The organism is Nonomuraea sp. B10E15, assembly GCF_039871615.1.
Taxonomy (GTDB): Bacteria; Actinomycetota; Actinomycetes; order Streptosporangiales; family Streptosporangiaceae; genus Nonomuraea.
In genome coordinates, this window is record NZ_JBDPMB010000022.1 from 112,139 (window position 1) to 167,226 (window position 55,088).

At 71.9% G+C, this 55,088-nt stretch carries 57 protein-coding genes (2 of these 57 running past the window's edge); 16 read left to right on the forward strand and 41 right to left on the reverse strand.

Annotated features, from left to right (window positions below; translation table 11 throughout):
- From ABGB14_RS40040 to ABGB14_RS40055, 4 genes are all read left to right on the forward strand, one after another.
- Positions 1-54, forward strand: partial view of a quinone oxidoreductase gene (locus ABGB14_RS40040; RefSeq protein WP_347649079.1) — the final stretch only. The gene continues 894 nt to the left of window position 1, outside the view; only the last 54 of its 948 coding nucleotides appear in the window; the start codon falls outside the window, past its left edge; it ends in the stop codon at positions 52-54.
- 5 nt (positions 55-59) lie between these two features.
- On the forward strand, positions 60-188 hold the full coding sequence (locus ABGB14_RS40045; protein WP_347649080.1) for a hypothetical protein: 129 nt from the start codon (positions 60-62) through the stop codon (positions 186-188).
- On the forward strand, positions 185-676 hold the full coding sequence (locus ABGB14_RS40050; protein ID WP_347649081.1) for a LysE family translocator: 492 nt from the start codon (positions 185-187) through the stop codon (positions 674-676). The genes ABGB14_RS40045 and ABGB14_RS40050 overlap by 4 nt, the downstream gene beginning before the upstream one ends.
- 192 nt (positions 677-868) lie before the next feature.
- Positions 869-1,753: an SDR family NAD(P)-dependent oxidoreductase gene (locus ABGB14_RS40055; protein ID WP_347649082.1), complete on the forward strand. Its 885-nt coding sequence runs from the start codon at positions 869-871 to the stop codon at positions 1,751-1,753.
- A gap of 31 nt (positions 1,754-1,784) precedes the next feature.
- Here ABGB14_RS40055 and ABGB14_RS40060 read toward each other — a convergent pair whose 3' ends face one another.
- A complete protein-coding gene (locus ABGB14_RS40060; protein WP_347649083.1) occupies positions 1,785-3,266 on the reverse strand; it encodes a cobyric acid synthase in 1,482 nt (493 codons plus the stop codon).
- 136 nt (positions 3,267-3,402) lie between these two features.
- Here ABGB14_RS40060 and ABGB14_RS40065 point away from each other — a divergent pair, with 136 nt between their 5' ends.
- Together ABGB14_RS40065 and ABGB14_RS40070 are read left to right on the forward strand one after the other, a co-directional pair.
- Positions 3,403-4,725 carry an MFS transporter gene (locus ABGB14_RS40065; RefSeq protein ID WP_347649084.1) on the forward strand — a complete coding sequence of 441 codons (1,323 nt, stop codon included), beginning with the start codon at positions 3,403-3,405 and terminating at the stop codon, positions 4,723-4,725.
- 9 nt (positions 4,726-4,734) lie between these two features.
- The gene (locus tag ABGB14_RS40070) at positions 4,735-5,538 is read left to right on the forward strand and encodes an MBL fold metallo-hydrolase (protein WP_347649085.1); all 804 of its coding nucleotides are present in this window, start codon (positions 4,735-4,737) and stop codon (positions 5,536-5,538) included.
- A gap of 6 nt (positions 5,539-5,544) precedes the next feature.
- Here ABGB14_RS40070 and ABGB14_RS40075 read toward each other — a convergent pair whose 3' ends face one another.
- From ABGB14_RS40075 to ABGB14_RS40085, 3 genes are all read right to left on the reverse strand, one after another.
- Positions 5,545-5,850, reverse strand: a complete 306-nt coding sequence (locus tag ABGB14_RS40075; protein ID WP_347649086.1) for an antitoxin — start codon at positions 5,848-5,850, stop codon at positions 5,545-5,547.
- 94 nt (positions 5,851-5,944) lie between these two features.
- On the reverse strand, positions 5,945-6,715 hold the full coding sequence (locus ABGB14_RS40080; RefSeq protein ID WP_347649087.1) for an aminoglycoside phosphotransferase family protein: 771 nt from the start codon (positions 6,713-6,715) through the stop codon (positions 5,945-5,947).
- 113 nt (positions 6,716-6,828) lie between these two features.
- Complete coding sequence (locus ABGB14_RS40085) at positions 6,829-7,329, reverse strand: DUF5666 domain-containing protein (protein ID WP_347649088.1); 501 nt, start codon at positions 7,327-7,329, stop codon at positions 6,829-6,831.
- Between the two features lie 136 nt (positions 7,330-7,465).
- Between ABGB14_RS40085 and ABGB14_RS40090 the strand changes: the two genes are divergently transcribed.
- The 3 genes from ABGB14_RS40090 to ABGB14_RS40100 are packed head-to-tail and all read left to right on the forward strand — an operon-like array spanning position 7,466 to position 10,238.
- A complete protein-coding gene (locus ABGB14_RS40090) occupies positions 7,466-8,128 on the forward strand; it encodes a response regulator transcription factor (protein ID WP_347649089.1) in 663 nt (220 codons plus the stop codon).
- The gene (locus ABGB14_RS40095) at positions 8,125-9,348 is read left to right on the forward strand and encodes a HAMP domain-containing sensor histidine kinase (protein WP_347649090.1); all 1,224 of its coding nucleotides are present in this window, start codon (positions 8,125-8,127) and stop codon (positions 9,346-9,348) included. The genes ABGB14_RS40090 and ABGB14_RS40095 overlap by 4 nt, the downstream gene beginning before the upstream one ends.
- A complete protein-coding gene (locus ABGB14_RS40100) occupies positions 9,345-10,238 on the forward strand; it encodes a hypothetical protein (RefSeq protein WP_347649091.1) in 894 nt (297 codons plus the stop codon). The genes ABGB14_RS40095 and ABGB14_RS40100 overlap by 4 nt, the downstream gene beginning before the upstream one ends.
- A 173-nt stretch (positions 10,239-10,411) precedes the next feature.
- Here the strand turns inward: ABGB14_RS40100 and ABGB14_RS40105 are convergent, their stop codons facing one another.
- The gene (locus ABGB14_RS40105) at positions 10,412-11,749 is read right to left on the reverse strand and encodes a sigma-70 family RNA polymerase sigma factor (protein WP_347649092.1); all 1,338 of its coding nucleotides are present in this window, start codon (positions 11,747-11,749) and stop codon (positions 10,412-10,414) included.
- Positions 11,742-12,089, reverse strand: coding sequence for a YciI family protein (locus ABGB14_RS40110; protein ID WP_347649093.1), 348 nt, complete (start codon positions 12,087-12,089; stop codon positions 11,742-11,744). The genes ABGB14_RS40105 and ABGB14_RS40110 overlap by 8 nt, the downstream gene beginning before the upstream one ends.
- Before the next feature lie 289 nt (positions 12,090-12,378).
- Here ABGB14_RS40110 and ABGB14_RS40115 point away from each other — a divergent pair, with 289 nt between their 5' ends.
- Positions 12,379-13,230 (forward strand): aminoglycoside phosphotransferase family protein, encoded by an 852-nt coding sequence (locus ABGB14_RS40115; protein ID WP_347649094.1) that lies wholly within the window; start codon positions 12,379-12,381, stop codon positions 13,228-13,230.
- Positions 13,231-13,340: 110 nt separating this feature from the next.
- Positions 13,341-13,577, forward strand: coding sequence for a hypothetical protein (locus tag ABGB14_RS40120; RefSeq protein ID WP_347649095.1), 237 nt, complete (start codon positions 13,341-13,343; stop codon positions 13,575-13,577).
- Positions 13,578-13,692: 115 nt separating this feature from the next.
- On the opposite strand, the gene ABGB14_RS40125 is transcribed toward ABGB14_RS40120, so the two are convergent.
- The 14 genes from ABGB14_RS40125 to ABGB14_RS40190 all read right to left on the reverse strand — a co-directional run bounded on the left by ABGB14_RS40125 (position 13,693) and on the right by ABGB14_RS40190 (position 28,672).
- Entirely contained in the window at positions 13,693-14,337 is a 645-nt protein-coding gene (locus ABGB14_RS40125) for a hypothetical protein (RefSeq protein WP_347649096.1), read from the reverse strand.
- A gap of 67 nt (positions 14,338-14,404) precedes the next feature.
- Positions 14,405-15,976, reverse strand: coding sequence for a cobalamin-dependent protein (locus ABGB14_RS40130; protein WP_347649097.1), 1,572 nt, complete (start codon positions 15,974-15,976; stop codon positions 14,405-14,407).
- The gene (locus tag ABGB14_RS40135) at positions 15,973-16,998 is read right to left on the reverse strand and encodes a radical SAM protein (RefSeq protein ID WP_347649098.1); all 1,026 of its coding nucleotides are present in this window, start codon (positions 16,996-16,998) and stop codon (positions 15,973-15,975) included. The genes ABGB14_RS40130 and ABGB14_RS40135 overlap by 4 nt, the downstream gene beginning before the upstream one ends.
- A 16-nt stretch (positions 16,999-17,014) precedes the next feature.
- Positions 17,015-17,380 (reverse strand): hypothetical protein, encoded by a 366-nt coding sequence (locus ABGB14_RS40140; RefSeq protein ID WP_347649099.1) that lies wholly within the window; start codon positions 17,378-17,380, stop codon positions 17,015-17,017.
- Positions 17,381-17,440: 60 nt separating this feature from the next.
- A complete protein-coding gene (locus ABGB14_RS40145; protein ID WP_347649100.1) occupies positions 17,441-18,007 on the reverse strand; it encodes an AAA family ATPase in 567 nt (188 codons plus the stop codon).
- Positions 18,007-19,080, reverse strand: a complete 1,074-nt coding sequence (locus ABGB14_RS40150) for a hypothetical protein (RefSeq protein WP_347649101.1) — start codon at positions 19,078-19,080, stop codon at positions 18,007-18,009. Before ABGB14_RS40150 ends, ABGB14_RS40145 begins: the two co-directional genes overlap by 1 nt.
- 8 nt (positions 19,081-19,088) lie before the next feature.
- Positions 19,089-19,853 carry a methyltransferase domain-containing protein gene (locus ABGB14_RS40155; RefSeq protein WP_347649102.1) on the reverse strand — a complete coding sequence of 255 codons (765 nt, stop codon included), beginning with the start codon at positions 19,851-19,853 and terminating at the stop codon, positions 19,089-19,091.
- Positions 19,840-22,914 carry a CHAT domain-containing protein gene (locus ABGB14_RS40160; protein WP_347649103.1) on the reverse strand — a complete coding sequence of 1,025 codons (3,075 nt, stop codon included), beginning with the start codon at positions 22,912-22,914 and terminating at the stop codon, positions 19,840-19,842. Before ABGB14_RS40160 ends, ABGB14_RS40155 begins: the two co-directional genes overlap by 14 nt.
- Before the next feature lie 389 nt (positions 22,915-23,303).
- Positions 23,304-23,741: an anthrone oxygenase family protein gene (locus ABGB14_RS40165; RefSeq protein WP_347649104.1), complete on the reverse strand. Its 438-nt coding sequence runs from the start codon at positions 23,739-23,741 to the stop codon at positions 23,304-23,306.
- 176 nt (positions 23,742-23,917) lie between these two features.
- Positions 23,918-24,373 carry a hypothetical protein gene (locus ABGB14_RS40170; protein ID WP_347649105.1) on the reverse strand — a complete coding sequence of 152 codons (456 nt, stop codon included), beginning with the start codon at positions 24,371-24,373 and terminating at the stop codon, positions 23,918-23,920.
- A gap of 94 nt (positions 24,374-24,467) precedes the next feature.
- Positions 24,468-25,727, reverse strand: a complete 1,260-nt coding sequence (locus ABGB14_RS40175; RefSeq protein ID WP_347649106.1) for an FAD-dependent oxidoreductase — start codon at positions 25,725-25,727, stop codon at positions 24,468-24,470.
- A 109-nt stretch (positions 25,728-25,836) separates the two neighbouring features.
- Positions 25,837-27,378: a helix-turn-helix domain-containing protein gene (locus ABGB14_RS40180; protein ID WP_347649107.1), complete on the reverse strand. Its 1,542-nt coding sequence runs from the start codon at positions 27,376-27,378 to the stop codon at positions 25,837-25,839.
- 21 nt (positions 27,379-27,399) lie between these two features.
- Positions 27,400-28,206, reverse strand: coding sequence for a rod shape-determining protein (locus ABGB14_RS40185; RefSeq protein WP_347649108.1), 807 nt, complete (start codon positions 28,204-28,206; stop codon positions 27,400-27,402).
- Positions 28,207-28,333: 127 nt separating this feature from the next.
- Entirely contained in the window at positions 28,334-28,672 is a 339-nt protein-coding gene (locus ABGB14_RS40190; RefSeq protein WP_347649109.1) for a hypothetical protein, read from the reverse strand.
- 35 nt (positions 28,673-28,707) lie between these two features.
- Between ABGB14_RS40190 and ABGB14_RS40195 the strand changes: the two genes are divergently transcribed.
- Positions 28,708-29,040, forward strand: coding sequence for a cupin domain-containing protein (locus ABGB14_RS40195; RefSeq protein WP_347649110.1), 333 nt, complete (start codon positions 28,708-28,710; stop codon positions 29,038-29,040).
- Positions 29,041-29,368: 328 nt separating this feature from the next.
- Entirely contained in the window at positions 29,369-34,153 is a 4,785-nt protein-coding gene (locus ABGB14_RS40200) for a GH92 family glycosyl hydrolase (protein WP_347649111.1), read from the forward strand.
- 15 nt (positions 34,154-34,168) lie between these two features.
- Here ABGB14_RS40200 and ABGB14_RS40205 read toward each other — a convergent pair whose 3' ends face one another.
- On the reverse strand, positions 34,169-34,555 hold the full coding sequence (locus ABGB14_RS40205; protein WP_347649112.1) for a DoxX family protein: 387 nt from the start codon (positions 34,553-34,555) through the stop codon (positions 34,169-34,171).
- Between the two features lie 178 nt (positions 34,556-34,733).
- Here ABGB14_RS40205 and ABGB14_RS40210 point away from each other — a divergent pair, with 178 nt between their 5' ends.
- Complete coding sequence (locus tag ABGB14_RS40210) at positions 34,734-36,251, forward strand: DUF4185 domain-containing protein (RefSeq protein ID WP_347649113.1); 1,518 nt, start codon at positions 34,734-34,736, stop codon at positions 36,249-36,251.
- 335 nt (positions 36,252-36,586) lie between these two features.
- Positions 36,587-37,414: an alpha/beta hydrolase gene (locus ABGB14_RS40215; protein WP_347649114.1), complete on the forward strand. Its 828-nt coding sequence runs from the start codon at positions 36,587-36,589 to the stop codon at positions 37,412-37,414.
- A 75-nt stretch (positions 37,415-37,489) separates the two neighbouring features.
- On the opposite strand, the gene ABGB14_RS40220 is transcribed toward ABGB14_RS40215, so the two are convergent.
- The 6 genes from ABGB14_RS40220 to ABGB14_RS40245 all read right to left on the reverse strand — a co-directional run bounded on the left by ABGB14_RS40220 (position 37,490) and on the right by ABGB14_RS40245 (position 45,758).
- Positions 37,490-38,275: a GntR family transcriptional regulator gene (locus tag ABGB14_RS40220; protein ID WP_347649115.1), complete on the reverse strand. Its 786-nt coding sequence runs from the start codon at positions 38,273-38,275 to the stop codon at positions 37,490-37,492.
- Between the two features lie 95 nt (positions 38,276-38,370).
- Positions 38,371-39,450 (reverse strand): Gfo/Idh/MocA family oxidoreductase, encoded by a 1,080-nt coding sequence (locus tag ABGB14_RS40225; RefSeq protein WP_347649116.1) that lies wholly within the window; start codon positions 39,448-39,450, stop codon positions 38,371-38,373.
- On the reverse strand, positions 39,447-40,229 hold the full coding sequence (locus ABGB14_RS40230; RefSeq protein WP_347649117.1) for a ThuA domain-containing protein: 783 nt from the start codon (positions 40,227-40,229) through the stop codon (positions 39,447-39,449). The genes ABGB14_RS40225 and ABGB14_RS40230 overlap by 4 nt, the downstream gene beginning before the upstream one ends.
- Before the next feature lie 18 nt (positions 40,230-40,247).
- Positions 40,248-40,775, reverse strand: a complete 528-nt coding sequence (locus tag ABGB14_RS40235; protein WP_347649118.1) for a hypothetical protein — start codon at positions 40,773-40,775, stop codon at positions 40,248-40,250.
- The gene (locus tag ABGB14_RS40240) at positions 40,772-45,301 is read right to left on the reverse strand and encodes a hypothetical protein (RefSeq protein WP_347649119.1); all 4,530 of its coding nucleotides are present in this window, start codon (positions 45,299-45,301) and stop codon (positions 40,772-40,774) included. The genes ABGB14_RS40235 and ABGB14_RS40240 overlap by 4 nt, the downstream gene beginning before the upstream one ends.
- A 52-nt stretch (positions 45,302-45,353) precedes the next feature.
- Positions 45,354-45,758: a YbaB/EbfC family nucleoid-associated protein gene (locus tag ABGB14_RS40245; protein ID WP_347649120.1), complete on the reverse strand. Its 405-nt coding sequence runs from the start codon at positions 45,756-45,758 to the stop codon at positions 45,354-45,356.
- A gap of 111 nt (positions 45,759-45,869) precedes the next feature.
- Here ABGB14_RS40245 and ABGB14_RS40250 point away from each other — a divergent pair, with 111 nt between their 5' ends.
- Complete coding sequence (locus ABGB14_RS40250; RefSeq protein WP_347649121.1) at positions 45,870-46,178, forward strand: hypothetical protein; 309 nt, start codon at positions 45,870-45,872, stop codon at positions 46,176-46,178.
- Between the two features lie 58 nt (positions 46,179-46,236).
- Here ABGB14_RS40250 and ABGB14_RS40255 read toward each other — a convergent pair whose 3' ends face one another.
- The 14 genes from ABGB14_RS40255 to ABGB14_RS40320 all read right to left on the reverse strand — a co-directional run.
- The gene (locus tag ABGB14_RS40255; protein WP_347649122.1) at positions 46,237-46,836 is read right to left on the reverse strand and encodes an NAD(P)H-binding protein; all 600 of its coding nucleotides are present in this window, start codon (positions 46,834-46,836) and stop codon (positions 46,237-46,239) included.
- Positions 46,837-46,922: 86 nt separating this feature from the next.
- Positions 46,923-47,861: a dTDP-glucose 4,6-dehydratase gene (gene rfbB, locus ABGB14_RS40260; RefSeq protein ID WP_347649123.1), complete on the reverse strand. Its 939-nt coding sequence runs from the start codon at positions 47,859-47,861 to the stop codon at positions 46,923-46,925.
- A gap of 6 nt (positions 47,862-47,867) precedes the next feature.
- The gene (locus ABGB14_RS40265; RefSeq protein ID WP_347649124.1) at positions 47,868-48,728 is read right to left on the reverse strand and encodes an NAD(P)-dependent oxidoreductase; all 861 of its coding nucleotides are present in this window, start codon (positions 48,726-48,728) and stop codon (positions 47,868-47,870) included.
- Positions 48,725-49,108 carry a SchA/CurD-like domain-containing protein gene (locus ABGB14_RS40270; RefSeq protein WP_347649125.1) on the reverse strand — a complete coding sequence of 128 codons (384 nt, stop codon included), beginning with the start codon at positions 49,106-49,108 and terminating at the stop codon, positions 48,725-48,727. The genes ABGB14_RS40265 and ABGB14_RS40270 overlap by 4 nt, the downstream gene beginning before the upstream one ends.
- The gene (locus tag ABGB14_RS40275; protein WP_347649126.1) at positions 49,108-49,818 is read right to left on the reverse strand and encodes an SDR family NAD(P)-dependent oxidoreductase; all 711 of its coding nucleotides are present in this window, start codon (positions 49,816-49,818) and stop codon (positions 49,108-49,110) included. The genes ABGB14_RS40270 and ABGB14_RS40275 overlap by 1 nt, the downstream gene beginning before the upstream one ends.
- A complete protein-coding gene (locus tag ABGB14_RS40280; protein WP_347649127.1) occupies positions 49,815-50,141 on the reverse strand; it encodes an antibiotic biosynthesis monooxygenase in 327 nt (108 codons plus the stop codon). Before ABGB14_RS40280 ends, ABGB14_RS40275 begins: the two co-directional genes overlap by 4 nt.
- Complete coding sequence (locus tag ABGB14_RS40285) at positions 50,138-50,449, reverse strand: antibiotic biosynthesis monooxygenase family protein (protein WP_347623824.1); 312 nt, start codon at positions 50,447-50,449, stop codon at positions 50,138-50,140. Before ABGB14_RS40285 ends, ABGB14_RS40280 begins: the two co-directional genes overlap by 4 nt.
- Positions 50,450-50,451: 2 nt before the next feature.
- Positions 50,452-51,177 carry a 3-oxoacyl-ACP reductase family protein gene (locus tag ABGB14_RS40290; protein WP_347649128.1) on the reverse strand — a complete coding sequence of 242 codons (726 nt, stop codon included), beginning with the start codon at positions 51,175-51,177 and terminating at the stop codon, positions 50,452-50,454.
- Positions 51,178-51,190: 13 nt separating this feature from the next.
- Positions 51,191-51,652 (reverse strand): DUF1772 domain-containing protein, encoded by a 462-nt coding sequence (locus tag ABGB14_RS40295; RefSeq protein ID WP_347649129.1) that lies wholly within the window; start codon positions 51,650-51,652, stop codon positions 51,191-51,193.
- A complete protein-coding gene (locus tag ABGB14_RS40300; protein ID WP_347649130.1) occupies positions 51,649-52,107 on the reverse strand; it encodes an SRPBCC family protein in 459 nt (152 codons plus the stop codon). Before ABGB14_RS40300 ends, ABGB14_RS40295 begins: the two co-directional genes overlap by 4 nt.
- Positions 52,108-52,117: 10 nt before the next feature.
- Positions 52,118-53,293 (reverse strand): ketosynthase chain-length factor, encoded by a 1,176-nt coding sequence (locus ABGB14_RS40305; protein WP_347649131.1) that lies wholly within the window; start codon positions 53,291-53,293, stop codon positions 52,118-52,120.
- Positions 53,290-54,549, reverse strand: coding sequence for a beta-ketoacyl-[acyl-carrier-protein] synthase family protein (locus ABGB14_RS40310; protein WP_347649132.1), 1,260 nt, complete (start codon positions 54,547-54,549; stop codon positions 53,290-53,292). The genes ABGB14_RS40305 and ABGB14_RS40310 overlap by 4 nt, the downstream gene beginning before the upstream one ends.
- Positions 54,549-54,953, reverse strand: coding sequence for a cupin domain-containing protein (locus ABGB14_RS40315; RefSeq protein ID WP_347649133.1), 405 nt, complete (start codon positions 54,951-54,953; stop codon positions 54,549-54,551). Before ABGB14_RS40315 ends, ABGB14_RS40310 begins: the two co-directional genes overlap by 1 nt.
- Positions 54,950-55,088, reverse strand: the 3' portion of a protein-coding gene (locus ABGB14_RS40320) for a TcmI family type II polyketide cyclase (protein ID WP_347649134.1). 185 nt of this gene lie beyond the right edge of the window; 139 of the gene's 324 nt are visible here — the last part of the coding sequence; the start codon falls outside the window, past its right edge — the gene reads right to left on this strand; its stop codon occupies positions 54,950-54,952. The genes ABGB14_RS40315 and ABGB14_RS40320 overlap by 4 nt, the downstream gene beginning before the upstream one ends.

Genomic DNA, 55,088 nt, shown 5'->3' on the forward strand with positions numbered 1-55,088 from the left:
CACGAAGACCTCGCGGCCCGCCGCACGACTGGAAAGCTCCTCCTCCTACCCTGACGGGCATGGACATCGCTGGATCGGTATTATCCTTCGCCGCCGTGGTCGCCCTGCTCACGCTCACCCCGGGCCTCGACACGGCCCTCATCCTCCGGACGTCGTTGCTGGCGGGCCGGGGCCGGCCTGGGGAGTGACGCTGGGCATCCAATTCGGCACCCTGATCTGGGGTGTGCTCACGGCGGCGGGCCTGTCGGCGCTGCTGGCGGCCTCGGAGACGGCCTACCAGGTGCTGCGCTGGGCGGGTGTGGCCTACCTCGTGTGGATGGGCCTGCGCATGATCCTGACCGGGGCGGGCGCGCATGCGCTGCCGGAGCAGCAGGCTGCCGGGTTCAGGAAGGGGTTCGGCCGCGGGCTGGTGACCAACCTGCTCAATCCCAAGGTCGGCGTCTTCTACGTGGCCATGTTGCCGCAGTTCATCCCGGAGGAGGCGCCGCACGCGGTCATGGGATTGCTGCTGGCCGGGGTGCACGTGGTCGAGGGGCTGCTGTGGAGCGTCGTGCTGATCTGGTTCGCGTCGATGATGAGCGGGTTCCTGCGCTCGCCCGGCGTGCGGCGGTTCCTCGACCGGCTGACCGGCGTCGTCATCGTCGGCTTCGGCGTACGCCTGGCGTTCACCGACTGATCTGCGCGGCCTTCGTCCAGGTGCGGGAGGTACGCAGGTAGCCGGCACGCCCTGCCCATGCCCGGCGGACCGCACCCCGGACCGCGAACGACGCTCGGCTGCGACCCACCGGTCGAGCGTCTCGTTCGCCGAACATCGCATTATAGGGTCTATAAAAGTAGAGACTCTCTACTCTGGTGTTAGGGTGCGGGCATGGACTTCCCGAACACCACGTCGTTCATCACCGGAGCAGCGCAAGGCATCGGCCTCGGCATCGCCCGTGCCCTCGCCCGCCAGGGCGGCAGGCTCGCCATAGCCGACATCGACGACGCCGCGCTCGGCGAGGCCGCCGCCGAGCTGGCCGAGCTGACCGAGGTGGCCGCCTTCCCTCTCGACGTACGCGACCGCGAGGCCTACGCTCGCGCGGCGGACGAGGCCGAAGCGCGGCTCGGCCCGGTCACGGTGCTGTGCAACAACGCCGGGCTGGCGTTCCCGGAGCGGCCCGCGGACATGACCTACGAGTTGTGGGACCTCGCCCTGGACATCAACCTCGGCGGGGTCGTCAACGGTGTCCAGACCTTTCTGCCCCGCATGCTCCGCCGCGGCGGGCCCGCGCACATCGTGAACACCGCCTCCGCCGCCGGGTTGATCGGCGCGGGAGTCGGCCCGATGTACACCTCGTCGAAGTTCGCCGTCGTGGGCCTGTCCGAGTCGCTGCGTCACCAGCTCGAGACGGCGGGGCATCCCGTCGGCGTCACGGTCCTGTGTCCCGGCGGTGTCGCCTCGAACATCGCCCGGTCCTCCCGCTCCCTGGTCGCCACCCAGCATGGCGGCCCCGAACTCAGGCGGGCCCAGGACAGGATCGACCAGCTCATGCCCAGGATCGACGCCGCCGTGGCGCGGTTCGGCGTCCCCGCCGACACCGTCGGCGAGCTCGTGATCGGGGCCATCCGGGCGAATGACCTGTACGTGCTCACCGACCGCGCGGGGATCGACCTCATCACCGCCCGGACCCAGGCCATCCTGGCGGCCATGCCCGCGACCTCCCCGGTCGAGGGAGACCTGGACCACGTCCGCGGCGCGGTCCATGAACCGTGAACGCCCCCCGGCGAGAGCCCTCGCGGGTGGCTCAAGGGGCGCCCGGGGGCAGGACGGGCACCTCCGGAGGGCCGTGCTCGATGAGCCGGAGCAGGGCGGCGGTGTCGAGGTGCCGCTCGACGAGGTCGGCCAGCGCGTCGAGCCGTTCTTCCCTCAGCCGGGCGAAGTCGGTGCCCGGAGCCGGCACGAAGGCCCGCCCGGCGCGATCGGCCACGTCGGCCAGGAAGGCGCGGCGGAACCCGTCGTTCTCCAGGGCGCCGTGCCAGGTGGTGCCCCAGACGTGACCGGCCCGGCACCCGTCGAGGAACGGCTCGCCTCCCTCCACGGTCGCCCGGCCGTGATGGATCTCGTACGCGCGTACGGGCTGCCCGTACGCGACGCCCTCCGGCCGGCCGAGCCGCTTGTCCTGCGCGAACTCGACCCGCACCGGCAGCCGCCCCAGCCCTTCGACCCGGCCCGCGCCTGATTCGACCGTGTCGACGATCTCCCGCCCGAGCATCTGGAACCCGCCGCAGATGCCCAGCACGGGCCCCTCCCTCTCGCTGATCGCCGCCGCCAGGCCGGTCGCGCGCAGCCACGCCAGGTCGTCGACGGTGGCCCTGGATCCGGGCAGCACCACCAGGTCGGCGTCGTCCAGCTCGACCGGGTCGGTCACGAAACGCACCACCACCCCCGGCTCGGCGGCCAGGGCGTCCAGGTCGGTGAAGTTCGAGATCCTGGGCAGCCGTACGACCGCCACCCGCAGGGTTTGCCGGCCGTGTGGCGGGCCGGCGGCGACCCTGCGGCCGTCGAGGGCCAGCGAGTCCTCCACGTCGAGCCAGAGCCCGTCGAGCCACGGCAGCACGCCGTAGACCGGGCGTCCGGTCAGCCGTCCGAGCATGTCGAGACCGGGCTGCAGCAGTTCGGGGGCGCCGCGGAACTTGTTCACGACAAATCCTGCGATGTGGGATTGATCGGCAGCGTCCAGGAGCCCCACCGTGCCGTAGAACGCGGCGAACACCCCTCCCCTGTCGATGTCGCCGACCACGATCACGGGCAGGTTCGCGGCCCTGGCCAGGCCCATGTTGGCGATGTCGCCGCGGCGCAGGTTGATCTCGGCGGGGCTGCCCGCGCCCTCGCACACCACCACGTCGTACTGCTTCCTGAGCCTGCCCAGCGCCTCCAGCGCCGTGGTGCGGAGCAGGTCCTTGAGCGCGCCGTACTCCATCGCGTCGACGTCCGCGACCGGGCTGCCCATGAGCACGACCTGGCTGCGGCGGTCGCTGCCCGGCTTGAGCAGGACGGGGTTCATGTCCGCGACGGGCTCGACGCCGGCGGCCTGCGCCTGCATGGCCTGTGCCCGGCCGATCTCGGCGCCCTCGGCGGTGACGTACGAGTTGAGCGACATGTTCTGGGCCTTGAACGGCGCGACGCGGACGCCCCGGCGGGCGAGCCAGCGGCAGATGCCGGCGGTGACGACGCTCTTGCCCGCGTCGGACGTGGTGCCCGCGACCAGCAACGCTCCCTTGACCATGCGAGCACCGTACCGGAGCCGACCGATCACGAAATTTCCGCGAAACCCCCCATTTACGAATGCTGTGACTTCTGCCACTCTGGCTAGAACATCACCCTAGAACGCAATTCTAGAGTTCCCTAGGGAAAGGGTGGGCATGGTCGGTACGTTGGGCTCGCCACGCTCCGGCGCCATCGACGCGCAGGCCCGCGCGCCATTCGGCTGGGCACCGCTGATCGTTCTGTTCATCGTCGGACTCGTCGACCGCATCGAGCACAACCTCCTGTCGGGCGTGCTCCCCCTCGTCCAGCGCGAATGGGGCTTCAGCGACACCGCCGCCGGCTCCATCCCGACGGCCGCCGCCCTGGCCGCCGCGATCGTGTCGCTGCCCGCCGGCTACCTGGCCGACCGGTTCAGCCGTACGCGGATCATCGCGGTGGTCGTCTTCGTCTGGGCCATCGCCACGCTCGGCTCCGGTCTGGCCACCGGCTTCGTCATCTTCTACCTGATGCGGGTGCTCCTGGCCGCGGCCGAGAACATCGACAACCCGGCCGCCGGCAGCCTGCTCGCCGACTACTACCCGCCGGTCAGCCGCGCCAAGGCGTACGGGCTGACCCGCGTCACCACCTACCTCGGCGGCGTCGGCACGCTGCTCGGCGGCGTGCTGGCCGAGATGTTCTCGTGGCGCACGGCGTTCCTCGTCATGGTCGTCCCCGGCGTCCTCACGGCACTGCTGGTCTGGTTCCTGCGCGAGCCGCGCCGCGGCGAGCTGGACCGGCTGGTGGCCCAGGGCGAGCCCGCCCCCGCCGCACCCGCGGCGGAGCCGAAGCCGCCGTTCTGGCGGCAGTTCAGGCAGGTGCTGGCCATCCCCACGCTGATCTTCGTCTGCATCGGGCTGTCCTTCCTCACCCTCGGCCTGGCCGGCATCTTCTACTGGCTGCCCACGCTCATGGTGCGCGGCTTCGACGTCGGCGTGGGCACCGCCGGCTCGCTGAGCGGCCTGATCACGGTCGCGGGCACGCTGACGGGCACCCTGGTGGGCTCGTGGCTGGGCCGCAAGTGGCACGGCAGCCGCAAGGGCGGCCGGCTGCTCGCGGGCGGCGGCGGCATCACCGCGGGCTCACTGGTGCTGGCGCTCGCGCTGTCGATGGACTCGATCGGCGCGCTGACGGCGCTCGTGCTGCTGGCCTGCTCCCTGATGTCGATCGCGATCCCCAACATGATGGCGTGCGTGGCCGACGTGGTGCCGGCCGCCGCGCGGGGCCTCGGCTTCGCGGTGCTGCAGCTGCTCATCACGGCGGGCGGCGCCTTCGGCTCGCTCATCGTCGGCATCGCCTCGGACCGGCTCGGCTCGCTGGTGTCCGGCATGTACCTGCTGGTGATCCCGATGGTCGTGGGCGGCCTGCTCACGCTCGGGGCACGGGCGTCGTTCGAGCGCGACGCGCGCCGGGTCCTGGAGGACGCCGCCCGCCGGCCCTAGGCTGGACAGATGCCGTCCGACCTGCCCATCTGCCGCACCTGCGGCGTCCAGTACGGCGAGCCGCGCGCCGACTGCCCGATCTGCGAGGACGAACGCCAGTACGTGGGATGGGACGGCCAGCAGTGGACGACCATGGCCGGGCTGGCGGACGAGGGCCATCGCGGACGTGTGGCGGAGGAGGGCCCCGGCGTGGTGGGCATCGGCACCGCCCCACCCACGGCCATCGGCCAGCGCGCCCTCCTCGTCCGCACACCGGCGGGCAACGTCATGTGGGACATGGTCTCCTACCTGGACGACCAGCTGATCGCCGAGGTCAGGGAGCTGGGCGGGCTGGCGGCCATCGCGATCAGCCACCCCCACTTCTACGGTTCCATGATCGAATGGTCCCGGGCCTTCGGCGACGTCCCGATCTACATCCACGCCGCCGACCGTCAGTGGGTGGCCCGCCCCGACGACGCCGTGGTCCTCTGGGAGGGCGACACCCACCAGATCGCGGACGGCCTGACGCTGGTCAACGCGGGAGTGCACTTCGCGGGCGGGCAGGTGCTGCACTGGTCGGACGGCGACGGCGCCCTGTTCTCGGGCGACATCGTCCAGGTCGTCCAGGACCGTCGCTGGGTGAGCTTCATGTACAGCTATCCCAACTACATCCCCGAACGCCCGCACACCGTGCGCCGCGCCCTGTCGCTGCTGGAGCCGTACGCGTTCGACCGGGTCTACGGCGGCTGGTGGAACCGCGTCGTCCACACGGACGGCGCGGCGGCCGTGCGCCGCTCGGCCGAGCGTTATCTCGGCTTCGTCGAGGAACGCTGAGCGCCCTCAGCCCTGCGGCGGCCTGCGCTGCTCCTGCGAGCCCGGCTGCGCCTGCTCCTGGGCCTGCTCCTGGGCCTGCCCCTGCTCCGGCCCCTGCTGGGCGCGCCGCTGCTCCTCCTCCGAGCCCGCGGCGCCTCCGCCGCCGTAGCGCTGCTGCACCGCGTCGGCTCCCTTGCTGATCTGGTCGTCGTACTTGTGCCCGGTGCGCTCCTTGGCGTACTGCTCGGCGCGGTCGAGCACCTGGTCGGCCTGCTTGGAGTGCCCCCTGGCCAGGTTCTCCGCCTTCTTCAGCCATTCTCCGATGCGGCTCATGACCGATTCCCCGTTTCTTCAGGCTACGGTCGCCCTCTACCCGGACCGAAACGCATGATGTTCTCCCAGGTCATCGGGTTTGCCGCCGTCCGCGTCAGTCGAACAGCGGCCGGTTGGCCACGCTCCAGGCGATCCTGCGGCCCACCTCGTCGAGATACCCCTCCTCGACCCACCGGGCCTGCGGCTGGTGCCCCGCTTCCGCCATCGTGCGGACGAGGGCGGCCACGCCCCGCTGGACCTCGACCACCCGGTCGGCCAGGCCGGCGGCGCCGGCGAGGCCGTAGGCGGCGGCGAACGACTCCATCCGGTGGCGGCGGTCGGGCGGCTCGGGGTAACGCAACCAGCGCAGGCACTCGGCGTCGTCGCGGAAGGGCGCGAGGTATTCCAGGGCGTAGGCGACGTCGTACAGGCGCTCCGCCGGCCGGGCGTAGTCCCAGTCGAGGATCCCGACGGGGACGTCCCCCTGCCAGACGATGTTCCACGGCCCGAAGTCGCCGTGGCAGACCACCTCGCCGCCGTCGAGCCCGCGCTGCCCCGTGTGCCAGACGAGCTCCTGCGGCGGATCGAAGCCGGCGACCGCGTCGTGGTAGGCGCGCAACAGCCGGGCGCACGCCTCCAGCCCGGCGTCGCCGACCACCTTCGCCCAGCTCCGCGGCCCGGACTCGCCCTCCAGGTAGGTGAGGACCTCGCGTCCCTGCTCGTCGATCCCGAGCACCCGCGGCGCGTAGGGGAACCCGGCATCCTCCAGATGCCGGAGCAGCGCGTGGACCGCCGGCGTCCACGGCTGGACCGGCCTGCGCACGGTGTCGCCCACCCGCACCACCCGGCGATGCGGCGTGTCCTGCAGCACGATCTCCTCGGCCATGGGAACGCGGGCTCCTCTCCTCGGCCATCCGGGAGTCTCACGATGCCATGCCGATCGCGGGACGTCGCCCCGTGGCGCGGCGGGAGCGGAACCGCCGCGCCACGGGGCCGCCGTCACGACCGGAACGCGGGCAGGTCCAGGCCACGCGGGTGCGGCAGGCCTCCCCTCCGCAGGTCCTTCAGGCGTTCCCGCAGCTCGCCGAGGTCCGGCGGCGGACTCGTCACGAAGGACGCGGTCCGCCTGCCGCCCGCGCGCGTGCCGGCGACCATGACGTCGTCGCCCGCCTTCAGGTCGGCCACGGACGCGTCGTCCTTCCCGTCCGCGCGCACCTCGGTGTCGCCGTCGAGCACCCAGGTCCAGCTGGTGCCGTCGGCGCTCCTGACCGTCATCGACGTGCCCGCGACCTCGGTGATCCGGCCCCGCTGGTGGTTGCGCACCGTCGTCCGGCCGTCGTCGTCGCGCGTCACGGTCTCGCCGTACAGCACCTCGCCCCGTTTCGGCGGGTGCGCGGAGAAGGCCGGGGACGGGGTGACGCCCGGCGTCGCGGCGTACGCCGCGCTGCCGAGCCCTCCCACGAGTACGGCCGCCGTCGCGACGGCCACCAGATGTTTCATGTGGTTCCTCCTTGTCGGTCGCCAGGCAGTCTCCGGCGGCGGCGCTAACACGGGCGTAACACCGCGGGCGTTACACCCGTGTTATCGGGTCGCGGCCAGGGTGGACAGGCAGAGGCGACGCGCGGCGGAGGTGGCGATGCGGGTGCTGGTCGTGGAGGACCAGGCGGATCTGGTGGAGATCCTGCTCGAAGGGCTCCGGGCCGAGGGCATGGCGGTGGACGCGGCGTTCGGCGGGGCGAGCGCGCTGGAGCAGCTCGCGGTCAACCGGTACGACGTCGTCGTGCTGGACCGCGACCTGCCGGACGTGCACGGCGACCAGGTGTGCGCGGAGCTGGTGGCGGGCGGCGCCCACCCGCGGGTGCTCATGCTCACCGCGGCGGGCACGCTCGGCGACCGGGTCGAGGGGCTCGACCTGGGCGCCGACGACTACCTGGCCAAGCCGTTCGCCTTCGCCGAGCTGGTGGCGCGGATCCGCGCGCTGGCGCGGCGGTCCAACCCGGCGCTCCCGCCCGTGCTGGCGCACGGCGACCTCACCGTGGACACCGCGCGCCGCGTGGCCACCCGCGCCCGGCGGCCCCTGGACCTGACGCTCAAGGAGTTCGGCGTGCTGGAAGTGCTGCTGGGCGCGCGCGGAGCCGTCGTCACCAGCGAGGAACTGCTGGAACGGGTCTGGGACGCCCACGCCGACCCGTTCACCAACACCGTCAGGGTCACGATGATGCGCCTGCGCCGCAAGCTCGGCGAGCCGGGCGTCATCGACACCGTGCCCGGCGCCGGCTACCGGATCGGCCGGCCATGACGGCGGCGGGGTCGATCGCCCGGCTGCGTCCCGCCGCCACCATCCGGCTGCGCCTGACCGTGCTGTACGGCGGGCTGTTCGTGGCGGTCGGCGTGCTGCTTCTCACGATCACGTACGGGCTGTTCGCGCAGCAGTTGCAGGCGCGCGGCCGGGGCGTCCCCCGGCCGGATCCGCCCGTCCTGACCCCTCACCCGAACGATCCCGGATCCATCCGGGAACGGATCGTCGAGGCGCTCGCCCAGCAGCGGGCCGAGGCGCTCAGCGAGCTGCTCACGCAGTCCGTGCTCGCTCTCGCGCTCGTGTCGGTCGTCGCGACGGCGCTCGGGTGGGTGATGGCGGGACGGGTGCTGGGCCCGCTGCGCGACATCACCGCGGCCGCGCGGCGGTTGTCGACGCACAACCTCGACGAGCGCATCAACCTGCGCGGCCCGCGCGACGAGCTGAAGGAACTCGCCGACACGATCGACGCCATGCTCGGCAGGCTGGCCGCGGCGTTCGAGGCGCAGCGCCGCTTCGTCGCCAACGCCTCGCACGAGCTGCGGACCCCGCTCACCGTGCAGCGCGCCGCCGTCGACGTCGCGCTCGCGCGCCCTTCGCTGGAGTCGCTGCTGACCATGGCCCGGCGGATCCGCGCCGCGACCCGGCGCCACGAGCACCTCATCGCCAGCCTGCTCACCCTCGCCCGCAGCGAGCGCGGGATCGAGCGCTACCAGCCCGCCGATCTCGCGGCGGCCGTACAGGACGCCCTGGCGGCGGCGGCCGGCGACATCGAGCTCAAGGGCCTGCGGCTCGCGCACGCGCTCGCCCCCGCTCCCCTGTCAGGCGATCCCGTGCTGCTGGAACGGCTGGCCGGCAACCTCGTCGAGAACGCGGTCCGCCACAACGTCGAAGGCGGCTGGATCGACGTGCGCACGGAGGCCGGTCCCGGCTCGGTGACGCTGCACGTCGCCAACGGCGGCGCGCGCGTCGCCCCCGAGGCGGTGGCCGCGCTCTTCGAGCCGTTCCGCAGGCACGCTCCCGACCGGGCCCGCGGGGCAGGGCAGGGGCACGGGCTCGGACTGTCCATCGTCGCCGCGATCACCCACGCCCACCTGGGCCGCTACGCCGCCAGGGCCCGGGAGGGAGGCGGCCTCGAGGTGTCGGTCACCCTGCCGCGGGCCGCCCACGCCCCCGTGCCGGCTGCGAAGGACGCGCGTGCCGCCCCTACCATTCGCGCATGACCACGTACGACTTCACGCTCACCGCCGAGGGCCCGTTCGACTTCGGCGCCTCGCTGCGCTTCGTCGAGGAGTGGCCGGCGACCAGCGCGCTGCCGTCCGACGGCCGCTCGCTGCGCTTCGCCTACAACGCGGAGGCGGACTGGCTGCCGATCGGGGTGACCGCGAGGGCCGCGCCCGGCGGGGTCACCGTCACCACCACCCGCCCCGCCGGGCCGGACATCCGGGACGAGGTGGCGCGCATCCTCTCCCTCGACGTCGACGGCTCCGGCTTCGCCAAGCTCGGCGAGGCCGACCCGGTGCTCGGCGACCTGCAGCGGCGCAGCCCGGGCCTGCGGCCGGTGTGCTTCTGGACCCCGTGGGAGGCGGCCTGCTGGGCGATGATCGTGCAGCGGTCGTCGATGGTCATCGCCTCCCGGCTCAAGCAGCGCATCGCCGAGCGTCACGGCGCCCGGGTCACCGTGGACGGGCGGGCGTACGCGGCCTTTCCGCCGCCCGTGTCCCTGCTGGACGCCGGCGGTCTCGGCCTGCCGGGCCAGAAGGAGGAGTGGCTGCGCGGCCTGGCCCGCGCGGCGCTCGACGGCGTGCTCACCACCGAGCACCTGCGCTCGCTCTCCCCCGCGGACGCCCTGGCCGAGCTCCGTGACCTGCCCGGGGTCGGGCCGTTCTCGGCAGGTCTCATCCTGATCCGCGGCGCCGGCGCGCCCGACGCGTTCCCCGGTGACGAGCCGCGCCTGTTCGCGATCCTGCGGGAGGCGTACGGCCTGCCGGAGGACGCGCCGCCCGCCGCGTACCGGAGGCTGGCCGAGGCGTGGCGGCCGTACCGCTCGTGGGCTTCCTTCCTGTTCCGGGCGGCCACGTACGGGGTGGCGGACGACCGGCCCGCGCAGTAACCGATTTCCCCCGCGTGCTTCCCCTCGCGATGCCCGTCACCGCCACGGTCACCCCGCTGATGATCCTCGCCACGTGGAACGCCTTCTTCCTCCCGCTCGTCTTCACCTTGAGGGGATGGCGGGCGCCGTGAAGTCGTGACCGCACGCCCCGCCCTGGCCGTCCCGGTGACCGGCTACGCGAGGAGCCGGTCGGCCCGGTCCAGCAGGGCACGGCGTTCGGCCTCGCCGCCGGAGAGCGCGGCGGCCCGCCGGAACAGGGCCGCGGCCCGCTCCCTGCCGCCGTCGCGGGCGATGAGGTCGGCCTCGGCGGCGAGCGCGGGCGGATAGCCGTCGAGCGCGCCGCCCGCGCGGGCCGCGGCCAGCAGTTCCAGGCCCGCCGCCGGACCGTACGCGTACCCGTGCGCCACGGCCCGGTTCAGTTCGATCACCGGGGAGGGCTGGATCCGGACGAGCGCGTCGTAGCAGGCCGCGATCGCCGTCCACTCGGTCGCGTCGGCGCACGCCGCGGTGGCGTGGCACGCCGCGATCCTGGCCTGCAGCACGTACGGGCCGTCCTCGCGCACCCCGGAACCGCCCCGCCGCGCCCCCGCGCTGTCCTGACGCGTTCTTGCCAGGGCGGCCACGCCCTCCGCGATCGCGGCGTGGTCCCAGCGGGAGCGGTCCTGGCGGTCGAGGGTGAGCAGGTCGCCGTCGCCGTCACGGCGGGCATCGCGCCTGGAGTGCTGGAACAGGAACAGGGCCAGCAGCCCGGCGATCTCCGGCTCATCCGGCATGAGCCGTTCGAGCAGCCGGGCCAGCCGGATCGCCTCGTCCGCGAAGGCGGGCTCGCCGCCCGCGTCGTAACCGCGAGTGAACAGCAGATAGAGCACGGCGAGGACGCCGGGCAGCCGTTCGGCGAGCGCGGGACCGGCCGGCACCCGGTAAGGGATGCCGGCGTCGGCGATCTTCGTCTTGGCCCTGGTCAGGCGACGGGTCATGGTGGACTCGCTGACCAGGAAGGCCCGCGCGATGTCGGCGGTCGGCACCCCGCAGACCGTGCGCAACGTCAACGCCACGCGCCCCTCCAGGGGGAGCGCGGGGTGGCAGCACGTGAAAACCAGGCGCAACCGGTCGTCCACGACCTGCTCCTTCCCTGTGCCGGGGCCGGGGTCGGCGAGCGCGAGCACCGCCACTTCCTCAAGCTTGCGGCGCTCGGTCGACGCCCGTCGCAGGGCGTCGACCGCGCGGTTGCGCGCCACCGTCATGAGCCATCCGCCCGGGTTGGCGGGCACGCCGTCCGCGGGCCAGCGTTCGAGGGCGAGCGCCAGCGCCTCCTGAGCGCAGTCCTCGGCCAGCGTCCAGTCCCCGGTGACGCGGATCAGGGCGGCGATGATCCGCGCGAAGCTGTCCCTGCCCGCGACGGCGACGGCTCCCGCAGCGTCGCCATCCGTCCGCACCGGGCCGGCGTCCGCCCGCGCCGCGTCGCCGCCGGTCACCGCCGTGCCGTCGAGGGCCGGGTGCGCGTCAGTCACGCGGCGGGCCGTCCGGGCCGGTGAACGGGCGCAGCTCGAGCCGTCCCGCCCGCGCCATGGGGTGGGTCCGCGCGACCTCGATCGCCTCGTCCAGGTCGGCGCATTCGAGGAGGTCGTATCCCACGATCACCTCTTTGGTCTCGGTGAACGGCCCGTCGGAGACCAGCAGCTCGCCGTTGCGCACGCGTACGGTCGTGGCCGCGGACGTGGGGGCCAGCGCGTCGCCGTCGAGGCGCCGGCCGCGGGCGTCGTTCTCCGCCACCCACGCCTCAATGTCCGGCATCTCCGACTTATCGGTGTCCGGCGCTGTGTCGCTGCAGACGAACATCATGTACTTCATCTCTACGCTCCTTCGTGTCGTGTTCTCAGCAAAGGTGACGAGCGGGCTGCCCCGATCCGGACAACGGAACGGCGGAAATTTCCGCCGCCGCGTCCGGCGCACACCCGGGTGAGTATGCAGACACGACACGTGCCCGGGAGTCATCGCTCTGCGCGACAATCGTTCTCGGGCACGGCCAAGCGGCACAGCACGGCGGGGCCCGCAAGGCGCTGACGTGCGCCCTCGCGGCGAGCGCACCCCGGATCCGGCGGGCTGGGAATCACGGAGACCGCATGTCTCGTATGATCCGGTGGACGCGGAGGAAGGCACGGTGATGACGGGCGACCGGTTCGCCACCCACGACCTCGAGCTCCGCGACGGCGTCGTGGTCAAGCGCTACCGGTCGTGGGAACGGCAGGAGCCCCAGCGGGAGTGGGAGGCGCTGACCGTGCTGGCCGCGCACGCGCCCGGCCTCGCCCCGGCGCCGGTTGTGGCCGCCCTGGACGCGGTGCCCCCCAGCGTGACGATGACCCGGCTGCCGGGCGTCCCGCTGCGCGGCGAGCGTACGACGGACGAGCAGGCCGAAGCGCTGGCCGACGCCCTCGGCCGGTTGCGCGAGGCGGTGCCCGCCGCGGTCGTGTCGTCCATGCGGCCGGCCGCGTGGACCCCGGCCAAGGCCGTGGCGAAGGCGCGGACCTATGCCGCCGGGCAGCAGCCCGATCCCGGGGACGACCCCCTCGTGCGGAAGGCGTACGCGCAAGGGACGGCATGGCTGGCGGGCCCCGACCCTGACGAACTGCTCGCCGATCCCTTCCCTCCGGTCCTCGGGCAGGCGGACGGCAACCACGCCAACTACCTGTGGGACGCACACGAGCGCCGGATCCGGCTCCTGGACTGGGAGGACTCCGGCCGCAACGACCGCGCGTTCGAGCTGGGCGACCTCCTGGAGCACGTTTCGCGGCTCGACGGCGACCTCGACGCGGCGCTGCTGCTGGACCGCATCGGGCTCGCGCGGGCGGAGCGCGCCCGCGTGCTGGGTTTCCGGCGGCTGATCGCGTTCTCCTGGTTCTCCATGCTCGGGCCCGCGGGGCCGTTCGCCGCGCGTAACCCGGCCGGGACGTGGGAGCGGCAGGCGGGACGGGTGCTGGAACTGCTCGGCTGAGCGCGGGATGGCCGGCTCATGAGGGTTTTCTCATCTCACGACTGTATACAGAGAGTTCAGTCTTCATTACTGTCTGTAGCTGAAAGTGATCCTTCACAAGGAGGTTCCCCGTGCGTCCATCCCCTCGTAAGATCGCCGCCGTCGCGATGTTCGCCGTCGCCGCAGGCCTGACCCTGTCGGCTCCAGCCCATGCCGTCGTCGACCCCACGCAGCTCAACAGCTTGGAGTCGATCACCAAGATCGACCCCATCGTGATGGCCAACTGCGCCACCGGCGGCATCGCCGACCCCGTCGGCGCGGTGGCCGTACCACCCGAAGTCCCGCTCGTGGGCTGCCTCACCCTCTGATCACCGGCGAGGCGCCGGGCGTGGCCGTGCGGCGACCACCGGCGCCGCGCCACGCCATGCCCTCCGGGCCCGGCTCCGTCAACGCACCGCCGTGCCGTCCTCCCGGGAGCTGCCGTCACAGGGTGGGGCCGCCCGCTGACCGCGTCCATGGGCCGGGCGCCTGAGCGAGCAGGTACGCCTCCAACGCCCACCGCGCGTCGGCCAGCGCGGAGTGCCGCTCGATGCCCTGCGGCGGTTCGGCGCCCACCGCGGCCAGCAGCCGGTCGGCATCCCAGGGAGCGTGCGTCACCTCCAGCGGCGGCCCGGCGAGCTCCGCCACCAGCCCCGCCGGTCCCCCGAGCCGTTCAGCGGCGGCCGCCAGCGCGGCATGCCAGCCGTGGATGAACCCGCGAACATGAACCTGTGCACAAATCACGTGGTAGTGGTAGGAGGGTCGCAGATCGTATTCAGATAGAAGCGCCCTGAGGAACATGTCGTCGAACCCGGGAACGATGCCCACGATATGTCTGCCCTGCAGCAACGCGGCGATCTCGGTCGCCGCCTCCCGCCGGGAGGTCCGCCGCCATGATCCGTCGGTCCCCAGGGTGGCGACGCTCCACTCCCGCAGGCGGGGATGGTGCCGGCGCGCGAAGTTGCTCATAGCCAGGAACTCCGGGTCGGCGACCGCCTCCGGCCAGAACTCCCAGACCCGCTCCAGCCTCGCCCTTTCGTGGGGAATGACGATGGCGTACTCCCACAAGGTGTCGGGATTTTTCGCCAAGAAAGGGTCACGGCCGGTTGTCTCACCATCGACACCGGCAATTTTCTCGAACCCTTCGAAGGAGGGATCAGAGGCCATCAATTCTCTCCTTCATGGCGATTTTATGAATTTCCTCGACCAGCCGGCCCGTCGCCACCCTGTCCGGGCCCTCGCCGAACGCGGCGTTCACTGCCGACAGCGCTCGTTCCCGCCGCTCGATCAACGAGGTGACCGTGCCGGTCTCCAGCCCGGTGCCGCCCCGCCGGATGCTCTCGATCGCGAGCCGGAGCACCTGGAAGCTCGACGCGCGCAACATCAGCAGCGCGGAGGTGGCCACGCGCAGGAGATCCGGCCGGTCACGACCCGTCCTGACCACATTGCGGATCAGCTGGTACGCCTGGTCCAGCCCGCTCCACCACTCCAGCCCCATCTGCCGCGCCCGAGCCACGCGCGGATCGGCGTAGTCCCAGGAATAGGCCATCATGTTGGGATCCATCGTGGTCAGCATCGGTGCGAGACGGCGACTGCGCGCCATCGGCGAGTCGACCTGGATCCGCAGTTTTCCGAACGGCGCGCCCGCGTGCCGCCACAACCCGCTGGAGAGCATCAGGTCAACGCTTTCCGCCAGTTCCTCCAGCGTGACGAGAGGGTCGAAGAGGATCAGCCCGATCTCCACGTCGAAACCGCGACGGACCAGGCGCCGCACCGCGCTGATCGAATGGTCGGCGGTGGCCCGCTTGCCGAAACGCCGGATCTGTGACCCGGACAACGTCTCCACACCGAGGTACACCTGGCGAAGACCCGAATCGTACAAGTCGGCCAGTTCCGCCTCCGAGGTCCTCATCCCCTGCCGATCCCCCTGGCGTCCCATCAGGGTGTCCACCCGCATCGAGACCGTGTAGGTGAACGGTCCGTGGTCCCGTACGAGTGCGGCGAGCCCGGCACCGGGCTGGAAGTCCTCGTCGGTGAAGGTGAAGCGGCGCACCCCCATCACAGCCAGCGCCGACAGGTCGGCGGCGATCCGTTCCCGCGCGGTGGCGCTCCACTCGTCGGCCCGTCCCGGCGGCCGCGTGCAGAAGGTGCACCGGCCGAACTGGCAGCCGCGGCTGGCCTCGACCCGGCGGAAATAGTCGCCGCCCACCCGCAACGGAGGCGGGTACACCGGCTGGCCGTCCGACCGGGCGGGGGTGCGCACGAGTTCCCCGCGCTCCATGAACACGACGTCGGCGAGCCGATGCCGCGGTTGCCCGGACAGGTAGGCACGGAGCGCGTTCTCGCCCCAGCCACGGATGATCAGTACGTCCGGGTCGACGCCGAGGAAACGTTCCGGCAGGTGGGTCGGCAGGGCATGCCCCAGCAGGACCTCGGGGTGACCCCGCGCCGACCGTAGCGCGCGCAGCAGTTCAATGATCTCCAGTGCCGTGTCGTACGTGCCCTGGGGTACGGACAGGCCGACCAGTTCGTGCCGTTCGCGGCGGACGTAGGCCACGAAGTCGCTCACCGCCCGTGGGTCGGTCACCGGGTTGACCGTACGGACCTCGACCTCCGTCAGGTCCTGGACCGCGGAGGCCAGCGTGGCCACGGAGAGGGGCTCGGCATCGGCAGGCTGTAGCGGGCTGTACAGCTGAACGAGCAGGAGCCTCCGGGACGAGGCGGTCACGAGCGTGCCTTGTTCAGCGAGATGTGCGGTTTGTTCATATGGCAGCTGAACAGGCAGCCAGGACAACGATCCTGTTTGATCTCCTCGCGAACCGCCCGCATCTCGGGAGCTCGCCAGATCCGCACCAGATCGAACCCCGGCTGCGCGAGCGAGGCCACGGCCGGCATGGACCAGCAGGGACGCAGGTTGAGGTCCTGGTCGATCACGACATCGGTGTAGGCCACCGTGCATCGTTCCGGATGGAAGGTCCGGTCGCGGAAGAAGCGGGGAATCTGCTGGAGGAAGTCCGGCCGGCTGTTGATGGGAAACGTGCCGTCCTGTGCGCCACGGACGAGTTCGGCGATGATTCCGTCCAGCCGGGCCAGATCGGGCTCAGCCGGCCACAGATGGGTCAGGATATGGTCGTCGAGGCCGGTACCGGCGAAGTGGACGGGCTGGTACTGCACGGTGATGCCCAACCGGCGGGCGTAGTCGGCGAGGGGGATCAGGTCGTCGAGGTTGGCCCTGGTGACGGTGACGTAGAGCGCCACCCGTGGCCTTGTCCGCTCGTCACCGGCCAGAATCTCGATGGTCCGACGCACGCGAGCGGCCTTCAACCCTCGGATGGCCATGAGCCGGTCAGGAACCAGGCTGTCGATGGAGATGCCGACCTTCGTGATCCCCAGGCCGACGAGGGCTCTCACGTGTTCCCGGGTGATCAGGGAGCCATTGGAGATCACCCGGATCTCGAACCCGCACTCGAGCGCCGTTTCCAGCACGGCGGGGAGGTCACGGCGTAGGAACGGCTCTCCACCGCTGACCACCAGATCGCCGACGCCCAGACGGCGTAACTCGCCGAACAGGTAGGCCAGCTGCTCCAGCGGCGGGTCGAGCCTCGGATCACGGGGCGCGGTCCAGTCAGCGCAATATCCGCAACCGGCGTTGCACCGTTTGACGACGTTGACGTAGGCGGTGCGTGGTGGCAGCAGAGGTTCGCCGCGGCTGAAGGACTCCAGCAAGAGGTCCGCATCCGGTGGAGTCATGACCACCTCCCGGGCGTCAGCCGGGGTTCACGTCGACCATCGTGGACTGCTCGGGATAGAAGGCCGGCGTGGTCGCCGTCACGTATTTCAGGTTGCCCTCGATGTACCAGCGTTTGCCGGCCAGCACGGTGGCGACGTCCTGGGCGCCGAGCTTGAACTCTTCACCCTCGATCCAGATCGTGCCGGCGCCGTCGATGATGTAGATGGCGAACGTGCAGTCCTCTTCCAGGAAAGCCTTGCCCGGCTCGCCGGGACGGCGGCCGTTGACCTCCATATAGGACATGCGAAGCGCATGGGACTGGTTTGGATATTCGTAGATGACGCCCTTTTGATCGGGACGCACCACGAACGCGTCGCTTCTTGAGTATTTCGGCGATTCCACTGGAATACCCTCCATTATTCGAAGAGCGCGTAGCCGTCGATGCCCGGCGATCGAACCGTATCACCCGCCGGGGCCGCCAAGAAGAGTCAACGATCGCAGAACCCGTTCAACGCACCTGGTCGCCGGACTCGTCGACCGGATCACGGTGACGGTGTTCGCCGACGTGTCGAAGCGGAGGTGCTCGATTGCACCATCCTGTCTCAGTGGATCGGTTTCGGCGGATCGAAGGCGATAGTACAGCATACGATCACCCTGGTTTTCCGGGCCCGGCACGCCAAGCCGGCGACGTGTCCGAAACGCGATGTCAGAGACTTTCGCCTGGCACTCCACGACAACGGCGACGAGCCGCGAACGTTCTGCGAGACGATATGCGGCCGCCCGATATGCCGATCGCAGAAAAGAGGCGTCCAGCACCGCACCAGACTCCGTCACCCCGTGTAAGAGCCTCTTGTAGACCTCGTCCCGCATCTCCGGCCGGTAGAGGTCGCCGGAGGCGAACCCCAGCGCGGCCCGCAGGTCGTGGCTGGCGTGCAGCGGCAGGTCGAGCCGCCTGGCAAGGGCTCGCGCCGTCGTGGTCTTGCCGGTCGCCTGCTGACCGGACATGAGGACCAGAAGGTCGCCCGGCATCAGCGTTCCGAAAGATCGAGCAACTCGAGCATCTGCTCGACCCCCTCCATAGCGCCGCCGTCCGGTCCGGCGCCGAGCTTGGCGAGATCGAGGGCACGCTTGCGATGTCGCTGCAACTCGGCCCCGAACCCGTCGAGCAGTTCGCCGGCTTGCCCGCGGGTCAGGTCAGGGCTGGTCGCCATCGCCGAATAGAGCGCCACCATGTGAGACTTCGCGATCGACCACTGCGGACGGCCCGGTTCGAGGGCGTGCCGGAGCGCCTGTTCCCAGATCGCGTAGAACGGGAGCAGCGAGACGTCGTCACGGGAGCGGCTGCCGTTGACGCTGAAGTGCACGAAGTCGTGGTCGACGATCCTGGAGAGGCTGCCGGGTGATGAGCCGGTGCGCAGTTCACCGTTCGCGATCCACAGCTCATCGGGACTCAGCTCACCTGACGGCCGATCCATCAAAGCGATATGAAGGGATTTAAGCGGCTCGTTCCCACCGCCGAAATCCTTGGCGAAGGCCAGCACGGGCACCACCGCGTCCTGCAGACCGACCACGGCCTCCAGAGCCGACAACACCGAGTTGCTCACCACGCTCAGGGACTCGCCGACCACGCGCGGCGCGAACGGCTGCAACACCCCCGACAGGGTCTCCGCGATGTTGATCATGGATGAGATGAGGTTCTCCCGCACCACCTTGTAGAGCACGATGCGGATCCGGATCGGGCTTCCCAGGTAGGGCAGAGGACCCACCGTGCGGATGTCGCGGATGATCGCGTTGGGCCCCACCTGCATGCCCGCCGACTCGAACAGGGCCGGCCCGACGACGTACGGGATGCTGATGTGTCTACTCCCGTAGACGCAGTCCACAGCGATCAGCACCATCGGGTCGTATCTGGTGAACCATTCGCGGGCCGCCGCGAGTTGCACCTGGTTCACGCGCACCTCGAAATAGCCCTCCCCGGGCCCGAACCACGCCGCCTCCCCACCACCGTCCAGGTTGTGATCGTCCTGGACGGCGGAGTAGGAACGGGTGTCGACGCGTCCGGTCCTGGCCCTGCCCAGCAGATCACCGATGCGCTGCGGCAAGGGGCGCATCATCCCTCGCCTCCGCCCGGTTTGGTGGCCCCGATGATCAGGTTGTTGGCCGTGAAGTGGAAACGCGTCAGCTCGGGCCGGCGCTGGTCCCGCGACATGCTGGTCTCGGCGAAGCCGGTCAACGCGAGGGAGGCCGCCAGGACGGCCTGCACGTAGGTCTGGATGGGCCGGTGATAATGGGTGAGCCGGGCGGGCGGATCGAGCCCGACCAGGGTTTTGACGTAGCTGAACTCCTCGACGTAGCGACGCCGTGGCCGGTAGACCGGCTGCCCGTCCTCGCTGCGCCACTCCCCTGTGGCGTCGAAGAACGTGGGGTGGACGACGGAGAAGACGAGCCGGCCGCCCGGTTCGAGAACCCGTGCCGCCTCCGATATGGCGTGGTCTATGTCGTCGACATCCATCAGCACCATGTTGCAGACGATCAGCTCGAATGCGCCGGAATCGTAGGGCAGCTTCCCGCAGATGTCGCCTTGACGGAAGCTGACGGGCAGGTCTCCGGAGAGGGCTCGCGCGATCCGCAGCATCTCCCCCGCGCCGTCGATGGCCTCCACGGCGGCGCCCGCCCGCGCGAGGTGACGGGAGAGATATCCCTCGCCGCAGCCCAGGTCGAGAACCCGCTTGCCGGCCGGATCGCCGGCCATGTCGAGGACCGCGTCAGTGACGATGTCGGTGAAGGCCCGACCCGAAATGTTCTCTTCGTCGTTCAGCCAGGCGGCATAGCGCTCGGCGATCGAACCCCATTCAAGAATCTCACGTCGAGCCATTCGTTGGTTCCTTCCGCTGCAGTTCTGCCAATCGTGTGACGATTTCGTGCAGAGCGGGCACCACCGCCTCGTAGTGCGCCGCGAGCTCTTTCCTTCCCAGGTCACGGAAGACCCCGTGTGCCGACTCCGCGTACGCCAGCCCGCTCCGCAGGTGGGCGAGCCCTTCCGCGAGGTGGATGATGGCCGCGCTGTCGGCGAGTTGCCCTTTGGACGTGAGCTGCCCGTACCGCTGCACGAAGCCCTCCAGTTCCGCTATCGACCCGAAAGCGTCGTTCTTGCTGCCCAGGAAGTACAGGGCAGCGGGCCGCCAGCCATAGACCAACGCCATGGTGCGCCGATCTCCCGCCGACTCCGCTATTTCCATTGCCTGGTCGAAGTAACGTTGCGCGTCCTCCCAGCGCCCCTGCCGGGCATTGAAGGCGCCCATCCACCACAGCGTGCCCGCCTTGCGCCAGCGCTCTCCGATGCTCTCGATGAATTCGAGGTCTTCCTCGAAGTACTGCTGCGCGGCGGCGTCGCGCCGGATCGCGGCCGCGGCCGCCCGGCAGAACAAGAAGGTCTCGTACAGCTGAGGAGGGATCCGGTCCAGGTGCTCGAACATCTCGAGCACGAGCGTCAGCTGCTCGCGCATGGCGTCGGCGTCGAACCGGTCCATGTAGGCCAGGGCCGCGTCCAGCGCCACCTTCGCGACCGCCTCCCAGTCGCCGGTCTTCCTTCCCGACGCTGCGATGCTCTGGGCGATCTCGAACAGTTCGGCCCAGAGCCCGTGCACCCACACGAATGAGCTGTACTCGACGCACAGCTTGACGTAATCCTGGTCAGCCCCTTCCGCGTCCTCGTCGGCCCTCTCGGTCTGCAGGGCTCGGATCAAGGCCCGGATGTTGTGAACCTCTTGCCAGAACGGCTCCGTCTCTGGTGTGGAATCCTGTTTGGGGTTGTATTTCTTGAGAAACCCGAGGTAGTAAGCCACCTGCCGCGTTCGCGGCTCAACCAGCTCGTCCGCGTCGCCGACGAGTTTCAGGATGAGCCGCTTGATCACGGGCAGCATGCGCAGCCGATCACCCGTCTGCTCCAGCAGATTCATCCCGAGCAGCGTCGCGATGCACTCGTCGCGCACGTGCGGCGAGTCGAGCGCGGCAACCTCGCCGAAGGCCTCCCTCGACATCGACCCGGCGAACACCGACGCGCTGATGAGGCTCTGATACGCGTCGTGGTTACGCATCCGCAGCGACTCCACCGAGGTGCCGAAACAGTACGCGGCCAGGTCGTCGGCGCCGCTGGCCAGCTTGGCCAGCACGGAGTCAGGAGCATGCCCGGCGGCCAGGTGGCCCACCACCCACTTGATGATGAGCGGGAGCGCGTTGCTCGCCGCCGCCAACCGCTCGTTCTGATCGCGGCTCTGCTGGATCCCTCTCCTGCTCAGCTCCAGCTCCAGCAACCTGATCGCCTCGGACTCCCCCATCGGTCCGAGCCGGATGTGATCGGAGCACTCGACGAACTCGCGTGACGTCAGCAGCACCCGAGTCGGGGCGGGCAACTCGCTGACGAACTCGAGCACCCGGTGGTCGTCCACCGTCTCGAAGTTGTCGATGACGATGAGCACGGGCTGGTCGACCATGGCCAGCCGGAGCCTTTCGACCTGTTCGGGCACCGGGAGCCGCAGCAGCTCCGAACGTCCCATCGTCAAGGCCGTGCTCTGGAGCACGTCTTCCAGCGCGTTGACGTGCGAGTGCGGCTGAACACCCGCTCTGGTGAGCACCTGCGTCTGCGCGCTCACCCAGATCACGGTGTCGAACGCGGGTTTGGGCGCCTCGATCACGCGGTGCACGATTTCCAGCGCGAGCGTGCTCTTGCCCGAACCCGCCGGTCCGAACACCCCGATGACCGGGCAACTGGAGTCCGGCGGAAGCAGGTTGCCCAGCTGGCGCAGCTCCCGGTCACGGCCCACGAAGGTGGCGTAGTCGCGCTGCCGCAGGTTGTGCCGGACGCGCGGAGCCTGGGAGGCGACCTGATCCTCCGGCCCGGTCTCGGGCGCCGGCGGGTGCTCGGCCGCCCCCGACAGCAGGAGGTTCGCCACGCCGAACCACGGGCGGGTGAAGCCGAACTCTCGCCCCAGCCCTCTCCTGGCCAGCTGGACGGCGTACTCGATGGTGGCGCCCGTCCTCGTCAGCTCACGGTAGAACTCGTTGGAGAAGGCCACGGCGACCTCGTTGGAGATCGGGGCGCTCATCCCGACGACGCGGAGTGGCCCTTTGGCCGCCATGGCGTCCGTGATGCTCACGTGCTGGTCGCCATCGGATGCTTCGCCGCCGGGGCGGGCCGCGCTGTCACACGTGTGCAGCAGCACCAGCTCGGGCTGCCAGCGGTCGAAGACCGTGGCCAGCTGGTCCGCGGTGTGCCAGTGGGTGCTGTCGCCCCGGTGCGACAGGGCGATCTCGCCCTGTCCGTCGCGGACGCGCCCGTGAGCGATGAGATGCAGGATGTGCGGCCGGTCCCTGACCAGCGCCTGGTCGAGGTCCCGCAGCTCGCAGTCCTCCAGCGGTTCCAGCACTTCGTAGTGCCTGGTGCTGAGCAGCTCATGGATCGCGCCGGCCTGGATCGGCCCCTCCTGCTGGGATCCGGACGCGACCAGGATCTTGGGCCGGTCGGGCAGCCGGTCCGCGGGCCTTCCGCCCACGGCCCGCGCGACGTGCCGGGCGAGGACGAAGTCAGCGTGCGTGGCGAGCCAGCGGTCGCGGAAACGCAGGAATTCCCAAGGGAGCGGCGCCAACGTCGCGTCCAGCCGCAGCCGAACCCGCAACACTGAAGGGTTCCGCCTGGCGAGCTGCCACGCGGTGGCGAAATGCTCCGCCACCCGCCCGGGGAACGCCAGACGCTCCATCGCGTCACCCAAACGTTTGGGCGAGCCGCCGGGAGCGAACACGTTCGCGGCCAGAGGCCCGATCGCGAGCAGGTCGGCATCCACCCACTGACCGCTCGCCTCGTGCCCGTCGGCGGATCGAGAGTGCACGCCGTGGACCGCGTCGAGCCGGAGTTCGAACTCACTGAACCGCTGGGCCATCTCACCTCCCGAGAATGACCCGTTCAATCCCGCCAGAATGGCATCGGCACGAATCGTTCAAGCGTAACCACGTCCGCTGCTTCGCGCAGCGCTACTTCACGTGCGATGCCCGGGAGGGTCATCCGGCAGGGCGCGAAGCCAGGAACTCATGGGGCGGCAGACCGGGCGAGGAGGACAACACCGAGCACCCGGTGCCGCATCTCCCTGCAAGCATCTGTTGATACTAATGTTATTGAATTCCCGATGCAATACGCGATCGATTCCCCCAGCGCCCTCTGAACGTTGCCATTCTCTCCTGGCCCCGTAAGGCATTTCTCCCCGCCAGGTCAGCCCGGATGGGCCCCGGTGAGGGCGGCGCTCACCCGGGCGTTCCCACCCGCTCGGTCCCCTCAGAGGGCGATCAGGCCGGCACCCATCAGGACGAGGCTCGCCACGCCGGCCGCCGCGCGGACCGTGTTCCACGCGGTCCACCTGCTCGCGTAGTCCTTCCACGGCATGGTCCCCGCTTCCAGGGCGTTGTTCATCGGTACGTTGATCGCCACCGTGACGAGGAACGATCCGGCGAAGTTCACCGCGGCGGCGGCGAGGAACCAGCGGGCCGCGGAGGCGTCCGCGAGCAGCCCGGCCACCAGCGCCGCCAGCGGCGACCCGAGGAACACGAGGTAGAGCCAGGGGCTGAGAATCTTGCGGTTGATGCTGCGCATGGCCGCCTCCGCCTGGGCGGGGTCGACGGCCTTCAGGCCCGGCATGACGGACATGGAGAAGGTGTAGAACAGGCCCGCGAGGGCGCCGTGCAGCGCGAGTGCGACAAGGGACAGAGCCAACATCTGTTCATCGTGACGCCCGCGGCATGAGACGGTCCATGCATCGGACGCTCGATCGCATACGCGAGCGTCCACGGCGCCACCGCCCGGACCGGACGACCGGGTCCATCCGGCCGCCGGGCGTGCGCGGCCGCCTCCAGCCCTGAGGTCTCGAATCCGCCGGCAACTCCCCCGTCCGGTCAGGCGGGGCGTCCGCTGTGGTCACGGGGCGTGAACCACGACCGGCGCGACCGCAGCACGGCCACCTCGACGAGCCGCGCGCGATCGGCCTCCGACATGCCGTAGGCGTCGGCGAGGATCCGGCAGCGGCGCGGCGCGTCCACGTCCCGCAGCGGCGGGTCGGCGTCGACAGGGTCCATCAGCGGCGCCCAGTACACCATCGTGTTGCACATCTCGTCGACCCTGGCAACCGGCTTGGCGTCGTCATAGGCGCGCACGAGACGCCCGACGGAGGCCAGCCGCTCCTCGTCGGCGATCCACTCCGGGCGCGGCCGCCCGGCGACCTCGCCGGGGACGAAGGTCAGCACCTCGCGACCGGCCGCGTCGATGCCGAGGAAACGCGGCGCACCCGCGAATCCGGCCTCCTCCAGGTGGCGCAGCAGCGCGTGGACGAGAGGCGGCAGGCCCGGAACCACCGCCTGGCGAGCGCCGCCCGCGAGCCCTGTCCAGCCGGGCAGCGCACCGGGCCGGACCGGTCAGGGAGCCGAACCAGTCAACGGAGCAGACCGGTCAGCGCAGCGGGTCGAACTCGTGCAGGAGGGCGGGCTGCTTGCCGGTCGTGATCTGCTCGGCCAGCAGCCGGCCCGTGATCGGGCCGTGGGTCAGGCCCCACATGCCGTGCCCGCCGGCGACGTAGATCCCCGGCCGGGCGGTCGCGCCGACGAGCGGGCGCCCGTCGGGGGTGACCGGCCGCGGGCCCACCCAGACGTCGGTGCGTTCGTCCCAGCGCACGCCGTCCAGCAGCGGGCGGGCGGAGGCGATGATCGCCTCCGTCCGGGCGGGGACGCCCGGGGCGTCGGGGTCGCGGAACTCCATGGTTCCCGCCACGCGCAGCGCCCCCTGGTACGGCGTGCACGCCACCCGCACGTCGGGCAGGTAGATCGGGCCGGGCACCGGGCGGTCGACCGGCACGGTGAAGGAGTAGCCCCGGCCGGCCTGCACGGGGACGCGGACGCCCCACTGCGAGGCCAGGCGTGGCAGCCACGCGCCGGTCGCCACCACCACCGCGTCGGCCGACACGGACGTGCCCTGGCGCGAGCTGACGGTGATCTTGCCGTTCTCGTCGCGCACGTCGGCGACCTCGAAGGCGTACACGGTGGCGCCGCGGGCCATGACCGCCGTGCCCAGGGCGTGGACGAAGCCGCCGGGGTCGACGTACCGCTGCCCGTCGATCCGCACGCCCGCCCGCAGAGCCGCGGAGGCGAGCGGAACGTGCTCGGCGAGGCGCGCGCCCTCCAGGACGGCGTGGTCGACGGGCTGTCCCGCGTCGGCCATCCGGCGCAGCTCGCGCAGCAGGGTTTCGGCCTGTTGCGGGGTGCGGAAGGCCGCGGTGATGGGCGCGTCGACGACGGGGGAGTCCACGCCGTTGGCGGTGAGCACCTCGTACGCCTCGATGCACTCCTCGTTCAGCGGCAGGTTGGCGCGCACGGCCCGCGTCCACGACGACCACCGGGAGTTGGCGGCGAACCGGAGCAGGAACGCCCACAACGTCGGATCGACGGTGGCGGGCACGTGCAGCGGCGCCGACGGGTTCACCAGCGACTTGAGGCCGTAACGCAGGACGGAGGGCTCGTTCAGCGGGATGGCCAGGCCGGGCGCGACCCATCCCGCGTTGCCCCAGGACGCCCCGGCCGCCACGCCGCCGCGATCGACCACGTGGACCTCGACGCCGCGTTCCTGGAGGAACCACGCGGTCGACAGGCCGACGATGCCGGCGCCCACCACGATCGCCGATCGCGGCGGGTTGGTGATGCGCTCGTTGCCGGTCATGGCATGCCTCCGTACTGGACAGATGACGCTCTTTCTCCCAGGATCGCGCGCGCGAGACCGTCCAGCGTTGTGCGGATCCGACAATTGCGGCGGCCGGATTGTCCGGGCGTCACAACGGGCGGTCGTCCTCCAGCGCGGCCAGCGTGATGATCATGGCCAGGCGCTGGCGGGCGTCGTCCAGGTCGAGCGGCGTGATCTGAACGATCCTGCGAAGCCGGTTGCGGACGGTGTTGGGGTGCACGCCGAGCCGTTCAGCGGCGACGGCGGGGTCGCCCTGGGCCTCCAGCCACGCCCGCAGCGTGGCCATGTAGTGGGTGCCGTGGCGGGCGTCGTGCCGGCGCAGCGCGCCGACCGGCCCGCGGGCGGGGGTGCGGCCGGTGCGCGCGGCGGCCCGCAGCCGCCGCAGCAGGATGTCGTCCCAGGACTCGTCGTACGCCGGCGGCGCGGCCTGAAGGGGGCCCGTCTCGTGCAAAGCCAGGCACTCGTCGGCCTCCTGCCTGCTGGCCGGCAGCTCCGCAGCCCTGGCCGGCGCCCCGATCCCGGCGAGGAGCCTCACCTGCGCGGGCAGGGCGGACCCCAGCGCGGACACCCAGGCGCGCGCCGCGTCGGCCTCCTCGCCCGGCAGGATCGTGTAGAGCGTGTTGCCCAGCAGCGTGCTGCGCCCGGGCCGCGACCAGCCGAAGCCGGTGGTGGCCCGTTCGAAGGCCAGCAGCAGCGCGGCGTGGCGCTCGTTCCCGGCGTGCGCGCGGACGGCGATGACGCGCAGCGTCTCGCCGGCCAGCCCCAGCTGGCTGAGCACTGTCGCGGCGTCGGCGCTGCCCTCCAGCAGCCGGATGGCCAGGTCGGACTCCACCTGCCGCTCCAGGTCGGCGCTCGCCCGCTGGCGCAGCAGGTGCAGCGCCACCGTGCGCGCCCCGTCGGTCAGGGCGCCGAGCCGCGCTCCGGTCAGCGGGCTGCCGCAGGTCACCCAGACCGAGCCGAGCACCTCGCGGCCCGCCCGCACGGCCACCGCCATCCGCCCGGTCAGCCCGTGCTCCGGGTCCTGCTCGACGAACACCGGCTCGTCGGACGCGGCCAGCCGGTCGAACACCCCGCGGGACCTGAACAGCTCCCGCAGCCGGTCGGGAACCTGCCGGACCAGGATCGTCTCAAGCCGGGCCGGGTCGCCCGCCTGCTGGGAGCGTGAGTACGCCAGCACCCGCGACAGCCGGTCCTCGATGGTGACCGCGCCGCCGACCACGTCGGCCAGGCTGTCGGCCAGCGCGAACAGGTCCGTCGGCCCGCGACCCGCCTCCGTCTCCCGCCCTTCCAGGACGAGCCCGTACACCACGCCGGCGAGCTGGCTCCACGACACGGCGGGGTCGACCAGCATCACCGCCACGCCCTCGCTCTCGCCGGCCGAGGACGCCTCGCGGGCGGCCTCGGCGCCGGCGCGCACCATCACCACCGTGGCCCGCGCCGACACCGCCCACCGGACCGCCTCGGCCGCCGACGGGGCGCCGACCGCCAGCAGCACGTCACCCTGGAGGCGCTCGTCGGTGGGGTCCGGCATCGCCACGCTGCGCAGCTGGACCGAGCGCGTCCCGGGCCGCCCGCACAACCGCACCCCGTATCCGCCCAGCACGTTGACCAGGCGATCGAGTCGGATCACGGGCTTACCCTGCCCCGGCGGTCAGCGGCCACGCGCGGCGAGGCCGGCGGCCAGCGCGGGCTGCAGGCACAGCCGCATCAGGCCGCGTACGGTGACGTGCTGCGGCTCGGGCGGCGTGCTGACCGGCATGCGCAGGACGGTGTCCAGGCGGCTGAGCAGCTGCGCCTGCAGGGCGCCGCCCCCGGTCACCGTCAGGCCGTGGGCGCGCGCGGCGACGCGAAGCTGGGCGGGCAGGCGGCGCAGCAACGCGGCCGTCATGTCGACGACGCCGTCCAGCACGTACGGCAGCAGGCCCGCGCTGGTCGTGGCGCCCAGCTGGATGGCCACGGCGTCGCTGATGGCGCCGTCGCGGATGGCGACGGCCTCGACGATGCCCGCGCCCACGTCGAGCAGCAGGAACGGCCGCGAGCCCGTGACGTCGAGGCCGACGCCGACGGCCGCGGCCAGGGGCTCCTCCACGAGCGTCACCCCGCATCCGGCGGCCTCGGACACCGCGGTGCGCACCGCTCGCCGGTCGCTGGGCGAGGCGGCCACGGGCACGCCGACCACCACCTGCTCCATGGAGCGGTCGCCCGCCGTCTGGACGTCCCGCAGGACGAGGCGTACGAGGCGCAGGCACGCGCCCGGGTCGGCGATCATCCCGTGCCGGATCGGGCGTACCGGGTCGGCGACATCGGCGACGGGCGGGGAGGCGACGACGGCCGAGGGGCGGTCGGCGATGGCGACCCCGCTCGAGGTCAGCGCTCTGGTGCGCGCGGTGCCCAGATCGAGCGCCACCCGTCCGTGGCGGGTGTGCTGGAGGGTGCGGGCTGATGCGAGCTCGGCCATGGCGGTGTTCGGCTCCTTGCTTGACGCGAGAAGGAAGGAATGAGGGCGTGTCCCGCATGGGGACGGCCGCGCCGGCGGGCAGCCGGGCGCGCACGGCCGGGCCGCGCGGCGCGACAGTGGACGAAGGTCAGACCAGCGGCGGGCTGCGTGACCCCGCGGCGCGGTGCCCGAGCTGCTGGGGGTCTCCGACGGCGGCCGAGCCGTGCGGCGGGGGCAGCAGCGCCAGATGGGCGGCGTCGCCCTGCCGCGCGCCGGACTCCGGCACCAGGGGTTCGCGGCCGGTGGAGAGCTGGGGCGGCAGGCCCGTCAGCCGGTGCTCCGTGGTGCCGGGGCTCCACGTCGTCGCCTCCTGGGCGACGGGGTCACCGGCGGCGTGCCAGACGCTCGACGCGCCGGCCACCAGCGAGCACACCAGGACCAGGCTCAGCACGATGAGCCTGCATGGGGTGTTCCACGGTCCCGTCACACGGCCGACCATAGCCCAACTGAGACAATGGCGGCATGCAGAAAGTCTCGCTCACGGCCCTGGCCCGTCAGCAAACCGATCTGGCGGGCGGCGCCGGCGGCGGTCACACCGCCGACACCGTGTACGGCGGGCACGAGAAGGTGCTGCGCCAGACGGTCATCGGCATGAAGCAGGGCTCGCACCTCGCCGAGCACGAGAATCCGGGAGAGGCGACGGTGCAGGTGCTGCACGGCCGGGTGCGCATGCTGGCCGGTGCGGAGTCGTGGGAGGCGCGCACCGGAGACCTGCTCATCGTGCCCGACGCCCGCCACAGTCTCGAGGCGCTGGAGGACTCCGCGGTCCTGCTGACCGTCGTCAAGCGGCGCTGACCCGGCGCGACCGATCCGCTGTCACCGGTGGGGCGCCCACCGGTGCGCCTTCCCGCGCCCGCCCGGGGCCTGCGGGGCGACCTCTTGACAGGGGGCCCGCGATTTGAAAACTTCCTTGACAGATTGAGGCTGACAACGTTGTCATCCTCCTGCCGGCAGATCGTTGTGAGCACCCCTGGCCATCCGGTCCATCCCGGTCCCGTCCCCGTCCCGTCCCGACCAGGCACGACCCACGCAGCCGCCTTCGTGACGCTGCTCGACCGAGTCCCCGTACCGGCTGACGCACGGAAGGTTCCCCCCGATGAAGCACCCTCGCCGACGATCCCTCATGACGGCGGCCTTATGCGCGGGCGTCGCCCTCGCACTGTCCGCCCCGGCCGCCGCCGCGCTGACCACCCAGTACGGCCCGGCAGGCGCCACCGCACAGAAAGGTCCAGACCCGATTCCCAATCCCGGCCCTTCGGGCACCCCGACCCCCGGCCCGTCCTACAGCCCGCCGCCCGACCCCGAGGCGAGCGAGCCGGCTCCGTCCGCGGAGCAGGCGCGGCGAGCGGCGCAGGACGGGCAGAAGCTGGCCCAGGCGGAAGGAGCAGCCTTCGCCTCCTCCTTCGAGCCCGGCGACCCCCAGCCGACCTGGACCAACACCACCGAGACCGACGCCAAGGGCGACAAGAAGGCCGAGAACGTCGCCGGCACCCTGCCCGGCGGCATCGAGGGCAGCATCTCCGACAAGATCGCCCGGATCGACGTCAGCGGCGAGTTCTTCGACGCCGGCGAGGTGAAGGAGAACCTCGCCGACACCGACCCGAGCACCAAGTGGCTGGTGGACAGCGGCACGGGCTGGGCACGGTACGAACTGTCCGAGCCGGTCGCGGTCGTGCGCTACGCGCTGACCTCCGCTGACGACGCGCCCGAGCGCGACCCCCGCGACTGGCAGCTCCAGGGCTCGCAGGACGGGAGGACCTGGACGACCCTGGACACCCGGAGCGGTGAGACGTTCTCGGCGCGCCACCAGCGCAAGGAATACCGCTTCGCCAACACGACCGCCTACGCCCACTACCGGCTGAACGTCACCCGCGTCGGCGGCGCCCCCATGCTGCAACTGGCCGAGTGGGAGCTCTCCGACGGCCACACCGGCGCCAGGCCGCCCAGCGACATGCGCAGCCACGTCGGCGACGGCCCGACCCGCGGCCACACGTCCAGGCCGCGCGCGGGCTTCAGCGGCCTGCGCGCCCTCCGGTACGCGGGCGGCACGACGTCGGGCAAGGGCGGCTACTCCACCAACAAGGTGTTCGAGGTGGACATCCCGGTCACGTCCGGGATGGAGCTGTCCTACCTGGTCTTCCCCGAGTTCACCTCCGCCCACCTGGGCTACCCCAGCACGTACGTCTCCGTGGACCTGGCCTTCAGCGACGGCACCTACCTCAGCGACCTGAAGGCCGTCGACCAGCACGGGGTCCGGCTGGCGCCCCGGGAGCAGGGCGAGTCCAGGACCCTCTACGCCGACCAGTGGAACTTCAAGCGCGCCGAGATCGGCAAGGTGGCCAGGGGCAAGCGGATCAGCCGCGTCCTGGTGGCCTACGACAGCCCCGTGGGCGAGGCCGGGTTCCGCGGCTGGGTGGACGACATCAAGATCGTCAAGGAGCGGAAGCGGCAGCCGTACGAGGGCCGTGACGGGCGCGACGGGCAGCGGCCCTCGGAGTACGCGGTGACCACCCGCGGCACCCACTCCACGGGCGGGTTCTCGCGGGGCAACAACTTCCCGGCCACGGCCGTGCCGCACGGGTTCAACTTCTGGACGCCGATGACGGACGCCGCCTCGACGCGGTGGCTCTACGAATACCACCGGGCCGGCAACGCGGCGAACCTGCCCGAGATCCAGGCGTTCACCGCCAGCCACGAGCCCAGCCCGTGGATGGGCGACCGGCAGACGTTCCAGTTCATGCCGTCGGCGGCCGAAGGGGCGCCCGACCCGTCGAGGACCGCCCGCGCGCTGCCCTTCCGCCACGAGCGGGAGGTCGCTCAGCCGCACCTGTACGCGGTCACGTTCGACAACGGCCTCAGGACGGAGATCGCGCCGGCCGACCACGCGGCGCTGGCCCGGTTCACGTTCCCCGGCGCGTCGGCCAAGCTGATCTTCGACAACGTGAACGACAGCGGCGGCCTGACCCTCGACGTGTCCGGCGGCGTGGTCACCGGCTATTCCGACGTGCGCAGCGACCTGTCCACCGGGGCGACGCGCATGTTCTACTACGCCACCTTCGACCGCCCGGTCACCGGCGGCGGCAGGCTGACCGGCCAGGGACGCGACAACGTGCTGGGCTATCTGGCGTTCGACGCGGGCGAGACGCGCACGGTGACCATGCGGATCGCGTCCTCGCTGATCAGCGTGGAGCAGGCCAGGAAGAACCTGGAGCTGGAGATCGGCGCCTCCGACACGCTGGAGCAGGTCAGCGAGCGGGCGCGGAAGGCGTGGGACGCCAAACTCGGCGTCATCGAGGTCGAGGGCGCGAGCCACGACCAGCTCGTCACGCTGTACTCCAACCTCTACCGGCTGTTCCTCTATCCCAACTCCGGTTACGAGAACACCGGCACCGCGGACGCCCCGGTGTACAGGCACGCCGTGCAGTCGGCCACCGAGACCCCGCCCAGCACGCCCACCGAGACCGGGGCGAAGGTGGCGGACGGCAAGGTGTACGTCAACAACGGCTTCTGGGACACCTACCGCACCACCTGGCCCGCGTACGCGCTGCTGACGCCCGAGGCGGCCGGGGAGATGGTGGACGGGTTCGTGCGGCAGTACGAGGACGGCGGCTGGATCGCGCGCTGGTCCTCGCCGGGCTACGCCGACCTGATGGTCGGCACCAGCTCCGACGTCGCCTTCGCCGACGCCCATCTGAAGGGGATCACCGGTTTCGACGCCGAGACCGCCTACGAGGCGGCGCTCAAGAACGCCACGGTCGCCCCGCCCACCCGCCACGTGGGCCGCAAGGGCCTGTCGACCTCCGTCTTCCTCGGCTACACGAGCACGGAGTCGACGGGCGAGGCCATGTCGTGGGCCATGGACGGCTACATCAACGACTTCGGCATCGCCAACATGGCCAGGTCGCTGGCCGAACGGTCGAAGGGCGCGAAGCGCGCCCGCTACCTGGAGGAGTACGAGTACTTCAGGAACCGGGCGCTCAACTACGTGCACCTGTTCGACCCGGCGGTCCGCTTCTTCCAGGGCAGGAGCGCCGACGGGTCGTTCCGGCTCAAGCCGGACGCGTACGACCCGCGCGAGTGGGGCCACGACTACACCGAGACGAACGGCTGGAACATGGCCTTCCACGTGCCGCAGGACGGCCGCGGCCTGGCCAACCTGTACGGCGGCGCGGACAAGCTGGCCGCCAAGCTCGACGCGTTCTTCGACGACCAGGAGACCGCGCTGTTCCCCGGCTCGTACAACGGGATCATCCACGAGATGCGCGAGGCCCGCGACATCCGGATGGGCCAGTACGGGCACAGCAACCAGCCCTCGCACCACATCGCCTACATGTACGACTACGCGGGACAACCGTGGAAGACCCAGGCCAAGGTGCGCGAGGCGCTCTCGCGGCTCTATCTGGGCAGCGAGATCGGCCAGGGCTACCCGGGTGACGAGGACAACGGGGAGATGTCGGCCTGGCAGGTCTTCAGCGCCCTCGGCTTCTACCCGCTGCAGATGGGCAGCCCCTCCTACGCGATCGGCTCGCCCCTGTTCACGAAGGCGACCGTGCACCTGGAGAACGGCAGGAAGCTGGTGATCAGGGCGCCGGGCAACAGCGCACGCAACGTCTACGTGCAGGGGCTGAAGGTCAACGGCAGGCCGTACGGGAAGACGTACCTGCCGCACGACCTGATCGCCAAGGGCGGCGAGCTGGTGTTCGAGATGGGGCCGAAGCCTTCGCGCTGGGGCACGGGCAAGAACGCCGCGCCGCCGTCGATCACCGGCGACGACCGGGTCCCGACGCCGCTGCACGACCTCACCGGGCACGGCACGGCGTCGGCGCCGGGCGGCGCCGACGTGAGCGCGCTGTTCGACGACGACTCGGCCACCGGGGCGACGGTGCCCGAGTGGGTGCGCCTCGCCTTCGACGGCGAGCGCACGGCGCGCTACTACACGCTCACCTCCGGCTCTGGCGATCCGGCCCAGGATCCGTCCAGCTGGGTCCTGGAGGGCTCCAGGGACGGCAACGCGTGGAAGTCGATCGACAAGCGGACCGGTGAGAGCTTCGCGTGGCGGTCGCAGACCCGCCCGTTCAAGATCACCAGCCCGAGCGCGTACGCCCACTACCGGATCAGGTTCACCGGCGGCTCGGCGGTCTCGCTGGCCGAGGTGGAGCTGCTCGCTCCCGAGCCGCCCGCCACGTCGACGCTGGTCATCGAGAGCTCCGGGGTCTTCGCCGCCCCAGGCGAGACCGTGCGGCTCTCGGCGACCGTGGCCAACCACGCCACGAAGCCCGCCCGCGGCCGGCTCACCGCCACGGGACCCGAGGGCTGGACCGTCCAGCCCGCGTCTGCCCGCTTCGGGCCCGTGGCGCCGGGCGCGTCCCAGACCGTGGCGTTCGAGGTGGCGGTGCCGGCGACGGCCGGTCCCGGCAGCCACCTGATCCGGCTCGACGCCACCTCCGACCAGGGGTCCACCGGCGAGCAGGTGGCGGTCACGCTGGTCGGCGACACGGTGGAGTTCACGCCCGGCACCCCGGCGGAGCAGCCCTGGCTCCTGGACGCGGGCGGGTCCAAGCTCGACGGCGAGGTGCACGACGGGCGTGCCCGCTTCACCGACGGCGACAGCCACGCGACCTACCGGTTCGAGCTGCCCGCCCAGGTCACCGGCGGCTCGCTGACGCTGGACCTCGCCAACCACTTCCTCGTGGAGGTCTCGACCGACCAGCAGGCCTGGCGGACCGTGCTGCGGGAGGAGAACGACGTGCGTGACCGGTCCAACCGGGAGGAGCGCACGCTCGACCTCGCCGACCTGCGGGGCGAGTCCCGGGCGTTCTACCTGCGCATCGGCGACAGCCGGCCGGACGACGGCTGGGGGACCTGGCTGGCCAGGGTACGCCTGCAGCTGGAGCGTACGCGGGCCTGACGGGTGCAGCGGCGGTCACCCGGCCGGGGACAGGACGAGAGCCGGGTCCAGGGCCAGGGTGGCCGTCGCGAGCCCGAGGAACACCATCGCCAGGTAGAACTGCGGCACGTAGTCGCGGACGCGGAGATGGGCGAAGAGGGCGCAGACGAAGTAGAGCACGAGCCCGGCGGCGGCGGCCGTCCCGGCGAGCGGCACGCCGAGCAGCCCGAGCGCCAGCCCGAGGGCGCCGAGCAGCTTCAGCACGCCGATCGGCCAGACCAGCCAGGACTCCGGCACGCCGGCCCGGTCGAGCGCGGGGCCCAGCGTGCGCATGATCGGCTTGAGCCGGGTCATGGCCGCGAGCCCGGAGAAGGTGTTGGCGGCGATGGTCACCACGGCGGTGACGACGTAGGCGGTTGACATGGGTGCTCCTGGTGGATCGACGAGGGAGGCGGTGACCTCCTCTGCACCCAAGAGGGCCGGCGGGCCCGGAGTGTGACGCCTCCTCCGCGCCCGACGGGCGGGCGCCCTCTTGACGACGCACTCCCAAGATCCAACAATGGAGTTGAGAAATCGATTTCAGCTGCGGAGGTGACGGCAGATGAGGCTCGGCTCACGCGCCCGCGCATCGGCGGGGAGCGCGCTGCTCCTGCTCGTGGTCACGGGAGGGACGGCCTGCCTGCCGGCTCAGGCGACCACGGCCCGGTCACCGGCGATCGTGGTCAGCAAGATGACCGGGCCCGGCTCCCTCAGCGACACCCCCGCCACCTGGCAGGTGAAGGCCACCGACCTGGGCGTCATGTGGGACAACGGCAGCGGGGAGGTGCTCGCCGCATTCGGCGACACGTTCGGCGCCGACTGGGAACCCCCGGGCGCCAACGGCGGCGACTGGCGCAGCCAGGTGCTGCTGCGCAGCACCGACCGCGACCTCTCCGACGGCATGACGTTCTCCAGCGCGGCCACCGACCGGCAGGGGCACGCCAAGGAGCTCATCCCGAGCAAGAAGGTCGACGGCGACGAGATCACCGTCATCCCCACCGCCGGCGTGTCCGTGGGAAGCCGCCAGTACCTCGCCCACATGTCGGTACGCCACTGGGGCGACCCGGGCGAGTGGGACACCAACCACGCCGGGATCGCCTTCTCCGACGACAACGGGCAGACCTGGACGACCGAGGGCGGACCCCGATGGGACAACCCCGACGGGGGCAACCGCTTCCAGATGGCCGCGCTCGCCCGCAGGGACGGGTTCGTGTACCTGTTCGGCACGCCGAACGGCCGCGCCGGAGCCGTGCACCTCGCCCGGGTTCCCGAGGCCGAGGTACTGGCCGAGGACGCCTACGAGTACTGGACGGGAACCGCCTGGCGAAGCGGCCCCGACACCGCCGCCGCGCCGGTCGTCCCCGCCCCCGCCGGCGAGCTCTCTGTGCGCTACAACGACTTCACCGGCAGGTGGCTGATGACCTACCTGCAGGGCAGCGACATCGTGCTGCGATCCGCGCCCGGCCCCACGGGCCCGTGGAGCGCCCCGGCGGTCGTCGCGAGCTCCGCCGACTATCCAGGGTTGTACGGCGGTTTCATGCACCCGTGGTCGTCCGGGCCCGACCTGTATCTGGCGCTGTCGCAGTGGACGCCGTACAACGTGTATCTGACCAGGATCACGCTCACCCGCGACGCCGCCGTCACCAACCCCAACCTCGTCGAGGATCCGGGCTTCGAACGGCAGAGCACGGGGTCGGCATCCGCGCCCTGGGCCTGCCGCGGGAACTGCGGCATCGACCGGGCCACCTGGGGCTTCACCGGCGACCGCAACGGATTCGCCCGCCACGACAGCGGCTGGCACGACCTGCACCAGGTGGTCGAGGTCGAGCCGGACACCACCTACACCCTCACCGGATGGTTGCGGACGTCCGCGAACAACGACAACGGCTTCTTCGGCGTACGGGTGCCGGGAGGATCGCCGATCAAGGAGGTCAACTTCCGGGCGGTGAACGCGTGGACCCCGTTCACCGTCACCTTCGACAGCGGGACGCGCACCTCGGTCGAGGTGTTCGCCGGCATCTGGACCGACAACGGCGACATGTGGCTGCAGGCCGACGAGGTCGCGCTGGTGGCCTCCTGACCGTCCGTCCCGGCCACCAGCGGAAGGCGGGGACGGTCGGCGAGGCTCGGGGCTCCGGTGATGCTCGCCCGGCCGGCGCCGTCCCGCTCGGCGAGGTCGGGCGCGGGCCGGCGAAGACGACGTCCGGGCGGCCGAGATCCGCTCGATCTTCCTGAGGAACGCGGCGGGCGGCATCGGCTCGCCACCGAACCGCTCCGGCGTCGAGGCACGGCAGAGGCCGAGCCGTTTGAGCCGGGCCACGAAATCCTCGGGGACGTAACACTGCTCGCGGAACTCGTTGACAGGGTGGCGGGTGAGGCGAAAGATACGGTCATCCGTACAAGTGTGGAGGATGCATGAAGCTCATGGTCGCCGTGGTGCTGCTGCTGGGGGTCCTGGTCTCCCCCGCGCGGGCCGCCGACACGATCGAAGCCCATTACGCGGCGGCCGGGCCCTGGACCGTGGCCACCGCGGACGTCGGCGGCGAATACCGGATCCACTATCCGGCCGGCCTGGGCGAAGGAGGCGTCAAACACCCGATCGTCACCTGGGGCAACGGCACGGACGCCGTCCCCACCCACTATCCGGGCGTGCTGAACCAGCTCGCCTCCTGGGGGTTCGTGGTGATCGCCACGACGGACACGACGACGGGCACCGGCACCGAGATGATCGAGGCCGCCGAATACCTGGTGGCCAGGAACGGCGACTCCTCCAGCGTGTTCCACGGCAAGCTCGACGTGGGCAAGGTCGGCGCCGTCGGCCACTCGCAGGGCGCGGGCGGCTCCGTCAACACGGCCACCAGGTCGGGCGGCCTGATCTCGTCGGTCGTCCCGATCGCCCTGCCCGCCCCGATCTGGGTCGGCGCGGACGACAGGTTCCACGTGGACCAGCTGGACTGCCCCGTGCTGTTCCTCAGCGGCACCCGCGACGGCCTGATCTCCCCGCACTCGGCCATCCGGAACTACTACCGGGCCGTTCCAGGGGCCGCCGCCAAGGCCATGCTCAAGGGCGCCGGGCACAACACGATCCAGGGCGACGGCGGCGGCTTCCTCGGATATCTGACCGCCTGGCTGATGTACACCCTCCAGGGCGACACCCACGCCCGCGGCGCCTTCGCCGGCTCCACGCCGGAGATCGGCACCAACGCCTCCTGGGACAACGCCGCCCGGAAAAACCTTCCCTGAACCTCGGCGGATCGCGAAGGCCGCCCCGGCAGGGGTGGGGCGCGGCGGCGAGCAGGCGCCGTCCGGACACGCCGTTCAGCTCGGCTCCTGGCCCATCAGGGCGTTCTTCGCGTCGTTGAGCTCGACGGAGAACACGGCCAGGTCGCCTCTGGCGTGGCGGATCGTGTATTCGAGCGGCAGCCCGCCTTCGGTGACCGTCGACCGGGCGGTCGCCAGCAGGGCCGCGGCCATGGGCACGCGCAGCAGCCCCGCCAGGCGGTAGTCGGCGTTGACCGCGCCGATCGTCTCCTTGCCCGAGGCCGGGGTCAGCCCGTACTTCAGCCGAAGGAGGCCGTAGAGCGACCCGGTCAGGTCCTCGTCGAGGATGCCGGGAACCAGCTCGGCCGGGAGATGGGCGCTCTCGATCATGCAGGGCTCGCCGTCGAGCAGCCGGAGGCGTTCGAGGAAGACGACCTCGCCGCCGGCCTCCAGGCCGAGCGCGGGGGCGAGGTCGGCGGCGCACGGCTGCGCGCGCGCCACGAGCACCCGCGTGGTCGGCCTGCGTCCCAGCCTGGCCATCGTCTCGGTGAAGCCGGCCGGCCTGGAGCCCAGAAGCTCGGAGGTGACCCCGACCGGTGCGGTGTAGGTGCCGCTGCCCTGCCGGGCCACCAGCAACCCTTCCTGGACCAGGTCGCCGATCGCCCGCCGCGCGGTGGCCCGGCTCACCCCGGCGAACACCATGAGGTCCTTCTCCGCCGGGATCGGGGTGTCCGGCTCGCACTCGCCGATCACCGCGCGCAGGCGCTCGCGCAGCTGGTAGTAGAGCGGCACGGCGGCGCCCGGCTCCAGAGCCAGCCGCCGCGCCCAGTCGATGTCGGTCATCCGGCGCCTCTTGCCACGAAGTTGTACGGACGACCGTATCTTTTCGACCGGCCAGCACACCTGTCAATGGCCGCTGTTCACGTACGGCCGATCGCTCAACCTTCCGCGGCAGGCCCGGACAGCCGGGCGCGGATCCCCTCGCGTACGGGTAGGGCCAGCGCGTCCCGGTGGGCCTGTTCGAGCAGCGCCCCGATGTGGACCCGCGCGCCCGACTCCGCCGAGCGCACCGCCGCCTCCACCATGGCCAGGGAGCGGATGTTGCGGGCGATCGATCCCGACGGCTCCGCGCCCGTGCGCAGTGCCGTGAGGAACTCCGCCAGCGCCCCGGCGATCTCCTCGTGCGTGCCCGCCGGCACCTCCGACGCGCCGACGGTGCTGGAGGCGACGCGGTCCTCGCCGTCCCAGGTCACGGTGCCCCCGGGGCAGGAGGCCCGCCACCGGCCGTTCCAGGGCGTCTCCAGACCCTCCGCGACCCAGGAGCCGGTGAAGACGTAGCGGGTGCCGCCCTCGAACAGGAACGTCGCGGTCGCCGCCGCGTCGCCGCGGTACCAGCTCCAGGCCGGGTTCCAGCTCTCGCACACGACCGAGATCGGCTCCGCGCCGAGCAGGTGGCGGGCCGCGTCGAAAGCGTGGATCGCCATGTCCACCAGCAGCGGCTGCTCCATGACGTCGCGGAAGCCCCCGAAGCGCTCGCCACGGTAGAAGCCGGTGGTGAGCAGGCCGGGAGTGCCGAGCTCGGCGATGCGGCGGCGGTACTCCTCCAGGGCGGCGTAGTAGCGGCGTGACTGGCTGATCATCACCAGCCGGCCGGTCGCCTCGGCGGCGGCGACCTGGACGACCGCCTCGGCCAGGGTCGGCGCGGCGGGCTTCTCGCACAGGACCGGGAGCCCGGCGAAGAGCGCCTCTATGGTGACCTCGTTGTGGGCCGCCGGGACGGTGACGTTCACGACGGCGTCCGGCGCGGTGTCCGCGAGCAGGTCGCCGAGCGAGGCGCCGACCTTGGCGTCGGCGCCGGCGGCGCGTACGGCGGCCCGCGCCCGATCGACGTCGAGGTCGGCCACCCCGACGAGGTCGACGTCGCGGGACGCGGTCAGGGTGCGCATCCAGACCAGGCCCATCGCGCCCGCTCCGACCTGGACCACGCGCAGCGGGCGCGCCCGGCCGGCGGCGCTCACTCCGCGGCCCCCTTGTCGTGCGTCGCGCCGCGGTGACCCCGGCCGAAGTCGCCCGTCTCCTGCCGGAGCGAGGCCGGCAGGTCGCGCCGTGGCGGGTCGGCGGCCACCCACTCGACCCCGTTGGCGATGACGTGCAGCACGTCCGGGTGGTGGTACACCGGGTAGTCCTGGTCGCCGGGGCTGAAGTAGAAGATCTTCCCGTTGCCGCGCCGGAAGGTGCAGCCGCTGCGGAACACCTCGCCGCCGGTGAACGAGCTGATGAAGATCAGCTCGTCGGGTGCCGGGATGTCGAACTGCTCGCCGTACATCTCCTGGGCGGGGATCTCGATGGGGTGGGGGATGCCGCGGGCGATGGGGTGCGACGGGTTCACCGTCCAGACCAGCTCGCGGTCGTTCGCGCTGCGCCAGCGCAGCGTGCACGTGGTGCCCATGAGCCTGGTGAAGATCTTCGAGTAGTGGCCGGAGTGCAGCACCACCAGCCCCATGCCGGCCAGGACGTGCCGGTGCACCCGGTCGACCACCTCGTCCGACACCTCGCCGTGCGCGGCGTGGCCCCACCAGGTGAGGACGTCGGTGCCGACGAGCACCTCCTCGGTCAGCCCGTGCTCGGGGTCGTCGAGCGTGGCCGTGGTGACGGTCGCCCGCTCCCCCAGCCAGTGCTCGATGCCGCGGCGCACGGCGTTGTGCATGCCGTCGGGATAGATCTCGGCCACGCTGGGTTCGGTCTGTTCGTGCCGGTTCTCGCCCCACACCAGGACGGTGACGGATCGAGCGTTCATGGGCGTTCCCTTCGTCGTTCATGTGACCGCGCGGCTGACGGTGATCACGCCGGCGGCGTGCAGGCTGGTCAGCAGGGCCCAGTCGCCGGCCGGGTCCAGCCAGATCTGGAGGTCCGCGGGCCCCTGTGGCCTGGGCAGCGGGCCGGCGGGCTCGTAGAAGGTCGCGACCAGCACCAGGGGGACCGGCGCCTCCCACCGGGTGAGCGCCGGGGGTTCGTGCCGCCCGCCGAGGATCACGGCGCGTTCCGCGTCGCCGCAGGCGCCGAGCCGGGGTCCGGCCGCGAGCCGGGCCTGCAGCCTGACCTGCAGGTCCATGGCGAGGCGTACGCGCGCCGTCGCGCGCTCGCCTGCGGTGGCGAGCGCGGCGTAGCCGGGGGCGAGCAGGTCGACGAGGTCTGCGGCGTCGTCGGCGTAGCCGCGGCGGGCCCCGCCTGCGTAGATCATCTCCAGGTGGTACGGCCGTCCGTCGTGCCTGACGGGAGCGGCCGGAGGAGGCTCCGCCGCCGAGCCGTTACGGACGATCACGACGTTGTCCCGTTCCTTCATGGGCCCGGCATCCAGCGAGTGGCGGCGAACAGGGCCGTGAGCTGCTCCTTGTCGGCGGCCCGCCAGAAGAGCTCGTCCATCAGGATACGGAAGGAGCGGCTTCCCCGCTCCGTGACGTCCAGCGCGGGATCCTCGGCGAGGAGCGCGGCGTGGGCGCCCAGACGGTCGCGCCGGTCGCCGTTCGGCGGATGGCCCAGCGTCGCGGTGCGGAACGCCGCCTCGACCAGCGCCAGCGACAGCTTGACCTGTGACTGGATCACGGCGGGGTCGAGCGAACCGTCCCACAGCCGCAGCTCGATGTGGTCCTTCGCGGTGCCGCGCATGGCCTCCATGTTCAACGCCAGCTCCTGGCCGGTGTTGGCGTGCCGTACCGGACCGATCTGCTGGTAGCCCGCGGCGGGCAGGTCGTTGGGCCGGCAGTGGGAGAGACCCCGGTGACCGGCCCGCTCCGGGTTCTGCGCGAGCCTGAACAGGGTGTCGGCGTGATGGTCCGCGTAGCGCAGCACGGCGGCGTAGTTCTCCACGATGTGGTCGTAGTCGTGGGTGCTCACGTGGACGTGCCCGCCGGTCGAGAGGCTCGCCGTGCCGCCGTGCGACCGGATGATCTCGCAGGCGACGCGGAGGTTCTCCCACGTCGCGGGCTCGTCGTACAGGATGGGCGAGACCAGTTCGCCCGCGACCGTGCCGTCCCGTTCCAGGTTCCACAACCCGCGCCCGCCGTTCCTGCCCGGACGGTAGCCCTCCCCCTGCATGGTGTGGCGGCCGTGCACCTGGGCGTCGCCGGTCAGGCCGGCCTCGCGCAGGGCGCGGGCGATCGCCTCCAGCGTCCTGACGTCGGTACGGTCCGGCAGGTCGAACTCCAGCTCCAGCCCGAACCCCCGCCCGCCGTCACGGTCCGCGAGGGAGGCGGTGGCGTTCTCCGGCATGTACGGGATCACCTCCTCCCCCGCGACCGCGCGCTCCATCGCCCGATCGTAGGCACGGCGGAACGCGCCGGCGTCCCTCGTGAACGACACCTCCGGCCGCTCCGGCCAGCGCCGCCACGCCTGGGCGCGGGAGGCCAGCGAGGCGACCCGCTCCTGCTCCGCCACGGCCAGCGGATCGGGCCCGGTGAGCAGGGACAGCGAGCGGCGCAGGGGGGAACGGGCACTCCGGTACGCCTTCTGCGCCTCCGCGTGTTCCTGGGCCGCGGCCCGCCTCGCCTCCTGAACGGCGGAGGAGGAGAGATCGTGCAAGCCCGGGGGCACGTTCCGCGGCTCCGGCGGCGGGCCCGCCCGGGCACGGCCGGCGGGCGGGGTCATGGCGTCCAGCACCTGCCGGCGGTCGACCGGCGCGAACAGGTCGAACCCTGCCTGCTGAACGTCGGCCGCCCTGCGCGCCAGCCGTTCCACGGACTGTCCGAGACCCGCCTCCGTGGCCAGCCGGCGCAGGGGGTCGAACACCCACAGCCGGGACGGCGCATCGGAGCGGGTGAGCTCGGCCAGCCGCGCCAGAACCCGCGCCTCGTCGTCGCGCGGGCGCGGGAAACCGTGCTCCGCCGCGATCCGCAGGCCGTCCCATCGGTACGGGTCCCGCGCCCGGCGCGCGGCGAGCAGGCCGGCGAGCTCCTTGACGTGGGCCGCCCGCGCGAGGTCGGCGCCGTGCGCCTGCGCCTCCTCGGCCAGGCGGACGAGGTGCCCGACGGAGCGTCCCAGCCCCACGTCCTCGGCCAGCCGCTCCAGCGGAGGACCGGCTCGCTCCCTGCCGGGGCCCGGCAGCGCGGCGAGCTCGTCCAGGTGCGCGAGCAGCCGGGCCGTCGCCTCGCCTGGATCGGTCACGGCGTGCCTCTCGGCGAGCAGCACGCCGTTCCACAGGTAGGGGTCCTCGTGCCAGAACCGCTCCATGCCTTGGCGGAAGGCTGCGGCCCCGCTCGTCCCGGCGGGGAAATAGCCGTTGTCCTGGGCCGCCCGGACGACCGGCAGCACCTCGGCGACCCGGCCCGCGCCGGGCCCCACGTGCCCGTCGAGCAGGGGCCTGACGAGGTCCCTCGCGCCGCTCTGGGTGAGCCGCTCCCCCATCATGCCGACCATGAGCCCGACCGCGCGCGCCTGCGTGGCGGTGACGTCCCGCAGGCCGAACAGGTTCCGGTGACGGTATCCCGTCCAGCGGATGGAGTCCGCCGCCATGGTGGCCCGGAGGGTGTCCACCAGCGCCGCGCGGCCGGCAGCGCCGTCCGGGGCCATCGCGAACCGCTCGGCGTCGTTGTAGAGATCGACCAGGGCGTCGATGTCGCGGTGCAGGCCGAGCTCGGCCGCCAGCCGGCGCACGGCCCGCCCGGCCGCCGGCTCGCCGGAGATCCGGCTCATCCGTGCCAGCGCCCACGCCGTCGTCGCGCTGTCGTTGACGACATCCAGCTCCCGTCTGAGACGACGGCCCTCGGCCAGGAGCTCCGCGTCCGGCACGGGCCGCCGGGCGTCCCCGCCGTCAGGCGACCTGCTGTCGGGCGCGGGCCGCCGGGCACTCCCGCCGTCAGGCGACCAGCCATCGGGCGCAGGCCGCCGGGCATCCCCGCTGTCAGGCGTCCAGCGGTGCACCATCGCCGCGGCCTCGGCGAAGTTCCGCGGCCGGGGGTCCGCGACCGCCGGGAGGTCTCCGATCGGGTGGCGAGCGCCCGCGGGGTCCACCGGGCCCAGGACCGGCACCGTCCCCGCATGGGGCGTCCACGTCAGCGCCGTGGCCCGCGTTCCGGCGTCCGGCGGCGTGCTCAGGTCGCGTGGCTGCCGGACGGGAGGGCCGGCCGGGTCGCCGCCTGGCCCGCTCCGGCCGCCCGGCCCCGCTTCGCCGGACGTCGCGGGCCGCTCGTCGCCGGACTCCAAGGACCGCTGGTGTCCGAGGTCGCCGTCCACGGAACGCTGGCCGGGCGGGAGGTCAACGGGCCGCTGGTGGACCGGAAGATCCACGGGCCGGTGGTGGACCGGAGCGTCCGCTGGAGGGGCGGGGACGTCCGCGGGCCGCTGGTGGGCCGGGACGGTGTCCGCGGTTTTCAGATCGTCGTCGTGGTGAGGTTCGACTGTGCCTTCTGGGGGCGCGTTGATCGTCGGGATGGTGGCCGGGAGCAGCGAGTCACGGGGGAGCTCACCCGGACGAGCCACCTCCGGCCGCGGCGGTCCGGCCGGGCTCTGCTCGGCCGGGTGGCTCTGGGCCGGCCGCGCGGGAACTCCGCCCTGTTCGGCGCCGGCCAGGGGCGTGTCGTGACGCCGGGTGACCTCACCCACGATCGTCTCGCCCTGGTGCGGCTGGGCAAGAGCGGCTCCCGGTTCAGAGGTCTGCCGGTTGATCAGGGCGCCGACGTCACCGTGGCGTTCGGGCCGGGACTGGTGCGCCGGGGTCGAGGAGTCGGCGACCGGTGCGCCGACGCCCGCTTCACCGCTGACCGAGCTGCCGGCGGACGCGTTGCCCGTGGCCGAGGTGCTGGCGGGCGGAGTGCTGGTGGGCGGAGTGCTGGTGGGCGGAGTGCCGGCGGACGCGTGGCCCGGGGCCGGGGTGCTGGTGGCCAGGGTGCTGGTGGCTGGGGGGCCGCCGAGGTGGGCGACCGCCTGCATCGGGGTGTAGCTCACCCTCGCCGCGGCCGGGACGTCGAGGCTTCCTGAGACGCCGGCGATGAGGGAGAAGGCCAGGTGGGAGGTGTCGAGCTGGCCGCTGAGCGCCAGTCCCGGGATGGCGCCGCCGGTGCCCGCCAGCCCGCCCAGCAGCGCCTGACCGTACATGCTCTGCCCGTACGCCACGATCCTGTCACGCACGGCCAGCTCGGCTTCGGAGGCGAGGTAGACCATGTTCCGGCTCAGCAGCCGCGAAAGCCCCGCGTTCGCGCCGGCGAACAGGGCGCCGGTCAGGGCGCCGCTGCCGGTTGACAGCGCCAGCGACGCGACGTCGAAGTCACCGGCCTCGCGGTCTCCCCAGATCTGCTGAGCCACCTGCACGCCGAGGTCGAGGCCGCCGCTGATGCCGGCGAACGTCAGCATGCCGCTGAGAACGAGCCGCTTGATCGTCTGGATGCGCATCCGGGTCAGCAGCGTGTTGTGCTGGATGAGTTTGAGTACGGCCGGGCCGTTGACGTAGATCCACACCAGCAGCCTGACGATCGCCGCGCCGAGCAGCGCCAGCGAGGCGTAGATCATCCATTCGGTGTGCTGCATCCGCACGCCGTGTTCGCGCAGGGCCGCCGCCTCGTCCCGCAGCGCCTGTTCCAGGAGGTCGAGCAGCGCCGGCCCGGTATCGGGCCCGGTGGCGCCCGGCTGCCCGCCGAGCGCGGCGAACGCCTGCTCGAACGCCTCCTTGGCGGGGCCCTGCCATTCCCAGCCGCGCAACATTCGTGCGACCGCGCCGGCGTCGTCGGCTCTGAGCCCGGCCAGGAGGTCGGCCAGGTTCTCCAGCGTGGTGGCCTCGGCGAGGATCCCGGGGACGTCGGCCTCCGGGACCGCTCCGCCGGTGAGCGGCTGCGCCAGCGGCTTGACGATGTCGGGCACCAGGCTGAGATCGAGCCCCATCAGAGCCTCCTGAGGGGACCGTCGCCTTCAGGCGACGGGCAGATCGGGCGGGTCACGAGGGCGGTCGTGGCTCGCGTGACCCCGGTGCGCCGGGTCGGGGCGGGAACGACTCGAAGCCCGTCTCCTCGCCGAACAGGTCATCGAGAGGGAGATCGGAGGTGAAGGGCTCCATCAGCTCCTTCATCTCGCCGGAGACCTGCCGGGTCGCCCTGCCGATCTGCTCGACGATCGAGGCGGACAGCTCGGACGGCGACAGCTTGCGGTAGACCCGCGGGTCGAGGTCGATCGTCCGCACCTCGCCGCGCGGGCCGACGGTCACGGTCACCATGCCGTCCTTCGAGGTGACCGTCGCCGACAGCAGCCGCATCCTTTCCTGCATCTGCTTGAGCTGCTCGGTCTCCTGGTTCACCTCCTGGACGAGCTGCTCCAGCAGCCGCCACGGCTCGTCCGTCGTCATCGCCCGCCCCTCACGCCGACCAATCAGCACCGTAGGTCTCGTATGTACCATCCTTTTCCAGAAGACGCTGCCTGTCGACCTCGGGCGGCGCCCTCGCTAGGCTGCGATCCCGTGGAGTTCAACGGCGTGGTCGCCCACAGCCAGGGTCACCTTCACCGGCTGGCGTGCGCTGCCGACGACCTGGCCGGCGACGTGTCCGGCGTCCAGACCAGGTTCGAGGAGTCGTGGCGCGCCGCGTGCGCCGCCCTGGGCGCCGACGACTACGGCCGCGGCTACCGGCGGGGGCGGGGGCAGCGGCTGGACGGCATCGGCGCGGGGCTCGCGCTCCTGGCCACCGCGCTCAAGGAGCAGGAGACAAGCTTGCGGGAGGCGTCGAAGCACTACCAGGGCTGCGAGGACGCCAGCACGCTGCGCACCTGACCCGCTCAGGCCCGTCAGGGCGCGTGCGCCGCAGAGACGCCTGACCCGCTCACGTCCGTCAGGCGCGTGCGCCGCAGACGCCCGGCATCTTTCCGATCATGGTGTCGTCCTCGGCGGCGTCGAGGAGCACCATGGCGTAGTCGGCGCGCGACAACATCGCCTCGCCGCCGGTGGCGTCGGCCTCGAAGTCGATGTGCGCCCGCCCCTTGCCGGGCTTGTCGACCAGCCGGGTGGCCCGGACGACCGTCCAGTCGAGGCCGGAGATCTCCAGCATGCCCTCGGCGCGCGCCAGGTCCGCGTAGGCCTTCCTGAAGATCATCCAGGCCATGCCGACGGCGAGGCGGGGCCGGGTGGCGGGGACGGAACGGCTGCTCGTCATCACCACCCTGCGCACGCCGGCCTCGCGCATCGTCGCGATCAACGTGCGGGCGATGCCGCTCCCGCCGACCGCCGCGACGACGGCGTCCTGACCGGCCATGGCCCCGCGCACGCTCGACGGGTCGGTGGCGTCACCTCGCACGACGGCGAGCAGGTCGCCGCGCCCGTCGAGGAGCTCCGGCTTGCGGGTGAACGCCGTCACCTCGTGGCCGCGCGCGACGCCCTGCTCCAGCACATGCATTCCGGTACGACCCGTCGCACCGATCACCAACAGCTTCATATAGCCTCCTTCTATATGGCAAAATGCACTAAAGCAAAGCGCATGTCAACCCGCGTACGCCTTGCGGAAGGAGGAATGGCGCGTGTCTATGCGGTCGTGGTCTTGTCCTTCCACCAGGACGGGTTGTCGGTGTACCAGCGCACCGTCTCAGCCAGGCCCTCGTCGAAGCCGACGCGCGGACGGTAGCCGAGCGCCCGCAGCTTGGCGCCGTCCAGCGAGTAGCGGCGGTCGTGCCCCTTCCTGTCGGTCACCCGTTCCACCACGTCCCAGCCCGCGCCCACGGCGTCGAGCAGGCGCCCGGTGAGCTCCATGTTGGTGAGCCGGGTGTTGCCCGCCACGTGATAGACCTCGCCCGGCACGCCGCGCTCGGCGACGAGCCGGACGGCCCGGCAGTGGTCGTCCACGTGGATCCACTCCCGGACGTTGCCCCCGTCGCCGTAGAGGGGGAGCCTGCGGCCGGTGAGCAGGTTCGTGACGAACAGGGGAATGATCTTCTCGGGGTACTGGCGGGGTCCGTAGGTGTTGCCGCACCTGGTGATCACCACGGGCAGGCCGTGGGTCGTCGCGTCGGCAAGGGCGATCAGGTCGCCGCCCGCCTTGGCCGCCGCGTACGGCGAGCGCGGGCGCAGCGGCGCGTCCTCACGCCACGAGCCCGACTCGATGCTGCCGTACACCTCGTCGGTGGACACGTGCACCACCTTCGGGACCCCGGCGTCGAGGCAGGCCCGCATGAGCGTCTGGACGCCGAGGACGTTGGTGCGGACGAACTCCGCCGCCCCTTCGATCGACCGGTCCACGTGCGACTCGGCCGCGAAGTTGACCACCAGGTCGTGGCCGGGCACGAGCTTGGCGAGCAGGCCGGCGTCACAGATGTCGCCCTCGACGAGGTCGCAGGCGACCCCATCCAGGTTCGCCGGGTCCGCGGCGTAGGTGAGCCGGTCGAGCACCGTGATCGTTTCCGCGTCCGTGGTACGGGCGAAGTGGGAGCCGATGAACCCGGCACCGCCGGTGACGAGGATCCTCATGGGCGTTCACGAGGCCATGGCGGTCTCCACGACCACCGCGCTGTCCTCGTCGCCCCGTCCCGCGGCGACCACCTCGTCCAGCCGTTCCACCGCGCGCGAGCACACCGGGAGGTCCAGCCCGCCCGCGTCCGCGTCCGCGACGGCCAGCCGCAGGTCCTTGGCCATGAGCCGGGCGCGGAACGCGGCCGGCTCGTAGGTTCCGTCGCGCATGAAGGTGGCGCGGAAGGCCAGGGCCGGTGAGCAGAACGCGCTGCCGGTGATCGCATTGATCAGCATGGTGCGGTCGAGGCCGGCTCGCACGCCCAGGGCCACCGCCTCGGCCAGGGCCACGGTCTGGACGCCGAGCAGGAGGTTGAAGGCCAGCTTCATCGTGCACGCCATGCCGGGCGGGCCCAGATAGCGCAGCTCACCTCCGATGGCCGTCAGGACGTGCTCGACCTCGGCCACGTCGCGCTGGTCCCCGGCGGCGAACAGGCGCAGCTGGCCCTGCGCGGCCATGGCGGGGTTGCCGATCAGGCAGAGCTCGACCCGGCGCACCCCGTGGGCGCTCAGCCGCTCGGCCGCCTCGGCGGCGTAGGCCGCCGAGACGGTGGTCGTGTCGACGACGATCGTGCCGGGCCTGAGCGCCGGCACCATGCGCTCGAACAGCGTCTGCTCCACGGCGCTCTCGTCGGCGAGGCTGAGCAGGACGACGTCGCTGTCGCGGGCGGCGTCCCGCGGCTGGGGTGCCCACCGGGCGCCGGCCTGCCGCAGCGGATCGGCCTTGGCGGCCGTCCTGTTGTGCACGGTGAGCGGGAAGCCGGACTCCAGCAGGCGCCGGGCCATGCCCGCGCCCATCGCGCCGAGCCCGACGACGGCGAGCCTCATGACGCCTCCGCCGGCCTGGTGTCGGCGGACAGCTGGGAGATGCAGCGCATCGTGGCGTCGCGGAAGTAGGTGCCGAACTTCTCCGGCGAGCTGGTGTCGCGCTCCTTCAGCAGGTAGGGGGCGAGCTGCTTCTCCAGCGCGTGCACGCCGCCGTGGCGGGCCATCTTCGCCGAGACGGCCTCCAGCGTGCCCTCGTAGTGGATGATCCGGACCATGAAGTCGTCCTTGATGAACACGGCGGTGCCGAGCAGGCGGCCCACCTCGTTGCCCTGCTCGTCGTGGAGCTCGGAGCTGTCCACCCGTCTGAAGTTCCGGAAGATCTCGGCGATCTCGTCCTCGTGCCCCGGCTTGACCCGGTAGGTGATCGCGGCGTACGTCATCACATTCCTCCATCGACGTTGAGCGTGGTTCCGGTGATGTAGCGGGACTGGTCTCCGGCCAGGAACAGCACGGCGGCCGCCACCTCGTCGGCGGTGCCGAGCCGGCCCAGCGCTGTCATGCCGGCCAGCCGTTCGCGCAGATGCGGGGGCGGCCCCTCGCCGGGGCCGGCCGCGTCTATGACGCCGGGCGCGACCGCGTTCACCCTGACGCCGCGCGGCCCCAGCTCGCGGGCGAGCGACCGGGTGAGCCCGATGAGGGCGGCCTTGGACGCGGTGTAGTGCGCGCTGGCGGGCCGGCCGCGCAGCGCGACGGACGCGGACAGGTTGACGATCGAGGCGCCGCCGGACATCAGCCCCAGCGCCTGCCGGGTGACGAGGTAGGCGGAGGTCAGGTTGGCGTCCATGATCTCGTGCCACTCGCCGGGGTCCAGCTTGTCCACGGGGCGGACGCCGTCCACCCCGGCGTTGTTGACCAGCACGTCGAGCCCGCCCAGGCGCTCGGCGCAGGCGCCGGCGAGCGCGGCCACGTCTTCCTCCCGGGTGACGTCGGCGGTGACCAGCTCGTACGGGAGCGAGGCGGGCGCACCCCGGTGGCAGGCGACGACGCGGGCGCCGGCCGCGGCCAGCGCCCGGGCGGTGGCCGCGCCGATGCCCCGCGAGCCGCCGGTGACCAGCACCCGCTTGCCGGCGAGCGCGGCGTCGTACGTCATGATCGCTCCTCGGGGTAGGCGGCGGTGACGGCGTACAGGGCGAAGCTCTGCCCGTGCGAGCCGTCCTGGAAGGAGCGCAGCGGCGCGGTCGTCTGCCGGTGCCGGGTGCCGGCCTCCCACGTGCGGAAGGACTCCAGGCTGTCCCACTCGCTCAGCACCAGGAACCCGCCCGGCTGGGTGAGCGAGCGCAGCAGCTCGTTGCCGAGCAGGCCGGGCGTGCCGGCCAGCTCGCGGCTGACCTGGTGGTAGGCCTCGGCCAGCTCGGCGTGGGAGTCCCCCGAGGCCCTGGCGTAGACGAGCACGCGCACTCTCGGGCTGGTCATGTCCTGGCCACGGGGTCCATGGCGTAGACCACGTTCATCGTGACCATGGAGCCGCCCGAGCGGAACGGGTGCAGCCGGACCCGGTGCTGGAGGTGCTGCTCGCTGGTCTCGAACTCCCGGAAGCGGGGCTCGTCCACCCAGTCGCTGACGATGTAGTAGACGCCGTCCTCCTCGGCGCTCTTCGACAGCCACTGGCCCTCGTTGGCCGGGTGCTCGGTGACCGCGGTGCCGACCCGCAGCCAGGTCTCCTCGAACTCGCGCTCCGCGCCCGGTTTGATCTGCATGCGCAACATCACGCGAAAAGTCATCGCTAGATCCCGCCGTCCACGTTGATGGTCTCGCCGTTGATGAACGCCGCCTGGTCGCCGGCCAGGAAGGTCACCACGGTGGCGATCTCCTCGGGGCGGCCCATCCGGCCGAGCGCGATCAGGCGCCGGTAACGCTCGCGCACCTCGTCGGGCACGCCCGCCTCCGTCTCGACGGGGCCGGGGGCGACCAGGTTGACGCGGATGCCGCGCTCGCCGAGCTCCTTGGTCAGCGACCTGGTCAGGCCGATGAGTCCGGCCTTGGCCGCGGTGTAGTGGGCGCGCAGCGGGATGCCGACGGTGGCCACCTTCGAGCCGATGTTGACGATCGAGCCGCCCTGGCCCATCAGCGGCAGCGCCCGCTGGATGACCATGGCGGTGGCGGTCAGCCCGGTGTCCACGACCCGGTGCCACTCCGCCGCGTCCAGCTCGGCGAACGGGACATGGCTGATCGCGCCCGCGTTGTTGACGACGATGTCGATCCGGCCCCATCGGCGCTCGCACTCGCCGACCAGGGTGTCGATGTCCCGCTGCTCGGTCACGTCGGCGGTCGCGACGTGGTGCTCGCCGCCGATCGCCCGCAGCTCCTTCTCCAGGGTCCGCGCGGCCTCGCCGCCCTGCCGGGTGCAGGTGACGACGCTCGCGCCCGCCCTGGCCAGGTCGAGCACGATGGCCCGGCCGATTCCTCTGGCGCCGCCGGTGACCAGCGCCTTCCTGCCGTTGAGTCGCATGGTTTCTCCGATGTCACATCAGGGTGGCCGCGCCGGCGCCGGCGGCCGCGAGCGCGGCCAGGACGAGCACGGTGCGGATGAGGTTCCAGGTACGCCACCGGGTCCTGGGGTCCCGCGCGGCCCAGTCGGGCGGCGGGTCGCCGGGGTCCAGCGACGTCACGTACTTGTTGATCGGCACGTTCTTCACGACCGAGATGGCCATGACGAGCGCCAGCAGCGCCGCCGCCGCGGTGTAGAGGGAGCGCGCGCCGGCGGACGGGGCCAGCACCGCGAGCGCGGCGTTGGCCAGGAAGGTGATGGCGTTGACGATGGGCATGAGCGGGTCGTAGCGCGGCCACAGGAAGCTGATGGCGCGCACGTACCCGTCGTAGGGCATGGCCTTGGTGTACGGCTCGATGCCGATGACGGTCGAGAGCATGACCCCCGCCGCCAGGCCGCCTCCGGCCAGGGACAGCGGGATGAGCAGCGAGATCATCGCACCGTCTGCGCCGCGGCTTCCACGCGGCGCCGGATCAGGTCGAGCTGGACGGCGGAGTTGCCGTTGATCCTGGCGGCCATCGCCGCGTCGTCCAGCGGCGCGCCCGGCTTCATCTGGAAGTCCTGCCTCCAGCGCATCAGGACGCCGCCGTCCACCTCGGTGTAGTCCCACGCGATGTGCATGTGGTCGAACCAGCCGGTCTCCACGCGGTGGGCCCGCACGGTCCGCTTGACCGGGTCGGCGGTCCGCTCGGACACCCAGCTCCAGGCGTTGCCGTCGGCGTCGGGGTGCATGGTGAGCCGGAAGCGGACGGTGTCGCCCTTGCGCTCGAGGATCTCTGCGGCGGCGTACTCGCTGAACAGCCGCGGCCAGTTCTCCACGTCGTTGGTCATGCTCCAGACCACCTCCATCGGCGCGGCGATGACGATCTGGTTCTCGGTGTGTGCTGCCATGGTCCTGTCCTTACGCTCTGACGACGATTGCCGAGTTGAATCCGCCGTAGCCCCTGGCCAGCACCAGTGCCGCGCGCAGCGGCGCCTGCCTGGGGGTGTCGCGGACGAGGTCGAGCCCGAGTCTCTCGACGGGTTCCGAGATGCCGACGGTGGGCGGGATGACCTGGTCGCGCAGGGCCAGCAGCGCGGTGGCCAGGTCGAGCGCGGCGCCGCCCGCGTACAGGCGCCCGGTCATGGTCTTCGGCGCGGTGACCGGGACACCCAGCGGCCCGAACACCGCGGTGACCGCCTCGGCCTCCTGGCGGTCCAGCTCGGGCACCCCGGCGGCGTCCGCGAAGACGACGTCGACGTCGCCGGGCCGGACGCCGGCGTCGGCCAGGGCGGCCTCGATGGCGCGGCGCAACCCTGGAGGCCGGTCGGTCCACGGCGGCGGATCGAACGTCGCCGCGTGACCGGCTATATAGCCATAGGTGGTCTTTTTCGTGTCGGTGGGCTCGATGACGAACATCGCCCCGCCCTCGCCCGGCAGGTAGCCGTCCGCGCGGGCGTCGAAGGGCAGGAACGTCCCCGACGGGCTGAGCCGGCGGTTGCTGAGCTGCGCGACCAGCCCGTACGGGCACAACGACGCGTCGGTGCCACCCGACAGCGCCAGCCGCACCTGGTCGCGCAGCAACCGGCACGAGTGGGCCACCGCGTCCAGCCCGCCGGCCTGCTCCGCGCAGACGACGCCGCACGGGCCGCGCATCTTGTGGCGGATCGCGATCTGGCCCGTGCTGGCCGCGTAGAACCAGGCGATGGACTGGTACGCGCCCACGTGCCGGGGCCCGTTCCGCCACAACTTCTCGATCTCCCGCTGCCCGAAATCCGTGCCGCCGGAGGAACTGGCCGTGGTCACCGCCATCTCGTACTCGGGCAGCCCGGCCGGGTCCACCTCGGCGTCGGCCAGTGCCATCTCGGCCGCCGCCAGCGCCATGTGGGTGAACCGGTCGGTCTCGGCGACGAGCCTGCCCGGCACCCGGCCCTTGGCGGTGAACGACGACTCGCCGCCCCTCGTCACCGGGTAGCCGCCGGCGTCGAAATGCGTGATCGGCCCGAGCCCGGACCTGCCGTCCAGGACCGCGCGCCAGTAGTCCTCCGCGCGGTCCCCGTTGGGCGCCACCACCCCCATCCCGGTCACCGCGCTCATCGTTCCCCCCGCCCCAGCACCATCGCCGTCTGGAAGCCGCCGAACCCGCTGCCCACGCTGAGGACGGCGTCCACCCGCCGGTCGCGGGCGGTCAGCGGCACGTAGTCGAGGTCGCACTCCGGGTCGGGGGTGTGCAGGTTGGCCGTGGGCGGCACCACGTTGTCCCGCATCGCCAGCAGGCAGGCCGCCGCCTCGATCGCGCCGATCGCGCCGAGCGAATGCCCGACCATCGACTTCAGCGAGCTGACCGGCACCTCGTAGGCGCGCGGCCCCAGAGCCCGCTTGAAGGCGGCGCTCTCGTGCCGGTCGTTCTGCTTGGTGCCCGAGCCGTGGGCGTTGACGTAGTCGATGTCCGACGGATCGAGCCTGGCGCCGTCCAGCGCGGCGCGGATGGCCTCGGCCATCTCCCTGCCGTCCGGCTTGAGCCCGGTCATGTGGAAGGCGTTGCTGCGGGAGGCGTACCCGGCGATCTCACCGTAGATCGTCGCGCTGCGGCGGCGCGCCGACTCCAGCTCCTCCAGCACCAGGACGGCCGCGCCCTCCCCCAGCACGAACCCGTCCCTGTGCAGGTCGAACGGGCGCGAGGCGTGCTCGGGGTCGTCGTTGTTGGGCGAGGTGGCCTTGATGGCGTCGAAGCAGGCCGAGGTGATCGGCGAGATCGGCGCGTCGGTCGCGCCGGCCACCACCACGTCGGCCGTGCCCTGCCGGATGAGACGGGCGCCGAGGCCGATGGCGTCCAGGCCCGACGTGCAGCCGGTCGAGATCAACCCGACCTGCCCCTCGGCCCCGCAACTCCACGCCACCTCGGCGGCCAGGGTGCTGGGCGCCATGAACCCGTACAGGTGCGGCACGCCGTACGCGTCGTCCACCAGCCAGCGCCTGCCGCCGTCGCTCAGGACGACGTACTCCTCCTCCAGGCTCATCGTGCTGCCCACGGCGCTGCCCAGGCTGACGCTCACCCGCTCGGGCGCGACGTCCTGGCCCAGGCCGCTGTCGGCCCACGCCTCCCTGGCCGCGACCACGCCGAGTTGCGCGGCCCGGTCCATCCTGCGGACCTCCTGAGCCGACAGGCCCTCCGACACCGGGTCGAAGTCGCACTCGGCGGCCATCCGGGAGCGGAAGCCCGACGGGTCGAAGAAGGTGATGGTACGCGTCGCCGTGCGGCCCGCCGTGAGCATCTCCCAGAAGGCCTTGGTGCCCGGGTCACCGGGAGCGACGACGCCGATCCCGGTGACCACGACGCGGGCGGACGACATCAGGCCTCTCCCGCTCGTTCTTCTGTGTCGACGTGACCCAGCTCGGGGCGGGGCGCCAGCGGGCACAGGTGGAAGACGATGAGCGCGTCCTCCGTGCCGGTGTTCTCGACGCGGTGCCGGGTGAACTTCGGCACCATGACGCTCTGGTCGGCGCTCATCTTGACGTCATCGCCGTCCAGCCTCGCGACGATCGTGCCGCGGGCGACGAACATGTACTCGTCGGAGTAGGGGTGGTAGTGCTCGGCGACGGACTCGCCCGGCTTGAGCAGCGTCACACCCATGAAGCCCGTGGTCGAGCCCACGGTCTTGGGGCTGAGCAGCACCCGCAGGTCGCCGCCGCGGCGGCGGTTGGGCTCGACGTCGTCGATGTGGACGATGCGGGGTCCGGCCTGCTTGTCGGTCACGAGCTCTCCCAGGTGTAGAAGGGGATGGCCATGGCGTCCTTCGGCTCGCGCCAGTTCGGGTCGTACGGGCTGACGTGCTCCGACAACCTCTGGCTGACGTCCACGTAGAGCGGGTGACGGCGCGCCTTGTCCAGG

Excerpts from the sequence above, each read along its gene's own strand:
- ABGB14_RS40045 (WP_347649080.1), top strand. The coding sequence starts at position 60 with ATGGACATCGCTGGATCGGTATTATCCTTCGCCGCCGTGGTCGCCCTG.
- ABGB14_RS40055 (WP_347649082.1), top strand. The coding sequence starts at position 869 with ATGGACTTCCCGAACACCACGTCGTTCATCACCGGAGCAGCGCAAGGC.
- ABGB14_RS40060 (WP_347649083.1), bottom strand. The coding sequence starts at position 3,266 with ATGGTCAAGGGAGCGTTGCTGGTCGCGGGCACCACGTCCGACGCGGGC.
- ABGB14_RS40065 (WP_347649084.1), top strand. The coding sequence starts at position 3,403 with ATGGTCGGTACGTTGGGCTCGCCACGCTCCGGCGCCATCGACGCGCAG.
- ABGB14_RS40070 (WP_347649085.1), top strand. The coding sequence starts at position 4,735 with ATGCCGTCCGACCTGCCCATCTGCCGCACCTGCGGCGTCCAGTACGGC.
- ABGB14_RS40075 (WP_347649086.1), bottom strand. The coding sequence starts at position 5,850 with ATGAGCCGCATCGGAGAATGGCTGAAGAAGGCGGAGAACCTGGCCAGG.
- ABGB14_RS40080 (WP_347649087.1), bottom strand. The coding sequence starts at position 6,715 with ATGGCCGAGGAGATCGTGCTGCAGGACACGCCGCATCGCCGGGTGGTG.
- ABGB14_RS40085 (WP_347649088.1), bottom strand. The coding sequence starts at position 7,329 with ATGAAACATCTGGTGGCCGTCGCGACGGCGGCCGTACTCGTGGGAGGG.
- ABGB14_RS40090 (WP_347649089.1), top strand. The coding sequence starts at position 7,466 with ATGCGGGTGCTGGTCGTGGAGGACCAGGCGGATCTGGTGGAGATCCTG.
- ABGB14_RS40095 (WP_347649090.1), top strand. The coding sequence starts at position 8,125 with ATGACGGCGGCGGGGTCGATCGCCCGGCTGCGTCCCGCCGCCACCATC.
- ABGB14_RS40100 (WP_347649091.1), top strand. The coding sequence starts at position 9,345 with ATGACCACGTACGACTTCACGCTCACCGCCGAGGGCCCGTTCGACTTC.
- ABGB14_RS40110 (WP_347649093.1), bottom strand. The coding sequence starts at position 12,089 with ATGAAGTACATGATGTTCGTCTGCAGCGACACAGCGCCGGACACCGAT.
- ABGB14_RS40135 (WP_347649098.1), bottom strand. The coding sequence starts at position 16,998 with ATGACTCCACCGGATGCGGACCTCTTGCTGGAGTCCTTCAGCCGCGGC.
- ABGB14_RS40145 (WP_347649100.1), bottom strand. The coding sequence starts at position 18,007 with ATGCCGGGCGACCTTCTGGTCCTCATGTCCGGTCAGCAGGCGACCGGC.
- ABGB14_RS40155 (WP_347649102.1), bottom strand. The coding sequence starts at position 19,853 with ATGGCTCGACGTGAGATTCTTGAATGGGGTTCGATCGCCGAGCGCTAT.
- ABGB14_RS40160 (WP_347649103.1), bottom strand. The coding sequence starts at position 22,914 with ATGGCCCAGCGGTTCAGTGAGTTCGAACTCCGGCTCGACGCGGTCCAC.
- ABGB14_RS40165 (WP_347649104.1), bottom strand. The coding sequence starts at position 23,741 with ATGTTGGCTCTGTCCCTTGTCGCACTCGCGCTGCACGGCGCCCTCGCG.
- ABGB14_RS40175 (WP_347649106.1), bottom strand. The coding sequence starts at position 25,727 with ATGACCGGCAACGAGCGCATCACCAACCCGCCGCGATCGGCGATCGTG.
- ABGB14_RS40185 (WP_347649108.1), bottom strand. The coding sequence starts at position 28,206 with ATGGCCGAGCTCGCATCAGCCCGCACCCTCCAGCACACCCGCCACGGA.
- ABGB14_RS40195 (WP_347649110.1), top strand. The coding sequence starts at position 28,708 with ATGCAGAAAGTCTCGCTCACGGCCCTGGCCCGTCAGCAAACCGATCTG.
- ABGB14_RS40200 (WP_347649111.1), top strand. The coding sequence starts at position 29,369 with ATGACGGCGGCCTTATGCGCGGGCGTCGCCCTCGCACTGTCCGCCCCG.
- ABGB14_RS40205 (WP_347649112.1), bottom strand. The coding sequence starts at position 34,555 with ATGTCAACCGCCTACGTCGTCACCGCCGTGGTGACCATCGCCGCCAAC.
- ABGB14_RS40210 (WP_347649113.1), top strand. The coding sequence starts at position 34,734 with ATGAGGCTCGGCTCACGCGCCCGCGCATCGGCGGGGAGCGCGCTGCTC.
- ABGB14_RS40215 (WP_347649114.1), top strand. The coding sequence starts at position 36,587 with ATGAAGCTCATGGTCGCCGTGGTGCTGCTGCTGGGGGTCCTGGTCTCC.
- ABGB14_RS40220 (WP_347649115.1), bottom strand. The coding sequence starts at position 38,275 with ATGACCGACATCGACTGGGCGCGGCGGCTGGCTCTGGAGCCGGGCGCC.
- ABGB14_RS40230 (WP_347649117.1), bottom strand. The coding sequence starts at position 40,229 with ATGAACGCTCGATCCGTCACCGTCCTGGTGTGGGGCGAGAACCGGCAC.
- ABGB14_RS40235 (WP_347649118.1), bottom strand. The coding sequence starts at position 40,775 with ATGAAGGAACGGGACAACGTCGTGATCGTCCGTAACGGCTCGGCGGCG.
- ABGB14_RS40240 (WP_347649119.1), bottom strand. The coding sequence starts at position 45,301 with ATGGGGCTCGATCTCAGCCTGGTGCCCGACATCGTCAAGCCGCTGGCG.
- ABGB14_RS40245 (WP_347649120.1), bottom strand. The coding sequence starts at position 45,758 with ATGACGACGGACGAGCCGTGGCGGCTGCTGGAGCAGCTCGTCCAGGAG.
- ABGB14_RS40255 (WP_347649122.1), bottom strand. The coding sequence starts at position 46,836 with ATGAAGCTGTTGGTGATCGGTGCGACGGGTCGTACCGGAATGCATGTG.
- rfbB (WP_347649123.1), bottom strand. The coding sequence starts at position 47,861 with ATGAGGATCCTCGTCACCGGCGGTGCCGGGTTCATCGGCTCCCACTTC.
- ABGB14_RS40265 (WP_347649124.1), bottom strand. The coding sequence starts at position 48,728 with ATGAGGCTCGCCGTCGTCGGGCTCGGCGCGATGGGCGCGGGCATGGCC.
- ABGB14_RS40270 (WP_347649125.1), bottom strand. The coding sequence starts at position 49,108 with ATGACGTACGCCGCGATCACCTACCGGGTCAAGCCGGGGCACGAGGAC.
- ABGB14_RS40275 (WP_347649126.1), bottom strand. The coding sequence starts at position 49,818 with ATGACGTACGACGCCGCGCTCGCCGGCAAGCGGGTGCTGGTCACCGGC.
- ABGB14_RS40280 (WP_347649127.1), bottom strand. The coding sequence starts at position 50,141 with ATGACCAGCCCGAGAGTGCGCGTGCTCGTCTACGCCAGGGCCTCGGGG.
- ABGB14_RS40285 (WP_347623824.1), bottom strand. The coding sequence starts at position 50,449 with ATGACTTTTCGCGTGATGTTGCGCATGCAGATCAAACCGGGCGCGGAG.
- ABGB14_RS40290 (WP_347649128.1), bottom strand. The coding sequence starts at position 51,177 with ATGCGACTCAACGGCAGGAAGGCGCTGGTCACCGGCGGCGCCAGAGGA.
- ABGB14_RS40295 (WP_347649129.1), bottom strand. The coding sequence starts at position 51,652 with ATGATCTCGCTGCTCATCCCGCTGTCCCTGGCCGGAGGCGGCCTGGCG.
- ABGB14_RS40300 (WP_347649130.1), bottom strand. The coding sequence starts at position 52,107 with ATGGCAGCACACACCGAGAACCAGATCGTCATCGCCGCGCCGATGGAG.
- ABGB14_RS40305 (WP_347649131.1), bottom strand. The coding sequence starts at position 53,293 with ATGAGCGCGGTGACCGGGATGGGGGTGGTGGCGCCCAACGGGGACCGC.
- ABGB14_RS40310 (WP_347649132.1), bottom strand. The coding sequence starts at position 54,549 with ATGTCGTCCGCCCGCGTCGTGGTCACCGGGATCGGCGTCGTCGCTCCC.